The 57671-nt window shown below is 41.8% G+C and carries 60 protein-coding genes and 7 pseudogenes (2 of these 67 cut by a window edge); 29 read left to right on the top strand and 38 right to left on the bottom strand.

Going from position 1 to position 57671, the window contains the following annotated elements; genetic code table 11:
* The 9 genes and pseudogenes from MKP07_RS37280 to dxs all read right to left on the bottom strand — a co-directional run.
* Positions 1-11, bottom strand: the 5' end (the start) of a protein-coding gene (locus MKP07_RS37280; protein WP_240852946.1) for a CDP-alcohol phosphatidyltransferase family protein. 784 nt of this gene lie to the left of the window's left edge; 11 of the gene's 795 nt are visible here — the first part of the coding sequence; its start codon is at positions 9-11; its stop codon lies off the left edge, out of view.
* A gap of 25 nt (positions 12-36) precedes the next feature.
* Positions 37-1329 (bottom strand): aminopeptidase P family protein, encoded by a 1293-nt coding sequence (locus tag MKP07_RS37275; RefSeq protein ID WP_240852947.1) that lies wholly within the window; start codon positions 1327-1329, stop codon positions 37-39.
* A 184-nt stretch (positions 1330-1513) separates the two neighbouring features.
* Positions 1514-2073, bottom strand: a pseudogene (locus MKP07_RS37270) (deoxynucleoside kinase).
* Between the two features lie 163 nt (positions 2074-2236).
* Complete coding sequence (trpS, locus tag MKP07_RS37265; protein WP_240853074.1) at positions 2237-3292, bottom strand: tryptophan--tRNA ligase; 1056 nt, start codon at positions 3290-3292, stop codon at positions 2237-2239.
* 66 nt (positions 3293-3358) lie between these two features.
* Positions 3359-3991 (bottom strand): murein L,D-transpeptidase catalytic domain-containing protein, encoded by a 633-nt coding sequence (locus MKP07_RS37260; protein WP_240853073.1) that lies wholly within the window; start codon positions 3989-3991, stop codon positions 3359-3361.
* A 102-nt stretch (positions 3992-4093) separates the two neighbouring features.
* Positions 4094-4747, bottom strand: coding sequence for an outer membrane protein (locus tag MKP07_RS37255; protein WP_240853072.1), 654 nt, complete (start codon positions 4745-4747; stop codon positions 4094-4096).
* 64 nt (positions 4748-4811) lie between these two features.
* A complete protein-coding gene (locus MKP07_RS37250) occupies positions 4812-5186 on the bottom strand; it encodes a transketolase C-terminal domain-containing protein (RefSeq protein WP_240853088.1) in 375 nt (124 codons plus the stop codon).
* 25 nt (positions 5187-5211) lie between these two features.
* A complete protein-coding gene (locus MKP07_RS43470; protein WP_394803786.1) occupies positions 5212-5388 on the bottom strand; it encodes a hypothetical protein in 177 nt (58 codons plus the stop codon).
* A gap of 46 nt (positions 5389-5434) precedes the next feature.
* Positions 5435-6736, bottom strand: coding sequence for a 1-deoxy-D-xylulose-5-phosphate synthase (gene dxs / locus MKP07_RS37245; RefSeq protein WP_394803783.1), 1302 nt, complete (start codon positions 6734-6736; stop codon positions 5435-5437).
* A gap of 163 nt (positions 6737-6899) precedes the next feature.
* Between dxs and MKP07_RS37240 the strand changes: the two genes are divergently transcribed.
* The 5 genes from MKP07_RS37240 (at position 6900) to MKP07_RS37220 (ending at position 10018) form a co-directional block, all read left to right on the top strand.
* Positions 6900-7190, top strand: a complete 291-nt coding sequence (locus MKP07_RS37240; RefSeq protein WP_240853071.1) for a hypothetical protein — start codon at positions 6900-6902, stop codon at positions 7188-7190.
* Entirely contained in the window at positions 7187-7966 is a 780-nt protein-coding gene (locus MKP07_RS37235; protein ID WP_240853070.1) for a sensor histidine kinase, read from the top strand. Before MKP07_RS37240 ends, MKP07_RS37235 begins: the two co-directional genes overlap by 4 nt.
* Before the next feature lie 13 nt (positions 7967-7979).
* Entirely contained in the window at positions 7980-8708 is a 729-nt protein-coding gene (locus MKP07_RS37230; RefSeq protein ID WP_240853069.1) for a LytR/AlgR family response regulator transcription factor, read from the top strand.
* A gap of 37 nt (positions 8709-8745) precedes the next feature.
* Positions 8746-9042, top strand: a complete 297-nt coding sequence (locus MKP07_RS37225; RefSeq protein ID WP_240853068.1) for a hypothetical protein — start codon at positions 8746-8748, stop codon at positions 9040-9042.
* Between the two features lie 247 nt (positions 9043-9289).
* A complete protein-coding gene (locus MKP07_RS37220; RefSeq protein ID WP_240853067.1) occupies positions 9290-10018 on the top strand; it encodes a M20/M25/M40 family metallo-hydrolase in 729 nt (242 codons plus the stop codon).
* A gap of 135 nt (positions 10019-10153) precedes the next feature.
* Here MKP07_RS37220 and MKP07_RS37215 read toward each other — a convergent pair whose 3' ends face one another.
* The 4 genes from MKP07_RS37215 to MKP07_RS37200 all read right to left on the bottom strand — a co-directional run bounded on the left by MKP07_RS37215 (position 10154) and on the right by MKP07_RS37200 (position 12092).
* Positions 10154-10417 (bottom strand): hypothetical protein, encoded by a 264-nt coding sequence (locus MKP07_RS37215; protein ID WP_240853066.1) that lies wholly within the window; start codon positions 10415-10417, stop codon positions 10154-10156.
* A 32-nt stretch (positions 10418-10449) separates the two neighbouring features.
* Positions 10450-10608 (bottom strand): hypothetical protein, encoded by a 159-nt coding sequence (locus MKP07_RS37210; RefSeq protein ID WP_240853065.1) that lies wholly within the window; start codon positions 10606-10608, stop codon positions 10450-10452.
* Entirely contained in the window at positions 10599-11183 is a 585-nt protein-coding gene (locus MKP07_RS37205; RefSeq protein WP_240853064.1) for an LLM class flavin-dependent oxidoreductase, read from the bottom strand. Before MKP07_RS37205 ends, MKP07_RS37210 begins: the two co-directional genes overlap by 10 nt.
* A 153-nt stretch (positions 11184-11336) precedes the next feature.
* On the bottom strand, positions 11337-12092 hold the full coding sequence (locus tag MKP07_RS37200) for a geranylgeranylglyceryl/heptaprenylglyceryl phosphate synthase (protein ID WP_240853063.1): 756 nt from the start codon (positions 12090-12092) through the stop codon (positions 11337-11339).
* 419 nt (positions 12093-12511) lie between these two features.
* Here MKP07_RS37200 and ggt point away from each other — a divergent pair.
* Positions 12512-13988: pseudogene (gene ggt, locus MKP07_RS43465) on the top strand (gamma-glutamyltransferase).
* A 27-nt stretch (positions 13989-14015) separates the two neighbouring features.
* Positions 14016-14387, top strand: a complete 372-nt coding sequence (locus MKP07_RS37180) for a DMT family protein (protein WP_240853059.1) — start codon at positions 14016-14018, stop codon at positions 14385-14387.
* On the opposite strand, the gene MKP07_RS37175 is transcribed toward MKP07_RS37180, so the two are convergent.
* The 3 genes from MKP07_RS37175 to MKP07_RS37165 all read right to left on the bottom strand — a co-directional run bounded on the left by MKP07_RS37175 (position 14377) and on the right by MKP07_RS37165 (position 19111).
* The gene (locus tag MKP07_RS37175; protein ID WP_240853058.1) at positions 14377-17025 is read right to left on the bottom strand and encodes a hypothetical protein; all 2649 of its coding nucleotides are present in this window, start codon (positions 17023-17025) and stop codon (positions 14377-14379) included. The genes MKP07_RS37180 and MKP07_RS37175 overlap by 11 nt on opposite strands.
* A 63-nt stretch (positions 17026-17088) precedes the next feature.
* On the bottom strand, positions 17089-18021 hold the full coding sequence (locus MKP07_RS37170) for an NAD(P)H-dependent flavin oxidoreductase (RefSeq protein ID WP_240853057.1): 933 nt from the start codon (positions 18019-18021) through the stop codon (positions 17089-17091).
* A gap of 100 nt (positions 18022-18121) precedes the next feature.
* The gene (locus tag MKP07_RS37165; protein WP_240853056.1) at positions 18122-19111 is read right to left on the bottom strand and encodes a sugar phosphate nucleotidyltransferase; all 990 of its coding nucleotides are present in this window, start codon (positions 19109-19111) and stop codon (positions 18122-18124) included.
* Between the two features lie 266 nt (positions 19112-19377).
* Between MKP07_RS37165 and glyA the strand changes: the two genes are divergently transcribed.
* From glyA to MKP07_RS37145, 5 genes and pseudogenes are all read left to right on the top strand, one after another.
* On the top strand, positions 19378-20658 hold the full coding sequence (gene glyA / locus MKP07_RS37160; protein WP_240853055.1) for a serine hydroxymethyltransferase: 1281 nt from the start codon (positions 19378-19380) through the stop codon (positions 20656-20658).
* Positions 20659-20827: 169 nt separating this feature from the next.
* The gene (locus MKP07_RS37155; protein WP_317236281.1) at positions 20828-21181 is read left to right on the top strand and encodes a DUF4293 family protein; all 354 of its coding nucleotides are present in this window, start codon (positions 20828-20830) and stop codon (positions 21179-21181) included.
* 130 nt (positions 21182-21311) lie between these two features.
* Complete coding sequence (locus tag MKP07_RS40790; RefSeq protein WP_262920251.1) at positions 21312-21623, top strand: nitrilase-related carbon-nitrogen hydrolase; 312 nt, start codon at positions 21312-21314, stop codon at positions 21621-21623.
* Positions 21624-21640: 17 nt separating this feature from the next.
* A complete protein-coding gene (locus tag MKP07_RS40785) occupies positions 21641-22186 on the top strand; it encodes a nitrilase-related carbon-nitrogen hydrolase (RefSeq protein WP_394803785.1) in 546 nt (181 codons plus the stop codon).
* Between the two features lie 156 nt (positions 22187-22342).
* Positions 22343-23344 (top strand): annotated as a pseudogene (locus MKP07_RS37145) (agmatine deiminase family protein); the annotation flags it as partial.
* 179 nt (positions 23345-23523) lie between these two features.
* Here the strand turns inward: MKP07_RS37145 and MKP07_RS43460 are convergent.
* Positions 23524-26346: pseudogene (locus tag MKP07_RS43460) on the bottom strand (excinuclease ABC subunit UvrA).
* A gap of 334 nt (positions 26347-26680) precedes the next feature.
* Here MKP07_RS43460 and MKP07_RS37135 point away from each other — a divergent pair.
* Complete coding sequence (locus MKP07_RS37135; protein ID WP_240853054.1) at positions 26681-27208, top strand: RNA polymerase sigma factor; 528 nt, start codon at positions 26681-26683, stop codon at positions 27206-27208.
* Between the two features lie 219 nt (positions 27209-27427).
* Here the strand turns inward: MKP07_RS37135 and MKP07_RS37130 are convergent, their stop codons facing one another.
* From MKP07_RS37130 to MKP07_RS37110, 6 genes are all read right to left on the bottom strand, one after another.
* Positions 27428-27874: a hypothetical protein gene (locus MKP07_RS37130; RefSeq protein ID WP_240853053.1), complete on the bottom strand. Its 447-nt coding sequence runs from the start codon at positions 27872-27874 to the stop codon at positions 27428-27430.
* 134 nt (positions 27875-28008) lie between these two features.
* Positions 28009-28542 carry a hypothetical protein gene (locus MKP07_RS37125; protein WP_240853052.1) on the bottom strand — a complete coding sequence of 178 codons (534 nt, stop codon included), beginning with the start codon at positions 28540-28542 and terminating at the stop codon, positions 28009-28011.
* Positions 28543-28647: 105 nt separating this feature from the next.
* Positions 28648-30924 carry an aconitate hydratase gene (locus MKP07_RS37120; RefSeq protein WP_240853051.1) on the bottom strand — a complete coding sequence of 759 codons (2277 nt, stop codon included), beginning with the start codon at positions 30922-30924 and terminating at the stop codon, positions 28648-28650.
* Positions 30925-31142: 218 nt separating this feature from the next.
* Complete coding sequence (locus MKP07_RS40780; protein ID WP_262920249.1) at positions 31143-31277, bottom strand: hypothetical protein; 135 nt, start codon at positions 31275-31277, stop codon at positions 31143-31145.
* Complete coding sequence (locus MKP07_RS37115; RefSeq protein ID WP_240853050.1) at positions 31253-32743, bottom strand: aconitase family protein; 1491 nt, start codon at positions 32741-32743, stop codon at positions 31253-31255. Before MKP07_RS37115 ends, MKP07_RS40780 begins: the two co-directional genes overlap by 25 nt.
* Positions 32689-33912, bottom strand: coding sequence for a 3-isopropylmalate dehydratase large subunit (locus MKP07_RS37110; protein ID WP_240853049.1), 1224 nt, complete (start codon positions 33910-33912; stop codon positions 32689-32691). Before MKP07_RS37110 ends, MKP07_RS37115 begins: the two co-directional genes overlap by 55 nt.
* A gap of 432 nt (positions 33913-34344) precedes the next feature.
* Between MKP07_RS37110 and MKP07_RS37105 the strand changes: the two genes are divergently transcribed.
* Positions 34345-34566, top strand: a complete 222-nt coding sequence (locus tag MKP07_RS37105) for a PspC domain-containing protein (protein ID WP_114788913.1) — start codon at positions 34345-34347, stop codon at positions 34564-34566.
* A 580-nt stretch (positions 34567-35146) separates the two neighbouring features.
* On the opposite strand, the pseudogene groL reads toward MKP07_RS37105, so the two are convergent.
* Together groL and MKP07_RS37095 are read right to left on the bottom strand one after the other, a co-directional pair.
* Positions 35147-36784 (bottom strand): annotated as a pseudogene (gene groL, locus MKP07_RS37100) (chaperonin GroEL).
* Positions 36785-36929: 145 nt separating this feature from the next.
* Positions 36930-37211, bottom strand: a complete 282-nt coding sequence (locus MKP07_RS37095; protein WP_240853048.1) for a co-chaperone GroES — start codon at positions 37209-37211, stop codon at positions 36930-36932.
* Between the two features lie 832 nt (positions 37212-38043).
* On the opposite strand from MKP07_RS37095, the gene nusB reads away from it, so the two are divergent.
* The 7 genes and pseudogenes from nusB (at position 38044) to MKP07_RS37060 (ending at position 42293) form a co-directional block, all read left to right on the top strand.
* Positions 38044-38625 carry a transcription antitermination factor NusB gene (gene nusB / locus MKP07_RS37090; RefSeq protein ID WP_240853047.1) on the top strand — a complete coding sequence of 194 codons (582 nt, stop codon included), beginning with the start codon at positions 38044-38046 and terminating at the stop codon, positions 38623-38625.
* A gap of 82 nt (positions 38626-38707) precedes the next feature.
* Positions 38708-39163 carry a DUF1573 domain-containing protein gene (locus tag MKP07_RS37085; RefSeq protein WP_240853046.1) on the top strand — a complete coding sequence of 152 codons (456 nt, stop codon included), beginning with the start codon at positions 38708-38710 and terminating at the stop codon, positions 39161-39163.
* A 21-nt stretch (positions 39164-39184) separates the two neighbouring features.
* Positions 39185-39505 carry a preprotein translocase subunit YajC gene (yajC, locus tag MKP07_RS37080; RefSeq protein WP_240853045.1) on the top strand — a complete coding sequence of 107 codons (321 nt, stop codon included), beginning with the start codon at positions 39185-39187 and terminating at the stop codon, positions 39503-39505.
* A gap of 84 nt (positions 39506-39589) precedes the next feature.
* On the top strand, positions 39590-40180 hold the full coding sequence (coaE, locus tag MKP07_RS37075) for a dephospho-CoA kinase (RefSeq protein WP_240853044.1): 591 nt from the start codon (positions 39590-39592) through the stop codon (positions 40178-40180).
* A 29-nt stretch (positions 40181-40209) separates the two neighbouring features.
* Positions 40210-40875, top strand: a complete 666-nt coding sequence (locus MKP07_RS37070) for a glycosyltransferase family 2 protein (RefSeq protein WP_240853043.1) — start codon at positions 40210-40212, stop codon at positions 40873-40875.
* A 356-nt stretch (positions 40876-41231) separates the two neighbouring features.
* Positions 41232-41608: pseudogene (locus MKP07_RS37065) on the top strand (glycosyltransferase).
* Between the two features lie 136 nt (positions 41609-41744).
* Positions 41745-42293, top strand: coding sequence for a glycosyltransferase family 2 protein (locus MKP07_RS37060; RefSeq protein ID WP_240853042.1), 549 nt, complete (start codon positions 41745-41747; stop codon positions 42291-42293).
* Positions 42294-42370: 77 nt separating this feature from the next.
* Here MKP07_RS37060 and MKP07_RS37055 read toward each other — a convergent pair whose 3' ends face one another.
* Positions 42371-42592, bottom strand: coding sequence for a hypothetical protein (locus tag MKP07_RS37055; RefSeq protein ID WP_240853041.1), 222 nt, complete (start codon positions 42590-42592; stop codon positions 42371-42373).
* 35 nt (positions 42593-42627) lie between these two features.
* Positions 42628-43071, bottom strand: a complete 444-nt coding sequence (locus MKP07_RS37050; RefSeq protein ID WP_240853040.1) for a 4'-phosphopantetheinyl transferase family protein — start codon at positions 43069-43071, stop codon at positions 42628-42630.
* A gap of 171 nt (positions 43072-43242) precedes the next feature.
* Here MKP07_RS37050 and recF point away from each other — a divergent pair, with 171 nt between their 5' ends.
* The gene (gene recF, locus MKP07_RS37045) at positions 43243-44325 is read left to right on the top strand and encodes a DNA replication/repair protein RecF (RefSeq protein ID WP_240853039.1); all 1083 of its coding nucleotides are present in this window, start codon (positions 43243-43245) and stop codon (positions 44323-44325) included.
* Positions 44326-44358: 33 nt separating this feature from the next.
* A complete protein-coding gene (locus tag MKP07_RS37040) occupies positions 44359-44640 on the top strand; it encodes a DUF721 domain-containing protein (RefSeq protein ID WP_240853038.1) in 282 nt (93 codons plus the stop codon).
* A gap of 232 nt (positions 44641-44872) precedes the next feature.
* On the opposite strand, the gene MKP07_RS37035 is transcribed toward MKP07_RS37040, so the two are convergent.
* The 5 genes and pseudogenes from MKP07_RS37035 to MKP07_RS37010 form a co-directional block, all read right to left on the bottom strand.
* Positions 44873-45172 (bottom strand): ABC transporter permease, encoded by a 300-nt coding sequence (locus tag MKP07_RS37035; protein ID WP_240853085.1) that lies wholly within the window; start codon positions 45170-45172, stop codon positions 44873-44875.
* Positions 45118-45861 carry an ABC transporter permease gene (locus MKP07_RS37030; protein WP_240853037.1) on the bottom strand — a complete coding sequence of 248 codons (744 nt, stop codon included), beginning with the start codon at positions 45859-45861 and terminating at the stop codon, positions 45118-45120. The genes MKP07_RS37035 and MKP07_RS37030 overlap by 55 nt, the downstream gene beginning before the upstream one ends.
* A gap of 77 nt (positions 45862-45938) precedes the next feature.
* The gene (locus MKP07_RS37025; RefSeq protein ID WP_240853036.1) at positions 45939-46142 is read right to left on the bottom strand and encodes a hypothetical protein; all 204 of its coding nucleotides are present in this window, start codon (positions 46140-46142) and stop codon (positions 45939-45941) included.
* Positions 46103-47043: pseudogene (locus MKP07_RS37020) on the bottom strand (BT_3928 family protein). Before MKP07_RS37020 ends, MKP07_RS37025 begins: the two are co-directional and overlap by 40 nt.
* Positions 47044-47048: 5 nt before the next feature.
* The gene (locus MKP07_RS37010; RefSeq protein WP_240853033.1) at positions 47049-47597 is read right to left on the bottom strand and encodes a DUF1599 domain-containing protein; all 549 of its coding nucleotides are present in this window, start codon (positions 47595-47597) and stop codon (positions 47049-47051) included.
* Between the two features lie 168 nt (positions 47598-47765).
* On the opposite strand from MKP07_RS37010, the gene folP reads away from it, so the two are divergent.
* Complete coding sequence (folP, locus tag MKP07_RS37005; protein WP_240853032.1) at positions 47766-48596, top strand: dihydropteroate synthase; 831 nt, start codon at positions 47766-47768, stop codon at positions 48594-48596.
* Here folP and MKP07_RS37000 read toward each other — a convergent pair.
* The 4 genes from MKP07_RS37000 to MKP07_RS36985 all read right to left on the bottom strand — a co-directional run bounded on the left by MKP07_RS37000 (position 48570) and on the right by MKP07_RS36985 (position 50083).
* On the bottom strand, positions 48570-48809 hold the full coding sequence (locus MKP07_RS37000) for a hypothetical protein (RefSeq protein WP_240853031.1): 240 nt from the start codon (positions 48807-48809) through the stop codon (positions 48570-48572). The two genes, folP and MKP07_RS37000, sit on opposite strands and share 27 nt — an antisense overlap.
* Before the next feature lie 89 nt (positions 48810-48898).
* Positions 48899-49255 (bottom strand): hypothetical protein, encoded by a 357-nt coding sequence (locus MKP07_RS36995; protein ID WP_240853030.1) that lies wholly within the window; start codon positions 49253-49255, stop codon positions 48899-48901.
* 59 nt (positions 49256-49314) lie between these two features.
* Positions 49315-49554, bottom strand: coding sequence for a lysophospholipid acyltransferase family protein (locus MKP07_RS36990; protein WP_240853029.1), 240 nt, complete (start codon positions 49552-49554; stop codon positions 49315-49317).
* 247 nt (positions 49555-49801) lie between these two features.
* Positions 49802-50083: a lysophospholipid acyltransferase family protein gene (locus tag MKP07_RS36985; RefSeq protein WP_240853028.1), complete on the bottom strand. Its 282-nt coding sequence runs from the start codon at positions 50081-50083 to the stop codon at positions 49802-49804.
* A 255-nt stretch (positions 50084-50338) separates the two neighbouring features.
* Between MKP07_RS36985 and MKP07_RS36980 the strand changes: the two genes are divergently transcribed.
* The 5 genes from MKP07_RS36980 (at position 50339) to MKP07_RS36960 (ending at position 56723) form a co-directional block, all read left to right on the top strand.
* On the top strand, positions 50339-51283 hold the full coding sequence (locus MKP07_RS36980) for a hypothetical protein (protein ID WP_240853027.1): 945 nt from the start codon (positions 50339-50341) through the stop codon (positions 51281-51283).
* A 119-nt stretch (positions 51284-51402) separates the two neighbouring features.
* Positions 51403-51933, top strand: a complete 531-nt coding sequence (locus MKP07_RS36975) for a DUF4919 domain-containing protein (protein ID WP_240853026.1) — start codon at positions 51403-51405, stop codon at positions 51931-51933.
* A gap of 385 nt (positions 51934-52318) precedes the next feature.
* Positions 52319-53962: a RagB/SusD family nutrient uptake outer membrane protein gene (locus MKP07_RS36970; protein WP_240853025.1), complete on the top strand. Its 1644-nt coding sequence runs from the start codon at positions 52319-52321 to the stop codon at positions 53960-53962.
* 73 nt (positions 53963-54035) lie between these two features.
* Complete coding sequence (gene fbaA, locus MKP07_RS36965; RefSeq protein ID WP_317236280.1) at positions 54036-55133, top strand: class II fructose-bisphosphate aldolase; 1098 nt, start codon at positions 54036-54038, stop codon at positions 55131-55133.
* A 129-nt stretch (positions 55134-55262) separates the two neighbouring features.
* Positions 55263-56723 carry a hypothetical protein gene (locus tag MKP07_RS36960; protein ID WP_240853024.1) on the top strand — a complete coding sequence of 487 codons (1461 nt, stop codon included), beginning with the start codon at positions 55263-55265 and terminating at the stop codon, positions 56721-56723.
* Between the two features lie 39 nt (positions 56724-56762).
* Here the strand turns inward: MKP07_RS36960 and MKP07_RS36955 are convergent, their stop codons facing one another.
* Entirely contained in the window at positions 56763-56903 is a 141-nt protein-coding gene (locus MKP07_RS36955) for a septal ring lytic transglycosylase RlpA family protein (RefSeq protein ID WP_240853023.1), read from the bottom strand.
* A gap of 498 nt (positions 56904-57401) precedes the next feature.
* On the bottom strand, positions 57402-57671 hold the 3' portion of the coding sequence (locus MKP07_RS36950; protein WP_240853022.1) for a DinB family protein. The gene runs 192 nt beyond the window's last position; 270 of the gene's 462 nt are visible here — the last part of the coding sequence; the start codon falls outside the window, past its right edge; it ends in the stop codon at positions 57402-57404.

Raw genomic sequence — 57671 nt, 5'->3', positions numbered from 1 at the left:
TATTCTGCCATGAACGATCAACCATTAGCTATTAACCTACTTCTTCATCAATCTTTCAATATCATCGGCTTCGATTGGAATATTTTTCATCAGATCGATATTACCATTTTTAGTAAGCCAGAAATTATTTTCTATGCGGATGCCCATTTGCTCTTCTTCTATATAAATACCGGGCTCAATCGTAAATACCATTCCAGCTTTAATGGGTTGGTAAAAATTAGGGCCCAGGTCATGCACATCAATACCCAGGTGGTGAGAGATGCCATGATAAGTATATTTGCGATAGGCCCTGTTTTGAGGGTCTTCGTTCTTTACATCAGCTTTGCTAATCAGGCCCAGCTTCAGGTATTGCTTGGTAAACTCATCGCCGGCTTTTTCATGATACTCAGCAATGGTAATACCCGGCTTCAGAATACCGGCACAATAACGATGCACCTGCAGGCAGGCATTGTATATTTCTTTCTGGCGTGGTGTAAACTTACCGTTCACAGGTACGGTGCGGGTCAAATCGGCATTGTACCCACCGTATTCAGCACCAAAGTCCATCAATATCAGCTCCCCATCTTTGCACTGGTTACTATTAAAGATATAATGCAATACCCGGGCATTGTCACCGCTTGCGATAATACTATTATATCCTTCTCCTGTTGCACGCTGGCTCAGGAAAGAATGAACAATCTCAGCTTCAATCTCGTATTCCCATACACCGGGCTTTATAAATTGTAAAAGGCCACGGAATGCATTTTCGGTAATATCAATAGCTTTCTGAATTACCTCTACTTCATACTGCGTTTTTATGGCCCTTAATTCGTGCATGATACGTGCTGCACGCAGATAATTATGCAGTGGGTAGCGCTCTTGAATGTGCTTAATATAACGTGTTTGCGCAGTATCGAGCCAGGATCCTTTGCGATCATGTTCATTAGAATCCAGGTATACATTTTCGGCAGCATGCATCCAGGCTTGTAATAAAGCCGGTAAAACATCTGTCCATACAATTGTTTTGATTCCGTTAATGGCCGTAGCCTCTGCTGCCCTTAACCGCTTGCCATCCCACTTTTCTTTTAGTTCATTAGGACGAACCAATACCAGCACTTCTCTATATTTAGGATCCGGATTATCCGGGAAAAGGATCAGCATTGAATCTTCCTGCCTGATGCCGGTTAACCAAAAAAGAGAACTATTCGGTTTATACTTATATAAAGCATCCGCGTTATGCGGCACTTCCTCGTTCGAAACAAAAATAGCAATAGAATTCTTTTGCATTTTCTTTACAAAACGCTCCCTGTTATTAATAAACAGTTTAGGATTTAACGGTAAGTATTTCATGTAAATATTGAAGATTGAAAACTAAATATGGTTACAAACTTAACATTTGGAACCTTAATAATAGCACATAAAAGTAAACACTTCTGCTAAATAAAAAACATAGCAGGCAAAAGAAGAGAGGAAGAATGTGATGAACGGGATCATGTCCCGAAAATCTAAATCGTAATTACAGGACGGGTGTGTATTAAAATAACCCGTAGAGTGTTGAATCGATTTTCGTGATAATATCACCAAAATGTTCTTCGTTTTCGCCGAATTTATTTTTGTCTACATCAATTACCAGCAGCGGGCCTTCTTTGTAGGCCGCAATCCATTTGTTATAAAATTCGTTGAGCCTTTTCAAATAATCCAGGCGGATGTTTTCTTCATACTCGCGACCTCTTTTTTGTATCTGTCCTACCAATGTAGGAACTGATGCATTCAAATAGATCATGAGATCTGGTGGCTTAACCATTTTTTTGAGCGTCTGAAAGAATTCGAAATAATTATCAAAATCGCGTTTGCTCATCAGCCCCATTTCGTGCAGGTTAGGTGCAAAAATGTTAGCATCCTCATAAATAGTGCGATCCTGTATAATAGTTTCTGTACCCTCCTGAATATCCAGCAACTGCTTTAAGCGGCCGTGCAAAAGTAAATCTGTAAGTTAAAGCTCCACCTTGGCATATCCTCGTAAAAATCCATCAGGTACGGATTATGATCTACATCTTCAAAATGGGGGATCCATTTGTAATGCTTGGCCAGCATTTGTGTTAATGTAGTTTTACCGGCACCAATGTTACCGGCTATTGCAATATGCTTGGGTTTCGATTTCGACTTGGCCATTTTTGCTGTATAATGCCTGAAGTCTCAGCCAGGCTCGTTGGTATAATTTTTAAAACTCGGCAATAGTAAGTCTTTTTTCTATGCGCTAAAAATATTTTAGACCAATGGCCTCGCGCACGGCACTAATCGTCTTGTCTGCACTTTCAGCAGCCTTTTGAGCTCCCACTTTCAAAATGATATTTAATTCAGCTTCGTTAGCCCGTATATCTTTTGCCTTTTGACGGATCGGAGCTATATAATTCACCATATCTTCAGCCAGCTGCTTTTTCATATCGCCATAGCGTATATTACAGTTGTTATAATCTGTTTCAAATTTATCAATCGTGTCCTGCGCACTTACCAGTTTCATCAGGTCGAAAACGTTCTCAATATAATCTGGCTTAACACTATTAGCTTCTGTGGGGCCCGAATCTGTTTTTGCTTTCATAATCTTCTTACGGATCAGCTCATCATCATCAGAAAGGTAAATGGTAGCGTATTGATTTTCACTCTTACTCATTTTCCCTGCTCCGTCCAGGCTGGGTACTTTCAGCAATTGCTCGCCAAAATTAAAAGCCCTGGGTTCGGGGAAAACATCACCGTAGCGATGGTTGAAACGATTAGCAAAAGTTCGGGTCATTTCCAGGTGCTGCTCCTGGTCTTTACCTACCGGCACCAGTTTAGCCCGATGAATCATAATATCAGCCGCCATTAAAACGGGGTAGGTTAATAATCCGGCGTTTACATTTTCTGGCTGCAAACGTACTTTATCTTTAAAAGTAGTAGTCTTCTCCAATTCCCCTTTATAGGCCATCATGTTCAGGAAAAGATATAATTCTGTTGTCTGGGGTAAATCACTCTGGCAATACAGAACCACTTTATCGGGATCAAGGCCACAAGCCATGTATTCTGAAGCGACATGAAGCACATTCTCTTTTAGCTCTTTGGTATCCGGATGGGTAGTAAGAGAATGCAGATCGGCTATAAAGAAATAACAATGATATTCATTCTGCATCTTTACATAATTACGCAAAGCGCCAAAATAATTACCCAGGTGTAAATTACCTGTAGGACGCACGCCGCTTACCACTACCTGCCTGCCGGTAGACAAGGTCTCTTTATTATTGCTCATAGGTCGCGAAGATAAATATGAAATGCGCATTAAAATACCTCATACTTATTTTTTCTTCCTGTTTCAGCCTTGCCTCAACGGATCAATACCCACCGTCTACTCATAAATATAAAGCAGCATAGGCCTGGGGGATTTATCTACAATGGCCTGAAGCTTTGCCAGGAAAGAAGGACTTACGGTGGGGCAACCATTACTCTGGCAGATATCACCCTTTGTTTCCTCATCGGGAACACAGGCATGCGAATGCATCACTACAAAGCGTTTTAGAGCATTATCGTTGGTTTCATCAAGGCCATAAAGTTTGTACGCCAATCCAAATTTGCCGTAATAAGGCTTTCCTATCTTATACTTTCCCAAAGAGGTGCAGCCGCTGCCAATCTTGTTACTATACTTTCTACCTTCCAGCCAATATTGGTAGCAGTTGCCATGTGTTACCAGCCCCGCATTTATAATAGAGTCCTTATTGAGATCGTAAATAAAAAAACGGTTAGATCCCGACGGCAGAGACATATCGATAAAGAAACAAATCCCGCTATTATATTTATTCAGTTTAACAAACTGTTTTACAGAATCAATATGCTTACCGGCGATTACCTGCACTGCAGGTTGTACTGGTTTAATCAGTTTAGCTGCAACACTGTTGAATACCGGCTTATTGTGTTGTTTGCTGTTAAATGTAAACATGAACCCACCAACCAGGCAGGCTGCCAGCAGAAATTTATACTTCATAAAAAAAACTGCAGTTATTTTACTTTGACGCAAAAAAGCAGTTTCCATAATTTTTTATGAAAAGAAATCAACCAGGGTCGGTTAACCTGGCATTGTACAACCCTACCAGAGCCGGTTAAACCTTTGAAGCGAAAAAGAAGCTCCTACAGCAAGTGAATAATAACGGTTGGCGTTATTCATTGTTTTATCAGGGAAATTATCCAGATTTTTAGGGAAGAACCGGTAACTGCCTTCGGCAAATACCTTAATTCTTTTATTCAGCATGTATTTAACGCCTGCACCTAAAGGAGCCACAATACCCCAGCTTTCACTGGTTGTTTTTGGATCTCCCTGCTGAGGTTCATAATCGAATAAATAGTAAGCCCCCACGCCCCCATTTACATACGGCGTAAATTTATGACGATACAAGTCTAAAATATCATACTCTACCTTTGCGGAGGCCTCAACCAAATAGCCGCGAAAAGCCCCTTTCAACGGATTGCTGGACTCCTCTTCGTCCCTGTTATCGGCAGCAATCTCTCCCAACATTAACTCTCCACGTATAAATAATTGTTTAGGTAATATTAACCTGTGCCCGTAAAAAACTGAAGCTGACATAGAGGTATGGCTGATAAGAGACGCATCCTTACTATAGATTCCCGCATAGGACAAGGTACCCACAGTGGCTCCGGCGTAACTTTTTTGCCCAATATATTCCTGTGCATTTATTTTAGAAACGATAATGCTGCAAAGCAGCAGGCATAGATATTTTCTCACTGATTTAATGTTTGATTTATTCATAGATCGTCATAACGACCGCCGCAAAATTAGTCTTCAATTGTTAATAAACAGTTACTTTAACGCCAGCCATTTCTCTAATTACGGTAGCAATGCCTTCAGCATCATAGCCACATTCCCGGTACAGTTCTTTAGGGCTACCATGCTCTACAATCCGGTCGGGTATTCCTATAATTTTTACTTCATTTTTATACCCATGTTCCGCCATAAACTCCAACACTGCCGACCCGAAACCACCAACAACCGTCCCATCTTCCACAGTTATAATTTTAGGATATGTTGTAAGCGCTTCATGTAACAAAGCCTCATCCAATGGTTTTACAAATCGCACATCGTAATGTGCCGGATCTATACCTTCCTGCTTTACACTACGAATAGCAGCTGCTGCAAAGTTACCCGGATGACCGAAAGATAAGATGGCAATATCCTGCCCTCCTTTTAACTTACGTCCCTTCCCTATTTTCGACAGATTCCATTGGTGTCTGCCACTCCGGCATCACACCTTCACCGCGCGGATAACGAATTACAAAAGGCAGTTCTGTTGATTCCAATTGTGCAGTGTACATCAGGTTACGCAGTTCCGCCTCATTCATAGGAGAACTGATGATCATATTGGGGATGCACCGGAAATAAGCGATGTCATAACACCCGTGATGTGTAGGTCCGTCATCTCCTACCAGCCCCTGCGCGATCGAGGCACAGCACTACCGGCAATTTCTGTATCGCAATATCATGCACCACCTGGTCGTAGGCACGCTGCATGAAAGAAGAGTAAATATTACAGTATACTTTTAAACCCTGGGTTGCCATTCCTGCGCTTAATGTTGCCGCATGTTGCTCGCAAATGCCCACATCAAAAGCACGATCGGGCATTTCTTCCATCATGTACTTTAACGACGAGCCGGAAGGCATGGCCGGTGTTACACCGAATATCTTTTCATTCTTTTTAGCCAGCTCAATAATGGTCTTACCAAAAACATCCTGGTATTTCGGCGGCTGAGGCGTATCAAATTTCTTTTTGTAGATCTCGCCGGTTACTTTATCAAACAAACCCGGAGCATGCCATTTGGTCTGGTCTTTTTCAGCCAGGCTATATCCTTTTCCTTTGGTTGTAATAATGTGCAGCAATTTAGGACCGGGAATATCTTTAAGATCATTTAAAGTATCTACCAGCTTGCTGATATTATGACCGTCAATGGGTCCGAAATAACGCAGTTTTAAGGCTTCAAATAAATTGGAACTGCTGCTTACCATACCTTTTATGCCTTCGGTAAGCTTATGAGCCATGGCCCGGGTAAAACTTTTGCCTACCGGCAACTTACCCAGCGCATTCCAAACATCATCTTTTATCTTATTGTAGGTAGGAGAAATGGTAATATCTGTAAGGTATTCTTTTAATGCACCTACATTGGGGTCAATACCAATGCCATTATCATTTAAGATAATCAACATATCGGTATTGGCAACGCCTGCATGGTTCATCGCTTCGAAAGCCATACCTGCGGTCATAGCACCATCACCAATAACAGCAACCACTTTCCGGTCCTTCTCTCTTTTATACTTGGCGGCCATGGCCATACCCAACGCAGCAGAAATAGAAGTGGACGAATGACCAACACCAAACGTATCATACTCACTTTCGGTTCGTTTGGGAAAACCGCTGAGCCCTCCATATTTGCGATTTGTCTCAAAGCTATCCTTTCTACCTGTAATAATCTTGTGCCCGTAAGCCTGGTGCCCCACATCCCAAACTAACTGATCGTAAGGCGTATTGTATACGTAATGCAGGGCTGCTGTAAGTTCTACCACTCCTAAACTGGCCGCAAAATGGCCTCCGTGAACGCTTACTACGTCAATAATAAATTGTCTGAGCTCTTCGCAAAACTCATTCATCTTTTCCATTGGGATCTTTTTAAGATCCTCAGGACTATTTACAGCTTGTAATAACGGACCAGGAGTGATAGTCATTCAGAGAAAATTATTGCGCAAAAATAAGTAATTTGTTAATGCGTATAGTTAATTGGTGTGATCAAACTGTAGGGTATATCCATTTAGCTCCACTTATACCCCTCGTTTACCTTTAGTAAATTTTGGAGCCGGTATAAGATCACATTTTAGTTAGATTTGTTACATGATCATAGGAAAAAAACATTACTGGCTTCTGCAGCTTTTTGGCTGGGGTTGCTTCTTTTTGTGGCACATTTTCGGGGCCTGGTCTTTCGATAAAATGAGCGTGCCCGAAGAGCGGCTTTTGATGATTCAGCGGGCTGCCGGTTTTAGCATATTGGGGCTTCTGATGACGCATAGCCTCAGGATTGTGCTCCTAAAGCTAAAAGTATTGTCCAAAAAGGCATCTACCCAGATCTGGATATTCCTGGCCCTTACCCTGCTTACGTCCTGCGTTGCGGTGTTGTGGAAATGATCGCGTACAAGTCGCTGGGCCTGCTAAGCAAGGGAGAGATCTTAATCACCAATAAATCACTCATTCTCATATTTTTAAATAATTCTCTCGCTTGGTTTTCTTATTTCATCATCTGGAGTGCAGTTTATTTCATTTACCATTATGTTAGTGCAGCGCAACGGGAGCAGATAGACAACCTTAAACTAAAATCCCATATCAAAGAGCTGGAACTTAAAACCATTAAAACTCATATCAATCCGCATTTTATTTTTAATGCGTTGAACGGTATCAGAGCTATGGTGGATGAAAACCCGCAGAGAGCCAGAACTGCCATTACAGAATTAAGCAATATTCTCCGCAGCAGTATCAATATTGATAAATCAGAAACAGTGCCGCTGACTGAAGAACTGAATATTATAAAAGATTATCTTGCATTGGAGCAGATGCGGTTTGAAGACCGGTTAATGGTACAATATGATATCGAAGATAAAACAACCAGTCAGCCTGTACCACCGATGATGTTGCAAATGCTGGTGGAAAATGCGATCAAGCATGGCATCAGCCATGAAATTAATGGGGGACTTGTAAAACTGGTAGCTGCTTTGTCCGATAATATACTGGAGTTACGCGTTGAAAACACGGGAAGATTAAAAGAGCAGCAGCAAGGTGGAGGTTTTGGAATCATGAGCATTCGGGAAAGACTTAAACTAATGTATGGGAGCAATGCAGTTTTTAATATCAAACAGTCATCTCCCAATGTTGTTACCGCTACACTTAGGCTGCCCGTTACTTTATAAAACATAAGTTTTCATGAGAACAATTATCATTGATGATGAGAGGCTTGCGCGAGCTGAGCTCAATAAAATGCTACGGTCATTTCCTGATATTGACGTGGTAGACGAAGCTTCTAATGCCGAAGAAGCAATTGAAAAGATCGCGAGCCACCAGCCTGAGCTAATTTTCCTGGACATTCAAATGCCGGGTAAAACGGGTTTTGAAATGCTTACCGAGCTGGAATGGGTTCCCAAAGTGATTTTTACGACTGCTTTTGATGAATATGCACTAAAAGCTTTTGAAGTAAATGCCCTGGATTACCTGTTAAAGCCCATTGATCAGAAAAGGCTTGAAGCCGCCATCAAAAAAATTGCTACAGCGGAAGTACGGGAACAAAAGACGGAAGAAAGCTACTCCAACAGTGAAATGCTCACGGAGAACAGCCAGGTGTTTGTTAAGGACGGTGACCGTTGTTGGTTTATTAAACTAAACGAAGTAAGGCTTTTTGAAAGTGTGGGCAACTACGCCAAGGTTTTCTTTGGCCTGCACAAACCCCTGATATTAAAATCGCTAAATGCACTGGAGGAGCGGTTAGACCCCAAAACCTTTTTTAGGGCCAACCGCAAACACATCATCAACCTGCACATGGTGGAAAAGATAGAGCCCTATTTTAATAATGGTCTACTGGTTGAATTAAGAGGTGGAGAAAAAATAGAGATAAGTAGACGTCAAACGGTGAAATTCAAAGAGAAAATGAGCTTTTAATAAAATTTATATTTAGACTTTTCAAGCAAAATAAAATATGAGATACACAAAAGAAATAGCACTTATCGCGGGGCTGACTTTAACGAATGGGATAGCATTTGCGCAGCAGATCAAAGTGGCCGATGTAACTAAGACCATCAGCTTTCTTGCTTCCGATGAAATGAACGGCAGGAAAGTATATAGTCCGGAAATAGACAAAGCGGCTGAATTCATCGCAACCGAATTTAAAAAGCCGGGCTTCAGCCTTTGGCGGGCAGCAACTACCTTCAGTCTTTTGTTATGGTTAGCGCTACTCAGCAAAGTATCAGCGCCCAGGCGGCGGGTAAAGAAATAGACCCAAAGAATATAATCGTTTTAACCTCGAAACCGGAACTAAATCTCACATCTGCTAACCTGCAGTTAGCAACAATAAAGGCTGGTGACAATCTTTTTTCCAAAGCTTTTGAGTTGGCAGGGAGCGACAAATCTTTGTTGATCCAGGTTGATGAAAGTTTTAGCGATCGTTTCTCCAGACTGGTTTTTCTAAAAGAAATTTCTTCAAAACAGACGCTGACATTATTTTTATTTTAGGAAATACAGATGTGAAGGATATATCGGTTAAAGCCACTCATTCGATAAAAGAGAATAAGCTTGCTAACGTAGTGGGAGTATTACCCGGCAAAAAACTAAAAGATGAATATGTGATCTTTTCAGGCCATTATGACCACATTGGCATTGGCAAACCTGAAAATGGTGATAGTATTTACAATGGCGCTAATGATGATGCGTCTGGTATTACAGCTATTATCGAACTGGCCAAACACTATAAAGCTCAGAAAAACAATGAGAGAACATTGATTTTTGCCGCATTTACGGCGGAGGAAGTGGGTGGATTCGGATCGCAATACTTCAGCAAACAACTATCTCCTGAAAAAGTAATGGCCATGTTTAATATAGAAATGATTGGCACGGATAGTAAATGGGGTAAAAACTCGGCTTATATTACCGGTTACGAAAAAACCAATATGGGCGATATTCTTCAGAAAAATCTGAAAGGTAGCGGCTTTACTTTTCATCCGGACCCCTACCCTGACCAGCAATTATTTTACCGCTCAGATAACGCAACCTTGGCCAGATTGGGCGTTCCGGCGCATACCATATCTACCTCTAAAATGGATAGCGAACCCAATTATCACAAAGCGAGCGATGAAGTTAAAACCCTGGACCTGGCAAATATGACCGAAATTATTAAGTCGATAGGCATTAGTGCGCAAACCATCGTTTCAGGGAAAGACACGCCAACGAGGGTGGATACCAAGGAGCTAAGATAGAAGCAAGCCGGTAGAGAATTGTAAATAGCCAGCGGGTAGCCTGCTGGCTATTTTTTACCATGCCACAGAACGCGATTAGCAATAATATCTATTTACTTACAACCGACCCACTCGCTACTAGCTAATCCCTATCCCCTATCTCTTCAAAGCTTCCCTCACCTTTGGTGCAATTTGATTTCCAAATACTTCTATCGATTTCATCATACGCTCGTGCGAAGGGGCGCCTACGTCCATGTGAGCTGAAAAACGGGTTAACCCAAACAGGTCGTGTAGTTCGAGAATCTTATCTACCGACTCATTTACATCACCAATAATCAAATGGCCGCCTTTAGCACGCCCCCGGTCAAATTGCGCGCGCTGGTAAGGAGGCCAACCACGGGAACGACCAATGCGGTCCATCTGTGCTGCGTAAATGGGATAATAATATTCTGCTATTTCTTTACTATCAGCTCCGAAAAAGCATGAACATGCACACCTACTTCAAATTGAGCCATATCATGTCCTGATTGCTGATAGATACTCTTATTGTACTCGAATAATGGTTTAAACTGCACCGGGCTACCACCTATGATGGCAAACGTTACCGGCAAACCCAAAGTAGCAGCACGCACCACTGATTCGGGGTTCCGCCTACGGCTACCCAGATCTTCAATTGATCATTTATAGCGCGGGGTAATACTGTTTGATTCTTTAATTCGGGACGAAACTTTCCCTTCCAGGAGATAGGATCCTGCTGATTGATCTGTAATAGCAATCTTAGTTTTTCATCAAATAAAGCGTCATAGTTTTCCAGGTCCTGGCCATAAAGTGGGAATGACTCTATAAAACTACCACGCCCCGCCATTAATTCGGCACGTCCATTGGATAAAAGATCAACAGTAGCAAAGCTCTGGTACAATTTCACAGGATCGGAAGAGCTTAAAACCGAAACAGCACTACCTAGTTTTATATTTTTAGTGACAGTAGAAGCCGCCGCTAATATTATTTCAGGTGCAGAAACAGCATAATCCGGGCGATGGTGCTCACCTATTCCGTAAAAGTCCAATCCCACCTGGTCCATCAGTTTTACCTCCTCAATAATTTCCTGTAAACGCTGTTGTGCAGATTGCGGCTTTCCGTTGGCATCTACATGCAGATCACCAAACATACCTATTCCAAGTTCCATAGTTATTGAATCTCCTTTATTTTAGATGATTAACAGGGAAATAAGAGAATTGTTCTGTATTGTGAAGAGTAGTGCACCACTCAGCAAAACAGCTATTGGTAGACGGTTCAGGATATTAATATCCAACGCCACATTTTTATAAGATACTGATAACTATAGATTAACATTAACCGAAGAGCCGTGTATAGCCTCGCTCATTTCGGCAATCAGCGTAGGGTCTTTCTCAATAGCGTTACCAATAACAACCACGTCTGCCCCGGCTTTACAATTGAGATAAGCTTTTTCTGGGTCGGTTATGCCGCCGCCGATAATAAGTGGTGCACCTACATTTTGGGCTACCGATTGTATCATGCTTTCGCTGATAGGCGTTTTAGCCCCGCTGCCGGCGTCCATATAAATCAGTTTCATACCCAACATTTCACCCGCCATTGCTGTGCACATGGCTATTTCATTTTTATCAGAAGGGATAGGAGCCGCATTGCTGATATAAGAAACGGTGGTAGGCGCTCCGCCATCAACCACAATATATCCTGTAGGCATTATCTCCAACCCGCTCTTTTTTACAAAAGGAGCTGAAACCACATGCTGACCAATCAGTAATTCGGGGTTCCTGCCGGAAATAAGGGACAGGTATAAAAGCGCATCCGCATATTTACTTACCTGTGAGGGACTACCCGGGAACAGGATCACCGGTATATCGCAGCTGGCCTTAATTTGCTGAATAACTTCGTCTAAATGATTGGAAATAACCAAACTACCGCCAACAAAAAAATAATCTACCTTGGTTTTTAGCGATAGCTGGATAAGTTTTTCAAGAGAAGATGCTGTTACTCCGTCCGGATCTATAAGCACAACAAAAGACTTCTGTGCATTCTTCTTCTTTTCCAACAGGGAGTTATAAATGTTCATCTTCATTAGATCAAGGCAGGTTTATGCAAAAATGCAAAAACTTTTTTAAAAAACCGTATTTATTGGCAAATGATAGGTAGGGCTCTTACCGGATAACGGTATCTGCCAATAACCAGGAGGCCATTAAATAATAATAAAATATAGCCCGCATTTCAACGAAACGCCCAAATATAATCTGCCTGAATATTATTATCTTTCTCAAAAAAGATGCGCATCCGTTTGCTATTGTTATTACTTACGGTAAACTGTTCCATACAGGCCCAGGTTACAGCATTCCAATATTCGAGTACTAAAAAAGTACCGGCAAAAACGGTGCGGTAGTATCAGCACATCCACTCGCTAGCCAGGCCGGTTTGCTGATACTTAAAAAAGGCGGTAATGCTTTTGATGCGGCTATAGCTACTCAATGGGCTTTAGCAGTGGTATACCCCGGCGCAGGTAATTTGGGCGGAGGTGGTTTTATGGTTGCCACACAAAAAACAAGAAGCCCATTGCTTTGGACTACCGGGAAACAGCTCCCTCAGGAGCCACCAAAGACATGTATTTAGATGGCAACGGCAATGCCATTAATGATAAAAGCTTGTACGGGCATTTGTCTGCCGGAGTGCCAGGCACCGTAGCCGGTCTTTTTGCGTCGCACCGGTTTGCCCAATTATCCATGCAGGTATTAATACAACCGGCTATTGAACTGGCGGAAAAAGGATTTGTAATTACCGAAGCTGAAGCCAGGTCTTTAAATAATGCCAAAGAAACCTTTGAGCGATACAATACCCAAATCCCGGTTTTCGTAAAAACCGGCGGATGGAAAAAAGGAGACACATTAATACAGGCAGACCTGGCCAATACCCTGAAAAGGATAAAAGATAATGGACAAAAAGGGTTTTATGAAGGCACTACTGCAGCACTGATCGTGGAGGAGATGAAACGAGGGAAGGGTTTGATCAGCCTGGAGGATCTAAAAACTACACCGCTAAATTCAGAGAGGCACAACGTTTGGATTACAGAGGCTACAGCGTAATAGGCATGCCTATGCCTAGCAGCGGTGGCCTGCTGCTTACCCAGATGCTGAAAATGATAGAGCCCTATCCTATTGCGAAAATGGGTTTCCAAACTGCAGCATCTGTTCAACTAATGGTGGAAGCAGAACGCAGGGCGTATGCAGACCGGGCTAAATATATGGGAGATGCCGATTTTTACAAAGTACCTGTAACCGAACTATCTGCTAACACCTACCTGAAAAACCGCATGAAGGATTACGAACCGGGGAAAGCAGGCAATAGCCGGATCACACTGGAAGGAATGGTACCTGGCTATGAAAGTGAAGAAACAACCCATTTAAGCGTTATCGACAACCTGGGTAATGCGGTTTCGGTAACTACTACACTCAACAATAATTATGGTAGCCGTACAGTAGTCGGTGGCGCAGGCTTTTTACTAAATGACGAAATGGATGATTTTAGCGCCAAGCCCGGATCTCCCAACCTTTACGGTGCGATCGGTGGTAAAGCCAATGCTATTGAGCCGGGTAAAAGAATGCTGAGTTCGATGGCCCCAACAATTGTGCTAAAAAATAATAAACCGTTCCTCGTAGTTGGCACTCCGGGCGGTACTACTATTCCTACTTCCGTTTTTCAAACCATTGTAAATATCATCGATTTTAAGATGACAACCGAAGATGCAGTCAATCAACCTAAGTTCCATCATCAATGGCTGCCAGACGAGGTTTTTATTGAAAAGAAGTTCTCTACCACTGCCAAAGCCCAGTTGCAGGCTATGGGCTACCAGCTAACAGAACGAGGCCAGATTGGGCGTACTGAGGTGATTAAAGTTTTACCTAATGGCCAGTTTGAGGCAGTGGCCGATAACCGGGGTGATGACTGCGCGGCAACCTGGTAATATCTAATAACTTTTTAGCTAAAAAACATGAAAGCATTTAGTTCAATTGGTCTCCTGTTTTTATCGAACGTTTTTATGACGTTTGCCTGGTATGGACACCTGAAATTCTTTGGCAAAGGAAGCAATCATGCCAGCACTTCGGTGTGGGTCATTATACTGATCAGTTGGGGGATTGCCTTTTTTGAATATTGCTTACAGGTGCCCGCCAACCGGTTGGGCTCCTCTGAAACCGGTGGACCTTTCTCCCTGGTACAGCTCAAAGTATTACAGGAAGTAATAACCCTGGTAGTGTTTATTATTTTCTCGAAGCTGATGTTCGATAACTTTCAACTTTCTATCAATCACCTGATCGGCTTTGTGCTTTTGATAGCTGCTGTATATTTCATTTTCAAGGGCTAGCAGCTGCCTGCTCCTTTTCTGTCTTTATTTTCAGCGGCGCAATTAGTGTCCCGAAACCTCCCTTCAGATCAGTTCCCTGTACAATAATCAGATAACTACTCTTGCTCTCTGAAGTGTAAAAAGACATGCGGGCTTCGCCATTCTTATTAGTAATTACATCGGGGTTCCAGTAAATGGTTTGCCTTAAATCAGGGAACACTGTTTCCTCATCTGGCGATGTGTATTTCGGACTGTAAAACAAGCGGCCCACAGAAGGGGCATTGGGTTTTAATAAATACATTCCCGGCATTTTTTTAAGGAAAGGTCCTACCCCACCGTAGGTAGTAATTTCTACATAAATAGGGGGATCCATAAAATCAACCTTTCCCTCGTTAAAACGCACCTGGTAAGACATGGAGTATCGCGGGCTTCTCATTACCTCTATTCCCTTAACGTCCTCTGCCGAATAGTACTGTAACACATCAATAGGGCTCATTTCGAAAAACTTCAGATCCATTCCATCTATTACAATCTCTATCCGGCTTCTGCCTATGGCAAAAGGTACTCCCCTCATACGCGGGAAGCCTGGTATATGCTTGGCTAATACGGTAAGCAGATCATCTTTGGGTGTTTGCTCCAATACCGACTGCGTTATGGTTTGATCCGAACCACCATCTTCGTTCAGGTTTTTTGAGCCGGGTACACGTGCTTTGGCCGTCACGATCACCTCCTCCAGATAGCGGCCGTCCCTTCTTAATTGTTCCATCACTGCCGTCCTCCGGTCAATGGCTTTTTTGGCTGCCGTGTCAAACAAAATACTAGCGAGATCAAACACCGTTTCCGGCTCCTGTATCGCAGGGTATTCTTTATTAAATACTTCCACACCTATCCCAAAAGACTTATCCCTTTTATTAACAGCCTTGATCAATGTACTTACACTATCTGTAACAAACAGTGGAAAATTTCTGAAGTAAAACTCCCCTTCGTTATTGGTGAGCGTATCCTTAAAAAAAACGCCATTACGACCGTCTCGTCCGAATAAGGTAACATTGGTATTGAGTGAGGGCTTGTTTAAAATATTGGTAACCTTACCTCTTATCCCAAACTCTTTTTCGTAGCTATATTTCCCAGGTGAATCGCCAAAATCATATCTCACCCAAGCCTGTGTCAGCATCAGTGCTTCTGTGGCTTTGCTTCGCGGATGCTTTATAAAATAATAGGGAGTTTCTACCTTACCATTTACATCGCCGCTTAAAGTCATGTAACTTAAAAGGTTTTCAGCATCCATATCCAACGGCACCTGGCTTGTATCCAATACGGCCACCGAAAAGCTCCCAAATATAGGACCCGTCAATTCATCTTTCGCGATGAGACTTAGTGCCACACTATCCTTGTTAAGGTAAGCGTCTTTAGCCGGGGATAGCTGTAGCTTCAAATCATCGCCGTGCCAAACAAATAATGCCCGCTCATTTACCGGTATGCCTTTTGCATTATACAGTGTAAACCTCGCTACGCCGCTGGGAAAAATATCTGTAGCCAGTGTAAGTTCATGATGTTGCTTATTTCTTAATCTACCCTTCAGGAAATTGTATCCCCGGGTATTGCCCGTTATAAAACAACCTGTAGTATCTGCCGGGTCATTGGTATCCAACCTAATAATAATACTATCACCGCCGTCATTATAACGCACCTGCAAAGCCCATCCGGCTGCATCTGCCGGCGGGATTTTAAAAGCTGATCCATCATCGAGCCAGGCAGTATAAATTTCTCCTTTTACGGGAGTCAGTGCTACAACACCCATACCATTATAAACCGATTCAAAAGGCACGATCACGTTCTCTTTTCCATCTTTGATCACACCTTTAACAGCCACTCCTTTGCCATAAATATTTACAGCTTTAAAACCTAACTGTTGCGGGTAGCCAGCAATAAGACTTCCTCCTTCCGGCAAAAATTGCAGATCAATATTTTTGTCATTACCTGGCAATGGTATCTTAAGATCCAGGTCTTTATTTGATATCTCCAGGTGAAAATTCTTATTACTCCCCTGGTTTTTCAATAAAGTATCAATATAGATATTCCCGCCTGCATCGGTGATCATTCGCCTGCGAAACAAAGTTTTATTCTTTGATTTCAGCACCACCGTAACCCTGCTATTGGTTAATGGCGCTTGTCTCTCACCCTGTAAGCCGGCTGCAATAAAAAGTTTATTGTCTGCAAAGCTCCATTCATTTAACGTGGCTTTCCACAACTCAGCTTTGGGATTGATCACTTTTATCACGGTTTGAAAAAAGCGAATCACCAAAGCTGCGCATACGTTCTGTATACGCCCGCACTGTATAATTGCCCTGTGGAAATAATTGTTCTCCCAAAGTAATATTACTGTAAAAAATCCAAGGTCACATACAGCGCTGATGCGTTTTACCAATAATCCATTAGCATCGATAAACTCAATATAAGCTATGCGACTGCTATCGTTAACCATATTCATCACACCAGACACCACATAGCCTTTCAGCCACATTGTATCATTTATTTGATATTGGGGTTTATCATGATGAACAAATATCTTTTCCCTGCCGTAAAAATTAGCCATGCTATCCCGGTTTTCCATTTTACGCTGAAACGGCCCCAACTGGGCAGAGGCACTATTGATCATTAAAAAACAAGGTAGCTTAGAAGCAGGCATATTCTCATAAGGGCTTGGCTGTTTAAAGTAAGGCTATTCTCTTTTTTCTTCTACAAATTCATTCCAGGTGGCTGAGACTATGGAAGCTGCCGATGGAAGATCATTGATCAGGGCGCATACCTGGCCAATTTCAAGTTCTCCTTCTTCCAGGTTTCCGTCGAACATACCGAGGCGGGCACGCCCCTTGCCCAGTAAGGAAATTAATTCTTCGGAAGAGGCGCAACGGTTTTCAGCCGCTTCTATTTTATCAGAAAACTCATTTTTAAGCAATCGCACCGGTGTTAGTTTTTTCATAGACATTTGGGTATCACCCTCGATTGCATCGATTACTTTATTTTTAAAATTGAGATGGGATGAAGCTTCGAGGCAGGCAACAAACCGGCTTCCCATTTGCACTGCATCAGCGCCTAAGACAAAGGCCGCCAGCATTTGCCGTCCGTTAGCAATACCGCCGGCCGCAATTACCGGTATATCCAAAGCTGCTTTTACCAGCGGTATCAACACCATGGTGGTAGTTTCCTCGCGGCCATTATGGCCGCCGGCTTCAAAACCTTCAGCCACTACAGCATCACAACCTGCCTGCTGAGCCTTTAAGGCAAATTTACTGCTGCTCACCACGTGCACAACCATAATACCTGCCTGTTTAAATGTTTCTGTCCAGGTTTTGGGATTACCGGCACTTGTAAAAACAATGGGTACTTTTTCTTCGATGATGGTTTGTACCTGTTGATCAATTCCGTGGTATAAAAGTGGCAGATTAACTGCAAAGGGAAGAGCCGTGGCAGCTTTACATTTTTGTATATGCAGTTTCAGCAAATCAGGATTCATAGATCCCGCGCCGATAATACCCAAGCCACCAGCGTTGCTCACCGCGCTGGCAAGCCTCCACCCACTGGCCCATACCATGCCGGCCTGGATAATGGGATACTGAATATTAAAAAGCTGGGTAATTTTAGTTCGCAACATAATTCATCCGGTTCAGGCAATTTACCGGAAGATACTATGTTTATCGCATAAATGAGATACGGATAGTTAGCTTAAACATCCAGCCTGGTCATTTATTATATCATCCCAGATCAATACTGGTATTATCACCGATATTAAGGCTTCTCGACTCCCCCTTCAAACTGGTATCACTGCCTATCAACGAATCTTCCAGAACAATATCATATAAGTTGGAATAGGCTCCTACTATCGAATTTTTAACGATAGATTGAGCCATATTGGTGTATTCGCCCAAAGTTACATTAGGCCCGATAATACAGTTCTCAATAGAACATCCCACGCCAATACTTACAGGGGGAATCAAAACGGTGTTCTGGTATTTTGAGGCATCAGACTCAACACCAAATTTCTTTAACAGGGTAGCATTCGATTTCAACAGCGTCTCTTTATTGCCTGCATCGAACCAGTTATCAACCTTAAAAGATCTGAAAGTAACGCCTTTTTCTATCATACAGTGTATCGCATCTGTAATGCTGAACTCGCCATGCGTCAGCAGCCCGGCTGTTATATTCTTTTCCAGGCAGGAAAACAGGATATCCGTTTCCACTATTTTATACACCCCAACCATTGCCATATTGGACTTTGGGATATGCGGTTTCTCTATTACAGATTCAATAATTCCATTGGCATCTATTTCAGCAACACCAAAATCTCTCGGGTTATCTACTTTACGTACACCTATATAAGAGCCTTCACTGCGCAACACTTCGTTTACGTCGTACTCACAAATAGTATCACCCAGGGTGATCAGTATTTCATCCCCCTTAACCAGGTCTTTTGCCAGGCTGATGGCGTGGCCTACTCCCCTTCTATCTTCCTGTCCTACAAAATGCGCAACGATATCGCTATGCTTATCTTTAATATAATGATAGATTTTATCGCCCAGGTAGCCGATTATAAAAACAAACTCGTCTACACCGGCATCCTTCAACTGATCGATAATGATGCTTAAGACTGTTCTATCCGCCAATGGTATCAACGCTTTGGGTTGCGTATAGCTATGGGGTCTCAATTTAGTTCCGGTACCTGCAACAGGGATGATTGCCTTCATATATAACAAACCCCGGACCGGGGTTAATAGTTTATAGTATGTTATAAAAAAGTGAAGGTAAGTAAAAAATGAAACTCTGACGGTTGTATTGATACGCCAACCGGTTTTTCTTGATTGAGGCTAAACAGACTACAATTATTTGGTGTATGTCCTTTTTGCAGCTAATTCAGCTTTAGTTACAGATAATTTTAGCATTTGCACATAAAAACACGGCTCTTGTGAGTAAAATATGCCAATAAAAATTTGTATAACCTTAATTTTGCGCCATGCAAAATGATACTATCCTCTTTGAACTGCTCAATAAAGAATTAGAGCGCCAGCGCAACGACATCGAGTTGATTGCGTCAGAAAACTTTGTGTCTTACCAGGTATTACAGGCAATGGGTAGCGTACCCGCCAATAAATATGCAGAAGGTTATCCCGGGCGCAGGTATTATGGTGGCTGTGAAGTAGTAGATGAAATTGAGAACCTTGCTATCGACAGGTTAAAGAAAATATTTAATTTAAGCTGGGCCAACGTACAACCACACAGTGGTGCGCAAGCCAACGCAGCCATATTCCAGGCTGTTTTGAAGCCAGGCGATACTATTATGGGCCTCGACTTGAGCATGGGCGGACACCTTACCCATGGTAGCCCGGCTAACTTCAGCGGCAAGCACTATAAAGTTATTTCTTACGGCGTAAATAGAGAGACAGGATTAGTAGAATACGAAGACCTGGAGCAAAAGGCATTGGCCGAAAAGCCTAAAATGATCATTTGCGGTGCTTCTGCATATAGCCGCGACTGGGATTATGCGCGTATTCGCGCAGTTGCCGATAAAATTGGCGCCATTGTTTTGGCCGATATCGCTCACCCCGCAGGTTTAATTGCGAAAGGGTTATTGAACGATCCTTTTGATCATTGCCATATTGTAACCAGTACTACCCATAAAACATTGCGTGGTCCACGCGGTGGTGTTATTATGGTACGCCATGATTTTGAAAACCCATGGGGTATTAAAGATCCGAAAGGAAATACACGTACTATCACTCAATTATTAGACCTGGCGGTATTCCCTGGTATACAAGGTGGTCCGTTAGAGCATATCATTGCAGCTAAAGCAGTAGCTTTTGGTGAAATTCTTGATGAAAGCTTTACCGACTACGCTAAGCAAATTGTAGCTAACGCACAGGCAATGGCTAAAGCTTTTGTAGCAAAAGATTACAACCTCATCAGTGGTGGTACAGACAACCACCTGATGCTGATTGATCTTCGTAATAAAAATATCACTGGTAAAAAAGCACAGGAAACTTTAGACAAAGCTTTTATCACCCTGAACAAGAATGCCGTACCTTTTGATGACAAGTCGCCATTTGTTACATCGGGTATCAGGATTGGTGTTCCGGCTGTAACTACACGTGGTTTAAAAGAAGATCATGTGATACAGGTAGTAGACCTGATAGACAGGGTGCTTACCAATGCTGATGACGAAAAACTGATCGGCGATGTAAGAGAAGAGGTAAAAGCTTTTATGGGTCAGTTCCCGCTGTATCCTGAGTTAGGATAAGTAGTTTAGCGTTGAAAAGTTGATAGCCTGCCTGGCGGCAGACAGGGTTAACAAGGTTTACTTCATGTCAGCTTATCAACTGTTTAACATTTCAACTTATAAAAATGATTCAAAGAAAACAAACATTGTGGTTATTGCTTTCTGCTATCAGTAGCGGACTAACGTTCAAATTCCCTTTTACAGTGGCGTTGTAACACCCGGAACCACTGGAGTTGAAGGCCCTGAGCTTACTGCAATTGATAATATCTATTTAATATTATTAACTGTTTTAGTGCTGGGTCTGTCGGCCGTAACGATCTTCTTATTCAAAGATCGAAAAAAGCAGATTCAATTAAGCCTTTTGGGGCTGATAGCTTCTTTGGGACTGATAGCCGTTTATTGGGTGTATAGCCAGCATTTTTCGGCGGGTAATATAGCAATAACAGCTTTACTGACCCTATTAATTGTGGTGGGCTTTCTCTTTGCCATACAAGGCATACGAAAAGACCAGAAACTGATCAAAAACCTGGACCGGCTGAGATAAAAATCAGCAGAAAATAAAAGAATGCGGAGCTGAATGGTTCCGCATTTTTTATGATTATAAGCATCATTCCTTCACTCATTTTGAAGTACCTTTGCGACTTCTTAAGCGGTGCTTGAGAAAAAAGTAATTTATGGCAAAAGTAAAAATAGGCATGGTTCAGATGAGCTGTACTGCTGACAAACAGGAAAACCTGAACAAAGCCATTGAAAAAACAAGAGAAGCCGCTGCAAAAGGCGCACAGATCGTATGCCTGCAGGAGCTTTTTACTTCTTTATACTTCTGTGATATAGAAGACTATAATAACTTTTCTCTGGCAGAATCGATTCCCGGCCCGTCCACCGAAGTACTGGGTGCGTTGGCGAAAGAGCTGGGCGTTGTGATCATTGCATCTCTTTTTGAAAAAGAGCGGAGGGGTTATACCACAATACTACCGCTGTTTTAGATGCTGACGGCAGCTACCTGGGTAAATATCGCAAAATGCATATTCCCGATGACCCTGCCTATTACGAAAAGTTCTATTTCACACCGGGCGACCTGGGCTATAAAGTATTTAAAACCAAATTTGCAAACATTGGTATACTGATCTGCTGGGATCAATGGTATCCTGAAGCTGCACGTATCACCGCCCTGATGGGTGCCGAAATTTTGTTTTACCCAACTGCCATTGGCTGGGCAACAGAGCAGGACGAAGAGACCAACAAAGACCAGTACAACGCCTGGCAAACAATTCAACGTAGCCATGCCGTAGCCAACGGAATTCCTGTAGTAAGCGTAAACCGTGTTGGTTTTGAGCAAAATGGCGCTATGAAATTCTGGGGAGGCAGCTTTGCTACCAACGGACAGGGTAAACTGATTTACCTTGCTTCACACGATAATGAAGAAACCGAAGTGGTCGAATTGGACCTGAAGGAAGCGGACAATTTCCGGATGCACTGGCCATTTCTCAGAGACAGGAGAATTGACAGTTATCAGCCTATTACCAAACGCTATATTGACGGAGACTAACCAGCGAGGAGTTCAAAAACCGGTACTTTACAAAATTCACTAAAATAAAATGACCTCAAATACTTCCGGACATCCGGACGCTCTAACATCCGGACTTACTGACTTTTCTACTTCCGGACTTACCCCAAACAACTTGGCTATTTTTTCCCGGCTGAATGGCACCCGCATGAAGCCACCTGGTTAAGCTGGCCGCATAAAGAAGCATCCTGGCCCGGTAAGCTCAATACCATCTACCCTTACTATGCACACTTTATTAAAGAATTGGCAAAGCACGAACTGGTCCGTATTAATGTTACAGACGAAAAAATGAAGTCTTTTGCATTAAAGCATTTGCAAAAACAAGGTGTGGATCTTACCAAAGTCGAATTCTATTTTAATGAAACTAATGATGCCTGGTGTCGCGATCACGGTCCGGCATTCCTGATCAACCCTAATGCTGGTAAGCACAAGAAAGTGGTGGTTGACTGGGGATATAATGCCTGGGGCGATAAGTACCCTCCCTACGACCTGGATGATGTGGTGCCTACAAAAATCGCCCAACAATTCGGGCTGCCCGTTTTTAACCCTGGCATTGTTATGGAAGGCGGTTCAGTCGAATTTAATGGTAATGGCACTATACTTACTTCTACGGCCTGCCTGCTCAACGAAAACAGGAACCCTCACCTGAATCAGCAGCAAATAGAAGAATACTTATACAATTACTATGGAGCAGAACAAGTGCTTTGGGTAGAAGATGGTATTGTGGGCGATGACACCGACGGGCATATTGATGACACGGTTCGTTTTGTAAACGAGGATACGGTATTGACGGTTATAGAAGAAAATAAAAACGATGAAAATTATGAGTTGCTCCAAAACAACCTGAAGCAACTACAACAAATGCGTTTATTGAACGGCAAACAACTCAATATTATTGAGCTGCCGATGCCTGATGCGGTGGTTTTTGAAGATCAGCGACTACCTGCCTCGTATGCTAATTTTTATATCGCTAACAAATCGGTAATAGTGCCTACTTACCGCTGCAGTAAGGATGATGCTGCTTTAAAAATCATACAGGAACATTTTAAAGACAGAACGGTTATTGGCATTGATTCCACCGAAATAATTTGGGGATTAGGCAGCTTTCACTGTTTAAGCCAGCAGGAACCGGCTATATAATATTGCTATAAATATCTTATGAAAAGGTTGATACGAAAAATATCAACCTTTTTTGTTGCAGTAATTTTATGGGCTCTTTGTGGTTTACATGAAGGAGAGATATTTTTGACCACATTGCCTTGACCTTAACTATCCTTAACTCCTTAATGTTTTAATCATCTCCGGAAGAAGCTCCATTTTTAAATATATTTCGAAGTATAACTTTCTTTCACCTTTTTAATATCAGTTGGCTTACCAGCAAATACCAGCTCGCCACCACCATCTCCGGCATCAGGTCCTAACTCTATCAGCCAGTCGGCACTTCTTATTACATCTATATTGTGTTCTATTACCAGAATGGAATGCCCCTGTTCAATTAACGCATTAAAAGAAGCCAGTAGTTTTTTGATATCATGAAAATGAAGTCCGGTAGTGGGCTCATCAAAAATAAACAGCACTTTGTTACTGGCTTTGCCCTTACCGAGGAACGAAGCCAGCTTCACCCTTTGCGCTTCACCACCCGATAAAGTATCTGAAGACTGTCCCAATTTTACATACCCCAATCCCACATCGCTTAATGGCCTGATCGCCTCCGACAGCTTTCTTTCATCTGCAAAAAAATCAATGGCTTCGTCCACGCTCATTTCCAGCACATCAAAAATACTTTTGTCCTTGTACTTTACCTCTAATATTTCTTCTTTAAAACGTTTACCACCGCAGCTTTCACATACCAGGTGCACATCGGCCAGGAACTGCATCTCCACAACCTGTTCGCCTTCTCCTTTGCAGGTATCGCACCTTCCGGCATCTACATTAAAAGAGAAATGCTTGGGTTGAAAACCCCTCATTTTACTTAAGGGTTGTTTTGCAAACAGATCCCTGATCTCATCATAAGCTTTGATATAAGTTACCGGGTTACTTCTCGAAGACTTACCAATCGGGTTCTGATCCACCATTTCTATCTGTTGCACACTTTCTACATCGCCCGTAATCGCTTTGTGAAATCCCACTTTATCGCCACTAAACTCCCCTTCATTTTTTGTAAGGCGGGATATAAAATTTGTTTTACCAATGTAGTCTTACCACTACCGCTTACACCGCTCACTACACAAAGCACATTAAGCGGGAATTCGACGGTAATATCTTTTAAATTATTATGTCTTGCACCTTCCACTTTGATAGAACGGTTCCACTTACGTACGGTTTTGGGTGGTGCTATAGAGAACTCACCGCTGAGGTATTTACCCGTTAAACTTTCCGGATTTTTGATAAGCGTTTTAAAATCCCCTTCTGCCACTACCTCACCTCCTAAATGTGAGGCCAAAGGCCCCATATCAATAATATGATCGGCTTGCTGCATCACCATTTCATCGTGCTCGACCACCACCACCGTATTATTCAGATCACGCAGCTCTTTAAGTACTTTGATCAGGTTACTGGTATCGCGCGAATGCAGACCTATAGATGGTTCATCCAGTATATAAAGAGAGTTGGTTAAATTACTCCCAAGGCTACGGGTTAACTGTATACGCTGGCTTTCTCCACCACTCAATGTATTCGCTACCCGGTTCATGGTCAGGTACCCCAAACCTACTTTAAGTAGCGTATCCAGGCGATTATTAACCTCAATTAAAATACGTTTGGCTATTTCTTTTTGATGACTGGTTAATTTCAGCTGGTCAAACCAGGTCTTCAGATCACGGGCCGGCATTTCACAAAGTTCGCCGATGTTTTTTCCAGCCACCTGCACATAAAGCGCTTCTTTACGAAGGCGATACCCGTTACAATCAGGACAGGTTGTTCTACCTCTATAGCGGCTTAGCAACACCCGGTACTGAACCTTATACAAATTCTGTTCTACCTCTTTAAAAAAGTCATTGATGCCTCCCCTTGTTCTCCACAGATAATTGTATTGCTCCTTTGTAAGATCGGCAATCGCCTTATGTACCGGAAAATTATCTTTGGCAGCGCTCCTTACAAAAGCATCTTTCCATTTACCCAGCTTCTCACCCTTCCAGGGTGCCACTGCTCCTTCATACACGCTTAATCTCTTATCTGGTATCACCAGGTCGTTATCAATACCTAGAACCAGGCTAAAGCCCTCACAGGTAGGACAGGCGCCTAAAGGATTATTGAAGGAAAAAGATTAGGCTGAGGTTCTTCAAACACAATACCATCCAGCTCGAAACGGCTATTAAAATTTAATAACTTTTTCTTTCCTTTTTGCGGAACCACTTCCACATACACATCCCCTCTCCCTCATAAAAAGCAGTACCAATCGAATCTCCCAGGCGATGAATATCATCTTCATCAAAATCCTTCACCACTATACGGTCTATTAAAATATAGGCGCCTTCTTTTTTGCCCTTACCAACCTCGAATAATTTGGCTAAAGCGGTGGCATCCATTTCCAAAAAGTCCTCGATCCTTTTAACGTCCATTCCCCCACCCGCTTCGTTCGTATCCATGGCAATACGGCTAAAGCCCTTTTGCATGAGGATATTCAACTCTTCTTTGATATCGCGGTTGCGATGTTGTTTAAATTTTACGAGTATAAAAACTTTATCTCCTTCCTGCAGTTTCTGAATGGCTCCCACAACATCTGCCACATCATCTTTTTTAACCTCCTGCCCCGATACCGGAGAAATGGTTACACCTGCCCTGGCAAACAGCAACCTCAAATAGTCGTAGATTTCAGTCATTGTGCCTACGGTACTGCGGGGCGTTCGGGTAATTACTTTTTGTTCTATGGCAATAGCGGGACATAAGCCTTTAATATAATCTACTTCCGGCTTATTCATCCGGTTTAAGAATTGTCTTGCATAAGCACTGAGGCTTTCTGCATAACGCCGCTGCCCTTCGGCATATAAAGTATCGATGGTAAGAGAAGATTTCCCCGAACCAGAAACACCTGTAACAACTATAAATTTATTTCTTGGGATACTAACGGTTACATCTTTCAGATTATGCACTTTCGCGCCTTTGATCAGTATTTCACCATTAGATTTTTTCTGTGCCGCCATTATTGAATTTTACCTGTACTGCTTACAAAAGTAGCTGCAAAATTGTTTAGAAAAGATTTGTTTTTTGGCGTTTTCCGTATCTTGATGAAATAGCAAGCACCCCCAGTTGAAGCCGGTTCCATTAAAATATTATTATTGACAATCAACAGTTTGTTAAAAAATAATTGTAATTTTAACAAAATTTTTAACACTTTTGGGCAATTTTTTGGGTGATTTGCATCCGTAGCGGTATAGTGAGCAGGGAGCATGAGAAGAAAGAAAGGCTACAACCATTTTAATCATTTCAGAAAGTAATGACTACAGATATAAAAAGAGCGACAACGAGCTTATACACTTGTTTACAAGTGGTAACGAATCGGCACTCGATTCATTACTGGAGAGGTACAAGGATAAGCTTTTCAGCACTATACTTTTTATAGTTAAGGATAAATACCATGCGGAAGATATTTCCCAGGATGTTTTTATTAAAATAATAGAAACCCTGAAAAGTGGTAAATACAAAGAGGAAGGAAAATTTCTTCCCTGGGCTATGCGCATTGCACATAACTTATGCGTTGATTATTTCAGAAAGCTGAAACGCTTTCCTTTTGCAAAAAGCAATACAGACAACGAGGTGCTGGACACTATCAACTGTACTGAGCAGAATGCAGAAGATAAAATAATTAAAGTACAAAGTATGGGTAAAGCAAAAGACCTCTTAGAACAATTACCCGAAGAGCAAAGAGAAGTAATTATACTCAGACATTTCGCCAATCTTAGCTTTAAAGAAATTGCCGACATGACCGGATGCAGCATTAATACTGCATTAGGCAGAATGCGTTACGGATTAATGAATTTAAGAAAACTAATGACCGGAAAATAGTTTTAACAATAATTAAATCATTGTTACTAAAACATTTCTGGTATTGTATTCGTTAGTATAGGAAACAAAATACAACTGATCGTTTTAAAATACTGTCATCTTGTGTTTCCGATAGGACAAAAGAAATTCGCTAACTCCTTTATCGAATATTCTTGCCGAAGCCAACCGGTTTACATAGGATGACGACTAATTGAACCGCTGATTTGATCAGCGGTTTTTTTATGGTTCAATAACAATTTTCGTATCTCCTGAAACCAGATTAATATGGCAACAGTCATGAGATATCCTGAATATTTTGTCGGCTACAGTTTTATTATTTAAATACCCTTTGAAATGAAAATCCTCTCCACACCTGGAGGTTTCTTTCATATAGCCATCGGAATACAATAAGTACACTCCGGGCTTATAGGAAACACCCGCCGGTTGTTGCCATTGTACATTGTCAAGTATAACTTTATTATCCTTCGTTCTTACGATCTTGAAACTGTCCAACTCTACTCCCGCATTAGATTGATCAACCACCTGCACCATCAGGCTCCTGAACTCCTCCGTGCATACCTGGTTGAACTTGCAGTCCGATTCGCAATCATCGCCAACCCTGGCATTCTTATTACATGCCAATACCATAAGGCCCGAGACGAGTATCACTAAAATTGAAGTCCTCATTACAGTATTTGATTTAAAGTAATACTATCAAAGACGATAGCAAATAGATTTTCGCAACAGGAAAAGTCCAACAGCTTAATTTCAATTCATAAAAAGAGTTCGTCTTCCTGATTTGCCCGGATATACAATGTAAATCACTTTGCCTCCGCCAAATCAGCCTGGTCTATCACATACTCTCGTCTTATAATATTTCCGGCTGCATTTTTGGTTTTAACCCATTGTTCATCTTTAAAGAGATTGGCCAGGTCTGCTTCGCAAGTCGTCTTTCTTGCTGCATCCGGGAAGAGCGAGTAATATAACCCACAGGACGTATCGACTTTCTCTTTACCACTTATCGTTACTTTAACCAGGTTCTTTTGATAACGGGGATCTGACTCGCTCAGGAATGAAGGACCACAATTAGCCGTACAGATAAAAACTGAAGTCTCATAAGCTTTTCCGGGTTCGATTATTATCCCCTGCCCAATAAACCCTGTAGTATCTTCTTTAACCGGCTGCCTTTTCAAACGTAATCCATACTGGATGGTTACAGGTACGGTAAGATCATTTTTATAGGCAGTAGCTAAATAATACCCCTGCTCACTGTCACTTTCTTTTTGACAGGAGCTCATTAAAAGCACGGATATCGATGCTACCAAAAAACAGGCGAGGGCAGTACTTCGTCTCATTTGCAAATATGTTTTGTATCTAAAACGCATTGACTTTAAATAACGCAACAAAAAAGTGTTCATTTTTTTTAATGAACACCTTTTTTAAAATTTGCTACAGAATACTTAGTTACTGCTATTACCTGCGAACTCCTTCCTGATGATATTCAGCGCCCCTCCGGCCTTAAACCATTCAATTTGCTGATCATTATAAGTATGGTTCACCTGGATATTTTCAGAAGTACCGTCCGAATGATGCAATACCAGGGTTAACGGTTTGCCTGGTGCAAACTCAGTTAAACCTATAATATCTACTACATCATCTTCCTGTATTTTTTCATAGTCGTCTTTGTCCGCAAACGTAAGCGCTAACATTCCCTGCTTTTTCAGGTTCGTTTCATGAATGCGGGCAAACGATTTTACCAGAACAGCACGCACGCCTAAATGACGTGGCTCCATAGCCGCATGCTCCCGGCTGCTACCCTCGCCATAATTCTCATCACCTACGACAATACTACCAATGCCCGCTGCTTTATAAGCACGTTGGGTAGCCGGTACGGGGCCGTATTCACCATTGAGCTGGTTCTTGATATTATCTGTTTTGTCATTGAAGAAATTCACCGCACCTATCAGCATATTGTTCGAAATATTATCAAGGTGCCCGCGGAACTTCAGCCAGGGGCCTGCCATAGAAATATGATCGGTAGTACATTTCCCTTTGGCTTTGATCAACAGTTTCAGGCCCTTCAGATCGGTTCCCTCCCATGGAGTAAACGGATCTAATAGCTGCAGCCGTTTACTGGCAGGATCCACAATTACCTGAACGCCGCTACCGTCAGCAGCCGGAGCCTGGTACCCGGGATCGTCAACAGCAAAGCCTCTGGCAGGTAGTTCTTCCCCGGTTGGAGGATCCAGTTTTACCGTTTCGCCTTTTTCATTGATCAATGTATCTGTAAGCGGGTTAAATGTTAAATCGCCCGCAATTGCAAGGGCTGTCACCACTTCGGGAGAAGCTACAAATGCATAAGTGTTAGGGTTACCATCAGCACGTTTGGCAAAGTTCCGGTTAAAAGAATGCACTATCGTATTTTTCTCCTTCTTCTCAGCACCCACCCGGTTCCACATGCCAATACAAGGACCGCAGGCATTAGCAAATACAGTAGCGCCAATTTTGTCAAATGTATCCAGGAAACCATCGCGCTGTATCGTGTATCTCACTTGTTCCGAACCTGGCGTGATTGTAAATTCAGCCTTTGTTTTAAGCCCTTTCTCACTCACCTGTTTGGCAAGTGAAACAGCCCGGCTGATATCTTCATAAGAAGAGTTTGTACAGCTGCCGATCAATCCTACCTCTATTTTAGTTGGCCAATCGTTCGCAGCGGCCACTTCTTTCATTTTTGAAATAGGCGTAGCCAGATCGGGTGTAAAAGGACCATTCAAATGCGGCTCGAGCTCACTGAGGTTGATTTCAATTAATTGATCAAAGTATTGTTCGGGATTAGCGTACACCTCAGGGTCAGCAGTTAAATGCTGAGCAATGGCGTCAGCTGCAGCTGCTATCTCTTCTCTCCCCGTAGCCCTTAGGTAACGACTCATACTGTCGTCATAACCAAAAGTTGAAGTGGTAGCGCCAATTTCAGCACCCATATTACAAATAGTGCCTTTTCCTGTACAACTCATAGATAAAGCACCTTCCCCAAAGTATTCCACAATACAACCAGTACCACCCTTTACGGTAAGTATACCCGCCACTTTCAGGATCACATCTTTAGGTGCAGTCCAGCCGTTTAGCTTACCTGTTAATTTAACACCGATCAATTTCGGCATTTTCAGTTCCCACGGCAACCCCGCCATTACATCGCAGGCGTCGGCGCCGCCTACACCAATAGCCACCATTCCTAAACCACCTGCATTCACGGTATGGCTATCAGTACCAATCATCATACCACCGGGAAAAGCATAGTTCTCCAAAACTACCTGGTGAATGATACCGGCACCTGGTTTCCAGAAACCAATACCATACTTATCAGATACGGAAGCAAGAAAATCAAACACTTCTTTACTTTCTGTCTTGGCTTGTTTTAAATCGGCTTCTGCACCTGTTTCTGCCATAATAAGGTGATCACAATGCACGGTCGAGGGCACAGCCACCTTAGCCCGTCCGGCCTGCATAAATTGCAAAAGTGCCATTTGGGCTGTGGCATCCTGCATAGCTACTCTATCCGGAGCAAAGTCCACATAGTCTACACCACGTTCATATACCCTTGTAGCAGGGTTGGTCAGATGCGCGTATAATATTTTTTCGGTAAAAGTTAAAGGACGGCCCAATAGCTGCCGGGCAGCGTTTACTTTTTGTTCAAAGCCGGAGTATACTTTCTTAATCAGATCGAGATCGAATGCCATGTCTACTAATTTTTTTGTACTAAAAAATTAAGATTCGCGAGAGAATACAAAGTTAAGGATTGTTACCTGCGATTGGATATTTCGAAAAGCTAAAACAAACCTCGACAGTAGGTTGCAGAAATAGGGCCAAAACTCGTTAGAGTCATTGGGTTCGTAAAACAAAACCCCGTCCTGCTAAAACAGAACGGGGTTTACTTATATCAAAATACTTAATCATACTAAACTGTCAACTCTTTTACAGAAGGAATAAACTTGGTCAGGTTGATGCCTTCTACTGCGGCTTTATATTCATCCATATTGGGAATTCTGCCCAGTATAGCGGACAATACTACCACCGGTGTGGACGCCAGCAAAGACTCCCCTTTTTGCGCTCAGAGTCTTCTACCACACGTCCCTGGAACAAGCGGGTTGAGGTAGCCATTACCGTGTCGCCTTTAGCTGCTTTCTCCTGGTTCCCCATACAAAGGTTACAACCGGGACGCTCCAGGTACATCATATTTTCATACTCGGTACGGGCAGCGCTTTTAGGTAACAGATCGCTGAACTCAAAGCCGGAATACTTCTGCAACAGATCCCAATCGCCTTCTTCCTTCAACTCATCAATAATGTTATAAGTTGGAGCAGCTACTACCAGCGGAGCATGAAACTCCACCTTACCTTGTTGCGCTTCCAGGTTTTTAAGCATTTGAGAAACAATTTTCAAATCTCCTTTATGCACCATACAAGACCCTACGAAACCTAAGTCTACTTTCTTATCGCCACCATAATGAGATAAAGCGCGGATGGTATCATGTGTGTAACGCTTGGATACATCCTTATTATTTACATCCGGATCGGCGATCATAGGTTCTACAATCACATCCAGGTCAATCACTACCTCGGCATAGTATTTAGCATTGGCATCTGGCGTAAGCGCAGGTTTCTCTCCTGATTTAATTTCAGCAATACGCTTATCCGCTTTATTAATTAATCCCTGAAGCACTTGCCTTTCATTATCCATGCCTTTGTCTATCATGATCTGTATCCGGCCTTTGGCAATCTCCAATGATTCGATAAGGGTATCGTCTTCAGAAATATTGATAGATGCTTTGGCTTTCATCTCAGCAGTCCAATCGGTAAAAGTGAATGCCTGATCTGCCGGGAGTGTACCAATATGCACTTCGATAATTCTTCCCTGGAACACATTCTCACCTCCAAATTGTTGCAGCATTTGTGCCTGCGTAGCATGAACCACATCACGGAAATCCATATGCTCTTTCATCTCGCCTTTGAAAGTAACTTTTACTGACTCCGGAATAGGCATAGAAGCCTCTCCGGTAGCCAGGGCCAGCGCAACTGTTCCCGAATCGGCTCCGAAAGCTACCCCTTTAGACATCCTGGTGTGAGAGTCACCACCAATGATGATGGCCCACTCGTCTACAGTTATATCGTTAAGTACTTTGTGAATAACATCCGTCATGGAGTGATACTCGCCTTTGGGGTCGCGGGCTGTGATCAAACCGAAATCATTCATAAATCTCATCAGTTTGGGGATATTAGCCTGCGCTTTTTTATCCCATACTGATGCTGTATGACAACCTGATTGATAAGCACCGTCAACAATAGGTGAAATTACAGTGGCTGCCATCGACTCCAGCTCCTGTGCGGTCATCAGCCCTGTGGTATCCTGCGAACCTACAATATTCACTTCCACCCGAACATCAGATCCTGCATGTAGGATCTTGCCCGGCGTAATGCCTACTGCATTCCTGTTAAATATTTTCTCTACCGCTGTAAGCCCCTGCCCTTCGTTTGAAATTTCTTTTGAAGGCGCAAACACCAGAGTTGGCTCAATACCGAGAATTTTGGCTGCAATCGTCTGTATTTTTTACCAAATACGATAGCATAAGAACCACCGGCCCTGATAAATTCTTTCTTCTGAGGAGTTAAAGCCTTGGAGATATCTATCAGCTCCTGCTCTCCGTTATATAATTTCTTGGTTTTAGTATTGATGGTCAAAACGGTTCCGGTTGCAACGGAATAAACCTCTTCCAATACAGGATCTCCATTTTCGTCGCGTACAATATTACCTTCCGCATCAGTCTTCTTTACCCAGTTTTTAAGGTCGATACCGATACCGCCCGTAACATCAACCGTAGTAAGGAAGATGGGGGAAATACCATTGGTACCGCCAACAATCGGCGCAATATTAACAAATGGAACATAAGGGCTCGCTTGTTTACCCGTCCAAAGAGCTACGTTATTTACTCCCGACATCCTTGATGAGCCCACGCCCATAGTACCTTTCTCCGCAATCAACATTACGCTCTTGTCGGGGTGTAATGCCTGAAGCGCTTTAATTTCGTCCTGTGCTTTAGGGGTGATCATACATTTACCATGCAATTCCCGGTCAGAACGCGAGTGCGCCTGGTTACCAGGGGACAACAGGTCGGTAGATATATCGCCCTCACCGGCAATAAAAGTAACTATCTGAATTTCTTCAGGCACTTCCGGTAATTTGGTAAAGAACTCTGCTTTAGCATAGCTTTCCAGAATTTCTTTAGCTATTACATTATCATTTTTAAACGCTTCTTTTAAACGGTCTGTATCGGCATCGTAAAGGAATACCTGTGTTTGAAGAACAGCCGCCGCTTGTTGTGCAATTGCAGCATCGTTACCCAGGGCCAGGTCTAACAGCACTTCAATAGAGGGACCACCTTTCATGTGTGATAATAGCTCAAAAGCAAAAGCTGTGGATATTTCTTCCACAACAGATTCACCCAGGATAATCTCTTTTAAAAATTGGGCCTTCACACCGGCAGCACTTGTAGTACCTGGCAAAGTATTGTAAATAAAAAACTTAAGAGAATCTTCCCTGTACTCATTACCGAGGTCCTTTATTTGTTCGATAATTTCGCTCAACAATTCAGCGCCATCAATTGGCTTTGGATGAAGCCCCTGAACTTTTCTTTCTTCAATTTCCTTAATGTAATCCTTATACATGTTCATAACAGAAGTCTTTTCAATATGAAGGCAGATTTTAAAACAGATGCCGGCACTGCCATTTTCTTTACCAGCCTGTGTCGATTATAATATTCTATAGTTTCAGAGCCACTTTCCCCGGAGTAAAATCTACATAGCTTTACCATTATTGCAGGCAATAATTGCAGCATTATCCTTTTCAGAGGTGAAGTGTAACATTTTGTCTTTCAGATCAGAAGGTGTTTTAATGATTAACGGGCATTGTTAACTTTTGTTCAAATTCAGAATGAGTTTTCCAAAACAGTTCGAGATCAAATGCCATTTATAATATATTTATATTAATAATACCTTCATTAGCAATGGCGCGAATTTACAAAAAATAAGGGTTCTAATTGACAGAACTTATTGAAATTATCGAAGGATTTGGTAATTTTGTCGCGTAAACCAACTATAGTTAGTATGAATCGCCTAAAAAATTTTGTGGAGTGGAATGCTTTTGGTGTTTGCTCTTCTATTGGTGACAGGTTACATATTTCTCCCTGTCGTATCAGGCAATATTTTATTTACTCTTCGGTATTAACCATGGGGTCGCCCATCATCGTTTACATGGTACTGGCTTTTTGGAAGAATATGAAAAATTATATTTCTTCCTCGAAGCGTAACCCCTGGTACTACCTGTAGTAGTAAAACTGTTATTTGCGCTCTTTCCTATCGCTTGCTTTACAGATTATTCATAAATGCCGGTTGGCTCATTGGCCGGAATATCCCTATTGCATGCCCGCCTGAGTGGAAATCCCCGTTTCAAAATTTAAATAAGGTGAGCTTACTGCATATATCGGCAAATTCAAGACTAAAGGCCCCATGGTTCAAGAAAATTTCATGGTTATGCAAAAAAGAGGGGTCAACCATACCTGGAAAGGTGTCGTTGCCCACTCTAGCCCTCTAAACCGTAATAAAGATATACACACTAATCACCATACAACGGCAAAATTCGCCGAATGCCCTTATTTATTAGATGAATGCCCTTATTTATTAGATGAAAGCCAGAATTACAACAAAAGAAAGATGTCGATCTATTATCAATATACAATGATCACTCTTCCCAATAGCGTTGAAACCGTTCCATTTCAATTTCCATAATCATTATTCCTCTATCTTTTTTAATATCAGCTCAAAAAAGTCCCGCCTCGAAAATCGAAGCGGGACTTTTATATTTAAACGGTCAACTATTGTTAACCGTTATGTGAAACTATCAACTAAATTAATAGCCCATACCACCCATATCAGGACCGCCTGGCATTGCAGGAGCCGCAGATTTAGGTTCTGGTTTGTCAGCAATTACGCACTCGGTAGTTAATAACATACCTGCGATAGAAGCTGCATTTTCCAAAGCTACACGGCTTACTTTAGTTGGGTCGATAACACCTGCTTTGAACAGGTTCTCGTAAGACTCTGTTCTTGCATTGAAACCGAAATCGCCGGTACCGTCTTTAATTTTCTGAACAACGATTGAACCATCGATTCCTGCATTGTCAGTTAAAGTGCGGATTGGCGCTTCCAAAGCACGTTTAACGATCGCCATACCAGTTTGCTCGTCTTCGATCTGACCTTTAACTTTTACATCCAAAGAAGCTACGGCGCGGATGTAAGCTACGCCACCACCAGGTACGATGCCTTCTTCAACAGCCGCACGAGTTGCATGTAAAGCATCATCTACACGGTCTTTTTTCTCTTTCATTTCAACCTCTGTAGCAGCACCTACATATAATACAGCAACACCACCGCTTAATTTAGCTAAACGCTCCTGTAATTTTTCTTTATCGTAATCAGATGTAGTAGACTCAATCTGAGCTTTGATCTGGTTTACACGACCAACGATGTCAGCCTTTTTACCTTTTCCACCTACAACAATTGTGTTGTCTTTGTCTATAGTAATAGAAGCCGCCTGGCCTAAAGCTGAAATATCAGCACCTTCTAATTTATGGCCCATATCTTCAGAAATTACCGTACCACCTGTTAAGATAGCGATGTCCTGTAACATTTCTTTTCTTCTGTCGCCAAAGCCCGGAGCTTTAACAGCAGCAACTTTCAGGGTACCACGTAATTTATTTACCACCAGGGTAGCCAATGCTTCACCTTCTAAATCTTCAGCAATAATTACCAAAGGACGGCCGCTTTGAGCTACTTTTTCCAGGATAGAAAGAATATCTTTCATAGCGCTGATCTTTTTGTCATAGATCAGGATATACGGGCTTTGTAATTCAGCTTCCATTTTTTCGCTGTTAGTAACGAAATATGGGGAGATGTAACCACGATCGAATTGCATACCTTCTACTACGTCTACAGTAGTATCAGTACCTTTTGCTTCTTCTACAGTAATAACACCTTCTTTACCTACTTTACCAAATGCCTGAGCGATCAAATCACCGATCTGGTCGTCGTTATTAGCAGAAATAGAAGCAACCTGCTTGATTTTTTGCTGTCGCTGCCTACAGTCTGGCTTTGCGCTTTCAGGTTTTCTACCACCAAAGAAACCGCTTTATCAATACCACGTTTCAGGTCCATTGGATTTGCACCTGCAGCTACCATTTTCAAACCTTCGCTGATAATAGCCTGAGCTAATACAGTAGCAGTAGTAGTACCATCACCTGCGATATCCGCAGTTTTAGAAGCTACTTCCTTCACCATTTGAGCACCCATGTTCTCAATCGCATCTTCCAGCTCAATTTCTTTTGCTACAGTAACACCATCTTTAGTTACAGCAGGAGCACCAAATTTTTTCGATAACCACATTACGGCCTTTAGGACCCAGGGTTACTTTTACGGCGTTTGCTAAAACGTCAACGCCTTTCTTCATTTTATTTCTAGCTTCAATATTGAAGTGTAATTGTTTTGCCATTTTACTAGACTTAAGATTTTTAGTATTTAGATTTTAGATCTTTTGAACCCAGCTTATATGCTACAGTCAGCAATACTTGCGTCGTGCCCCTTTTGCCAGGTCATCGAATCGTTTGAGCTCTCGTTTAAAAAAGCCCGGAAAAGGCTTATACGATTGCAAGAATATCGCTTTCACGCATAATTAAAAGATCCTGTCCATCGATCTGGATTTCAGTACCTGCATATTTACCGTACAACACAGTATCGCCGGTTTTTACGGTTACCGGTTCGTCTTTTTTACCAGGACCGGCAGCAACTACAGTACCGCGTTGTGGTTTTTCTTTTGCTGTATCAGGAATAATGATACCGCCCGCTGTTTTTTCTTCAGCTGCTGCTGGTTTTACAATTACCCTGTCATGTAAAGGGGTAACAGTCGATTTTTTAGCCATGTTTATCTTTTTAAAAAATTTGATTATTTAAGGTGATTCCTATTGAATCACTTTATGGTTGGCAAATGTACCCTAAATAATATGCCACGGTTGGGAAACATGAAATTTTTTCAGGTTGTACACAGCTTACCCAACTCGAAGCTCAACAAATGACAAGATGGCAATGTTAGTTGATTGGTGAATAAGCCTGCTAGTTTAAAGGTTGACAGGTTGACAAGGGTCGGATTGAGATCTTACTCGTTTATTTGGTAGCAAGGTCTGTTAGAATAATATAGTCTTCTGTTTAATTTATCCCGCTCAAATAATCAACCAGTCAATCTGTTATCCCTTCCGCCTCATCAACTCTCCTCAGCTTGCCAACCAACCCGCTCATTACCCCTCCCGGTTAACCTATCAACTTATCAGCCTGTCTACTGCCCTCCCCAACTTTTCAACCTGTCAACTAATAAAAGCCTTATCTTCGCCGGTTCAAAATAGTTCTTGATTCAATGATTAGCAGAAGAAACATAAGGGTAAAAGTGATGCAAACCCTTTATTCGTACACGTCCAGTCTGGATACCGACAAACCCCTTGATCCACAAAAAACGCTTAGACAACATTTCAGCCAAACACGCTCTTTAATGGTGTATGCGGTGCATTTTTTAACTGAAATAGCCCGTTACGCCGAAAAGATGCTTTTCGCAAGTCAAACAAATACATTCCAAGCGAAAAAGACCTGAACGTTAATACGAAACTGGCTGGTAGCAACCTGCTTTGGCAGATACTCGACCTGAACGAAGTTAAAATTGCTTTCAAGAACGAGAAAACCGAGCACCTGATCGATGAAGAGCTGGTGAGGAAAATCTACATGCAACTCACTACTTCTCAACAGTATTTACACTATATCGGTATTCAGCAGCAAAGCCTGCAGGAAGACCGCAAAATATTTGAGTATATTTTCAATGACCTGATGCTGAATAACGAAGAGTTTGTAGCGCATATTGAAGAAATATTCAGCAACTGGGACGATGATGGTGAAATGATTGTGCAAAGCATTGCTAGCTTTATACGCAAACCACAGTCCACAGCGTTTCAGCAAATTATCACTGCTGATAAAGAGCAGTTTGCCGTAAATCTTTTGAAAACGGTAATAGATAAAGAAGATTACCTGCTTACCCTGATTACCCCTAAACTAAAAAACTGGGATCCGGAACGTATTGCACTGCTGGATATGGTGTTAATGAAGTTGGGTGTAGCAGAGCTTTTATATTTCGAAACTATTCCACCCAAGGTAACGATCAACGAATACATAGACCTTGCGAAAGACTACAGTACGGCTCAAAGTGGTCATTTTGTAAATGGTATCCTTGATAATATTCATAAAGAACTGGTGGAAGAAGGAAAGCTTAATAAAAAGGATTTCCGAAAATCCTGATTTTGAAGGCAATATTTTTCGCTGAGTTTGAATATTGATCTACATTCGCACTTCAAATAAAATTAAAATCAATCTGGATAACATGAAACGTTTAGTACTGATTATTTCTGCTGCTGCTGCATTAGTTGCCTGCAATAGTAATGACAACAACAAAACAACCGGAAACGCCCCTTTAACCGATTCCTTAAAACAGGAAGCTTTAAAAGATTCATCCAACTTCACTACTATTAACTGGGTAGATTCGACTTTCAAAGACCTGGGAGATGTGAAATTGGGACAGGTAGTAGAAATTCCTTTTGTGGTTAAAAATACCGGTGATAAACCTTTGATCATTTCCAGCGTACAACCTGGTTGCGGATGTACTGTAGCAGAGAAACCTGAAAAACCCGTTTTACCTGGAAAAGAAGAGAAAATTGTTGCCAAATTTAACAGCGAAGGACAAAGCGAAGGCTCACATACCAAAACAGTTGTTGTAACGGCCAACACCAAACCTTTTACGCAGCACACTTTAACTTTCAAGGTAAACGTTACCAAATAAAATCTTAAAGCACAATAAATAATGACGCATTACATTTTACAAGCCCAGGGTGGTGGATCTTTTCAATTGATTTTCTTAGTAGGTATGGTATTGGTTTTCTGGTTGTTCTTTATTCGTCCACAGGCGAAAAAAGCAAAAAATCAGAAAAAATTTATTGAAGATTTACAAAAAGGCGATAAAATAGTAACGATAGCTGGTATACATGGTAAAATTCAACAGGTGAATGAAGACGGTACATTAAACATCGAAATCAGCCCGGGCAATTATATCAAAATTGAAAAATCAGCTATCAGCATGGATTGGACAGCGCAAATCAATAAGCCTGCCGCACCAGCTAAATAATTTAAGAGTTTAATGAATTTAGGTTTAAGCATCGGATATTAAACCTGAACCAGTCTGCCGGCAGGCAGGCATCAAACTTATAATATGTTACAAATCGGCCTTACAGGCGGTATTGGCAGTGGTAAAACAACCATTGCCAATATTTTTTCTACCCTGGGTGTAGCCATTTATGATGCCGACAGCGCTGCTAAAAACCTGATGAATACCAACCTGCAAATAAGGCAGCAGCTCACTGAGCTATTTGGCGCTGATACCTATAAAGAAGGCCAATTAAACAGAGCATTTCTTTCGTCCAAGGTTTTTAATAACGCACCATTGCTGGCTGAGTTAAATGCCATTACCCACCCTATAACGATACAGGATTCAATTGACTGGTTTAATCGCCAGCAGGGACCTTATGCTATAAAAGAGGCTGCACTGATATTTGAAAGCGGCAGCAACAAACACCTGGACTACACTATAGGCGTATGGGCAGAAAAAGAGTTACGTATCGAGCGGGTGCTTGAACGCGGTGGTCTTGACCGGGCCGCTATTCTGGCTCGAATGGAAAAGCAAATGGACGAGTCAGAGAAAATGAAACGCTGCGATTTTGTAATAGACAATAACGGGGAAAAATCTGTGATCGCACAGGTATTTGAATTACATCAGACTTTAGTAAATTTAGCGGATCGTTGATTACTAAAAGATTTTATCTTCGTAAACCAATGCCTCTAACTTCGATTATAACGGTAAATTATAACCAACCAGCCGTTACTATAGATTTTTTAAAATCGGTAAAAAAATTTACCAATAGTGACGAGGTGGAAGTAATACTGGTAGACAATGCTCCTGCCGAGAACAGGATGACAGATTTTGTAGCTGCCTACCCGGGTCTTATCTATATTCATTCTTCTAAAAATCTTGGCTACGCCGGAGGGAATAACCTGGGCATTAAAAACGCCAAAGGCTACTATCTTTTGCTGCTTAATAATGATACTGAAATAACGGCAGGTTTCCTGGAAGCCCTGGTGAAGGAGATGGAGCAAAACCCCTCTATAGGTCTGCTATCCCCGTTAATCAAATTTCATGAGAACAAGAAATTGATTCAGTATGCCGGCTTTACCGAGATGAACTATATTACCGCAAGAAACGGAGCAATAGGCGAAAAAGAAACCGATACGGGACAATACAGCAATGACAGCAGGGAAAGGTTTTGTCATGGCGCTGCTGTAATGTGTCGGAGAACAGATCTGGACCAGGCCGGGATGATGGATGAACGCTATTTCCTGTACTATGAGGAGCTGGACTGGTGCGAAAAATTTAAGCGAATCGGTAAAAAATCTGGTTCACAGGCAAAGCAGTTATCTATCACAAAGAATCGATCAGCGTAGGCAAAGCAAGTCCTATTAAAGCTTTTTTTATGACACGCAATCGCATGTTGTATATCAGGAAAAATACCAATCTCACCAATACTGCGCTATTTTCTGCATATTATATTTTTATAGCCACGCCAAAACAGCTTTTGATACATGTTAAAAACGGCAGAACCGACCTCGCTGCCCAAACGTTTAAAGGTATTTGGTGGAATTTAACCCATTCTGCAAGTAGCAGCTCATTAGGATATTTTATACCATGATTATTCTGTTTTGGATCAGTCTTTTTATTGTTTTTTATGCATTTGCCGGTTATGGCATTTTTTATATGCATTACTAAAGCTTAAACGAGTTGTAGGTAAAAGAAACAAGCCATTGTTTTAGATGAAACAAGGCTACCTACTGTAGCATTATTAATAGCCGCCTACAATGAGGAAGCTTATATTGAAGAGAAAATACAAAACTGCCTGGAGCTAGACTACCCGGCGCACCTGTTCGATATTGTTTTTGTGACGGATGGATCTAACGACCGAACACCACAAAAATACAAAACTACCCGCAGGTAAGATTATATCATAAAGATGAGCGGGGCGGTAAAATGGCGGCTATAAAAAGAGTAATGCCCGAGCTCACTAACGATATTATTGTATTTACCGATGCTAATACTTATTTGAATAAAGCTGCAATAAAGGAACTGGTAAAACATTACCAACATCCTAAAGTGGGCGCGGTGGCAGGTGAGAAAAAATAATGGTTGCCGAAAGCGCGGATGCCAGTTCGGCAGGAGAAGGCTTTTACTGGAAATATGAATCGGCCCTAAAAAATGGGATTACGAATTATACAGTAACGTTGGAGCAGCCGGCGAATTATTCAGCATCAGGAGATCGTTGTACGAGCCGGTTGAAACCGACACTATTATCGACGATCACATGATTGCCATGCGTATTGCAGAAAAAGGATTTGTGATAGCTTACGAACCCAAAGCTTATGCTATGGAAACAGGCTCTGCTGACTCAAAAGAAGAACTGAAAAGAAAAATAAGAATCGCTGCAGGTGGCATCCAGTCTATATTCCGGTTGAAAAAAGCGGCCAACCCATTCCGTAATCCTGTCCTGACCTTTCAATATATCAGTCACCGCGTTTTACGTTGGACGGTCACCCCTTTCCTGATGATACTGGTTTTTATACTCAATATTTTTATTGCCCAACAAACCCAACATCCCCTGTACATTGGCTTACTGATCGGACAGATCGTTTTCTATGGTCTTAGCCTGGTTGGCTATTTCCTGGAAAAGAGAAACCTTAAAGTAAAAGCATTCTTTATTCCTTATTATTTCTGCCTGATGAATTATGCGGTAATAGCCGTATTAACCGGTACTTTAAAAAATCGCAAAGTGCTGCCTGGGAAAAGTCGAAAAGAAAATAAACAGCGATAGTTGAAGTAAGTCAGTTCATTGCGGAGAACGAAAGATGCAGCGATAACGCAGGGCTTTAATTTTGTGTAGGCATCTGTTTATAGCTGGCTTAATAACTCATTCGTCATACGAACAAAGCAGGTCGATGTGTTTTTAACATAGCAAAGACTGGCAAAATAAGTCCCCTCATCTTGCATGGTAAACGAAAGTAAGTGCAGCTGCTGATCGGTGAAGGATTTTGTAAAGTCGTCATTTATCGCCTGGCTAATATCGATAGATGGTAAATGATCCGTGAGCCCCACCCCCACCGCTTTAAGCAACGCTTCTTTACGTGTCCAAAAACGGTAGAACGTATTTATGGGATCAGTAGATTTTTTAATATACTGAGCTCCATTTCAGAAAACACCAAACCGGCCATACTTTCCAGCTCCATCTCTTTTACCAATTCCACATCAATGCCCACCATTTGGTTGCAAAATGCGATCAGCACTTTATTACCGGAGTGACTGATATTAAAAGCAGGCAGCATCTTATCAGCATCTGTTAAAGCAACCGGTTTCCCGTTTTTACCAGGGTTAATAATAACCCTGGCAGCATCTGTCGATCCGTAAAAAGCTAATACTTTTTTGGCAATTCCCCTACCAGCGATAAACCGGCTTGCATCCGCTGGTTGCCTGAAAGCTGCTGCTTTGGCTAACTCAGTAGAACTCAATAATACTTTTAGTCCTTCTACATCTAAGGTGTCAATGTCACACTCATACACATGTACCTCCTCGCCCAAAGGAGTTAAAGTATTCATCCAGATTATTTCAGTGCCGGGTTCTTCCAAAATTTATAATTGTTTCACGCTTCTTTATAAGTAACTGTATATATCCTGCAAAATACCATTTTGAACAGTCAATGCAAAACTGCAAATACCTGTTTATTGCAGCATATCAGATTATACCTGTCAAAGCCTATTTTTGTATAAATGCTGCGGCTTAATTCCATATCGCTATTCCAGTTTAAAAACTACACTAACAAGGTTTTTGAATTTCGCAAAAACGTAATTGGAATTTGCGGAAAAAATGGAGTAGGTAAAACCAATATACTGGACGCCATTCATTATTTGTGTTTTACCAAAAGCTATTTCAGTACTTCTGATGCTGTTAATGTGCACCAGGGTTCAAAGGGCTTCAGACTGGAAGGTAAATTTTCGAAAGAAGGTACAGAAGATACAGCCACCTGCATCCTGAGGGAGAACAATAAAAAAGAGTTCCTGATCAATGGTGATGCCTACGAAAAATTCTCCCAACATATAGGCCGGTATCCCTGTGTAGTAATTGCACCCGACGACGCAGTATTGATTACCGGAGGCAGTGAAGAAAGGCGCAGCTTTCTGGACTCTTTGTTATCGCAGCTCAATCCTGAATATCTTCAAAAGCTTATTCAATATAACAAGATTTTGCAGCAACGCAATTCCTTATTGAAATCGGCCGCCGATACCGGCAGGCTGGATGAAGCGTTATTACAGATCTTAACAGATCAATTGATTGTGCCGGGCAATTATATATTTGAACAAAGAAGCCAGTTTCTCGTATCCTTTCTGCCCAAAGTAAAAAGGTTATATACAGAGATTGCTCAAAAAGAGGAAAACCTTTCTATATTATATGATAGCAGGTTATTGGAGACCTCGTTTGAAGAATTACTCTCGGCAACACTCAATAAGGACCGGCTGCTTCAACGTACTACGGCCGGTATCCACCGAGATGATGTTATCCTGCAACTCAATCAGCAACCCTTTAAAAATATCGCCTCGCAAGGGCAGCGCAAGAGCCTGCTTTTTGCCCTAAAACTAACGGAGCTACAGGTAATTACGCAGGAGAAAAAAATTACTCCTTTTTTATTACTAGATGATGTTTTTGAAAAACTGGATGAAGAGCGCATCAGTAACCTGTTGCAGAAAGTTTGCCTGGAGAACAACGGACAGGTTTTTATTACCGATACCAACCCGGAAAGATTAACAAAACACCTGGAAACTCTAAATGCCGACTTTGATTTGATATCTTTGTAAGCTGGTTACAGAAGTTGATTAAATTTTTATAGTATGGGCGAATATTCTTTGGGCGAAGCATTAAAAGAGTTTTTAAATAAAAGTCGTATCAGAGGCGATATACAGGCATTGGAAATTGATGCCGTATGGGAGAATATAATGGGAAAGACCGTAGCCCGTTATACTGACAAACTGCATATTATAGGAGATAAATTGTTTGTATATACTTCCGTAGCCCCTTTGAGGCATGAGCTGGTTTACCAGCGATCTAAGATCATTGAAAGGGTGAATGAAGCGCTGGGTGGAAAAGTGATCAAGGAAGTTATTGTGAAATAATACCTGTTTGTTATTACAGGTTTAAAACTTAAGATTAGCAAACCCTTACTGCCCCTACTCGCCACTCGCTATTATTCTACTTGCTAATCTCACGCAGAGCTAACAAAAAACAAAGGCGCAAAAACATGAACATCGAACACACCGTCTCCCTTATAGCTACTTGCTGCCCCTACTCACTACCTCCTCACCCTCGGATCAAACACGCCATACAGTAAATCGGCTATAATATTCATTAGTACAAAAAAGTAGCGGAGATCAATACCGACCCCATTACCACAGGGTAATCCAGTTTTTCCAAAGCATCTACCGTTACTTTTCCAATACCCTGCCACCCAAAAATATACTCCACAAAAAAAGCGCCTGCCAGCAGCTCGGCAAACCAACCGGTAATAGCAGTTATCACAGGGTTTAATGCATTTTTTAAAGCATGCCGCCAAACAACTACCCGCTTACTTAATCCTTTAGCATAAGCGGTTCTTATATAGTCCTGGTCCAGCACATCCAACATAGCACTACGCGTAAGTTGCGTAATAATAGCCAGTGGACGGATACCCAGGGTAATAGCAGGAAGCAGCAGGTTTTTAAAGCCAAAAATACGCTCCCCGTTACCTCATCGATATCAAACCAGTTGCCGCTAATTTGTAGTCCTGTGTATTTGGTCAATACAAAACCGAAGAAATAAGCAATAACAATTCCCATGAAGAAAGAAGGCGCTGAAATGCCTACAATGCTTGAAAAAATAGCACCGGTATCGAGCCAGGTATTTTGTTTTACCGCAGCCACCACACCCAACGGGATGCCTACCACTACCGCAATAGCCATAGCAGCAATTGTAAGCATAATAGTGCCGGGTAAAGCCTGCATTAATATGGAGCCAACTTCCCGTTTACTTTGATAAGATCTTCTGAGATAAGGTATTTTTATGCCTAGCTTACGCTCCCCGCCAATAAAAACACCTTTAAGTTGCTTGGCATCGATTTCGTCCTTATAATGAATAGCAATGGGTGACACATCATTTACATACAACAAAAATTGTTTCCATTTAGGCTGATCCAGGTACAACTCCTTCCGGATATTCTCCTGGGTTTTGGCATCACCCGTTTGCCCCATTACTAAACGTGCAGGATCGCCAAACCCCTGAAATAAAAAGAATACCAATACTACTACACCAGCTAAAACCAGTATACTGTAGAGGATCTTTTTAATAAGGTATTGTACCATGGGTGATGTTTGATGCAAGATGTTGGATGTACGATGTACGGACGATTCTTATTACACCGCACATCTAACACCATACACTAAAAACTTACTTTATCAAAATTCTTATAGCTCCTTTTATCTATAATAGTCCCTTTGTTCAGCACATACACGGTAGGATTGGTACGCGCTGCTGTTCTTATCATTGTATTATCGCCACTAAGAATGGTGACATTATTAAACCCTGTTTTACCAATAGCAGGCTTTAAGCGAGCAGCTGCACTACTGACAATGTAAACAGGCATATTCTTTTTTGTGCATCTGCAACAAGTCTGGCAAAACCTTCCTGCCATTTTTCCAGAGGAGTTTCAGCCCCTTCCACAAACAACAATACGACCTTATCAATATTCAGCAGCTCCTGCGTCAAGTCGGTCCCGTCAGGCGCTGTAAGACCAAAAGCCTTGATCGCCGGTTCATTATTTACGCCGGGCCTGATCACTTTGTCGTAGCGATTAATAAACTTATAGGTGCTGTCGTCAAAATCATCGGGAAATGTTTCTGCTGTAAACTCTACATTCTTACCGGCCTTTTCATATATAAACGTAATAATGGTGCTATCAGGTATCGCATTCGCCGGCATCTGCATTTGCTGGGCTATATTATTACCCTTTTTAAAAGGCAAACAGTCGGCTACCGGCAGGTATTTTAAAGTATACCACTGTGCAGCAAAGCTGAATATAGTGGTCAGCAACAATAAACCGGTTGTAGCGCCTTTGGCAAATACAGGTTTAATATACTTCCTGTTAAAAAAGATCACCAGTATTAACACCAGTAAAACAATATCCTTGATAAAAGAAGTTTGAGCGGTAATAGGGATACAATCGCCAAAACATCCGCAGTTTTTAAACTTACCCGATAAGTAGGCATAGCCGGTTAAAAAGGTAAAGAACAGGATCAGCAATAACAGTAACCAGTTAATTGTTTTAATACGCCAGCCAAGTAGCAGCGCGACGCCGCAATGATCTCAAAAGCGATCATCAAAACAGAAAGCGCCAGCGAAATACCATCCAGGAAGCTGGTTCCCCAAACCAGGAAAAATTCCTGCATTTTGTAACTCAGCCCTATTGGATCATTTGCTTTTACCAACCCTGAGAAAATAAAAAGAACGCCCACTATAATACGGGCTACATTTACAATTACCTTCATTGCATTTATTTATTCCCGGATTCGCTATCCAATATCAGTGCAAAAACCGAGTAGTTAATAATATCGTGATAGTTAGCATCAATGCCTTCACTGATTAAAGTTTTTCCATCATTATGGAGAATCTGCCGGATACGAAACAGCTTCATCAGGATAAGATCTGTAAGCCCCTCCTGGCTCATACTGCGCCAGGCTTCTCCGTAATCATGATTTTTACTTTGCATCAGGTTTTTAGTATCAGCTATATGTTTTTTGTAGGCCTCCTCAACCTGGTCTGCAGGCAAATCCCATGGTGCATCCTGGGGTAACTCCAGCTGTATTAAGCCAATTACCGAGTAATTGATGATACCCAGGAACTCACCCGCTATATCATCGGCAATCATCTGCTGTTGTTTCTCCTGGATGGTTCTGATGCGCTGCGCCTTAATATAGATCTGATCAACAATAGAAATGGTGCGTAGTACGCGCCATGCCGTTCCGTAATCCTTATTCTTCTTAAAAAAAACGTTTTGGCAGGATGCGATCACTGCATTGTATTGTTCGTTTGTTTTTGTCATGTAATTTTATTTGATGTGGAGGGGATACCATAAAGTAAGTTTAAGCCTGCCAGCTAAGAAGTACTTAGCTATCAACTTTTCAACTAATAAACCTGTCAACTTTTTCAACCAATCCCCTACCTTAGCTTCTGAGAAGCAATTCCAACAAAAATAGCAAAACAAATATTGATGTTCACACTTAATTGTAAAGGTAATTTACTCACTATCAAGCAGCCCATTGTTATGGGAATTCTGAACATCAATGACGATTCCTTTTACAGCGGCAATCGCTACACAACCGGAGATCCACTGTTAATGAGGGCACAGCAAATGATCAGGGACGGAGCGGTGATATTGGACATAGGCGGACAAAGTACCCGGCCAGGCAGCGAGCTTATATCAGCAGATGAAGAATTAGCCCGCGTGATACCGGCCATAGAAGCAATACATGAAATTTTCCCTGAGACCATTATTTCAGTGGATACCTTTTACGCAAAAGTGGCTAAGGAAGCCGTTAAGGCCGGTGCATCTATCGTGAACGATATTAGCGCAGGCAGTCTTGACGAAGAGTTGATCGACACCGTGGCCTCACTCAATGTGCCCTATATTTTAATGCACATGCAAGGAACGCCGCAAACAATGCAAACCGATCCGCAATACGAAAATGTGTGCAGGGAAGTGCTCGATTTTTTAATACAGAAAACCGCTTTCCTTAGAAGTAAGGGCATTAAGGACATTATCCTGGACCCCGGCCTTGGTTTTGGCAAAACAGCTTCGCACAACTTCACACTATTGAAAAATCTGGATCTTTTTAAAATACTGGATCTGCCGATACTGCTGGGTTTGAGCCGCAAAGGCTTTATTTACCGAACGCTGGGCACAGATGCAGAGCAGGCGCTCAACGGAACTACTGTGTTAAATACGATCGGACTTCTTAACGGAGCAAATATTTTACGGGTACATGATGTAAAGCAGGCCACAGAAGCTATTCAATTAACCGGATCTATATATCCTTATTAACGATTTCTCCAACCCGGTTTCACCGGTCATTTTTGACAGGTCCCATACGCGGGTACTGCGGATCTTTTCCCATTTCTCAACCGGTTTAACATAAGTTTCCTCAAACTCGTTCATTCCGGTAATTGTTTGTTTTTTACGTGTAGAAAAATTATAGCTGGTAACAGACGACTCCCCGGATGCCCTGTGAAAAGACGATACATCGAGACCAATCATTTCAAATTTTTTGTTCTGATAACGGAAAGTATAATCATAATCGGTGACGTACCAACTGCCACAGCTCAGCCAGTAATGTAAACGGATCTTCAGTAAACCTTTGATATCTCAATCCCGCCTTCGGATAAAGGATCTTCCAGGCAGGTACTCTCCTCATCGTTGATGGAGGGAAGAAAAACATCCGTACTAAGTTCTTTTGTGTAACCGGTACCGGTTTTAAAAAGTATCAACAGTCTACGCGGATTCAGATCCAGTAGATTCATACCTAACCCTTCATTCTTTCTAAAATTGGATGACTGGGTATTTCTCAAAACCAATACCGCATCTGCCTGCCTGTCTTTATTAAGATCACCTTTTAACGCAGTATCCAGCACCCATCCTTTGGGTATATAATTTTGAAATTCTTTTTTATAAACGCTAAGCTGCGCGTTCGATGGTGTCCCCATCCAACACAAGAGCATCAAAAGAAAAAAGCATCTCATAGCTATAATAAAGCGCGTCCGTTTTATTGACGATCGGCGGTTAACACCTCTGGCATAAATTTCTTGCTTTGCTCTATTGCATCCATTAATTGCTCAGTTATTTCCAATGCGGAGGCATCGTAGTCGATCTCCAGAGGATCCTTAAAGGTTACTGTAAGCAGGGTTCCTTTTTTGCGAAGCGTTACGCCGGTTTTATTAAAAGCTTTGGAAAATCCATTGATCACAACGGGTATCACAATGGGCTTATGATGCTTAATAATCAATGCAGTGCCTTTACGCGCCGGTGCATAAGGTGTAGTTGTTCCCTGCGGGAAGGTAATGATCCAGTTATTTTTTAAAGATCTTTCAATCTTTCGGGTATCACTCGGATCAAGACCCGCCCTTTGCTCTTTGCTGGTCTCGCTCCAGGTACGCCGTACAGTAAGTCCGCCTGCCAGTAAAAAAGCCTGCTCATCCAGCTACTTTTCATGGTTTGTTCAGCAGCCACATAATTTACTCTTGTAAATGGGTTCAGCATATAAAAAGGTATGCCCAACCGATCTTTTTTACCCCATTTAACAGCCGAAAAATATGGAACATCGTAATCACATCCAGGAAATAGGTCTGGTGATTACAAACAAACAGTACATTGGTTTTGGGTAAAGCTTTTACTTTATCAGAACCCTTAATGCGTAATTTATTAAATATAGCGATGCCAGGATAAGTGCATATCCCCACCACCAGGTGTACCAGCTTTTTAACCAGGCTTGTACTTTTTAATCTTTCTATCAACTTTCCCATTAGCGCAGGCAAAATAACGGTTTAAAGTAATTAATTATTATTTAACAGCAATTATTTTATATTTAACTGATCAATAAAATTTATATCTTTTGTCATATAGCTTTCCTATTTTGTGGTTATGAACGATTTGGAGATACTTAATAATCGGCCTTCCAAAAAAAGATCCTGTATCCTGTTAATAATGAACTGGCCAGCTATCTTGTCCGCCAGGGAAGAGAGGTCAGTTTACCGGTATCTCATACCGACCTGCTGAATTTTACCTGGTCGGTGCCTATTAAGGATGGGCAAGGCAACAGCACTTACTGGGAGAAAGCCATTTATGATAAACGGGACTGGGACTACCTGCGGGAAGGTTTGGTTAAAATATATGCCATCCTCAAAACGGAGGGCGATATGAGTTTTGCCGATCAGCTGGATGTTGCCAGGATCGACTATTGCTCTTTTGGTAATTCCCTACCCTTTCGCATCAGGATTGTAAATAAATTCAATTCCAATTTTGACCACTACTATATTAAGATCACCGATGCTTCGCGGATTTATGGGCTGGAACTGGAGCATTTTCTCTCGCCCAACCGGCTTACATTTTACACGGACAGAGGTACACTGGTAGAAGAGCATATCCCAGGCTTGCCCGGCGACGTGTTCCTGGATCAATACCTGAACAAGGATGAAACCAATAAGACCCGGTTTGCAAAAGAATTTGTAAAGTTTAACGAGCGCTGCTTCGTTCGTTTATTGGGCGATATGCGTGCTTATAACTTTGTGGTGGTGGCCACACCTGATATTGAGAGCTATCAATACCGTATAAGGGCTATCGACTTTGACCAGCAGTCTTACGAGGGGCGAAAACATTTGTATATGCCCCAGTTCTTTAAAGAAAATAATGCATTTGTAACCACCGTTTTGGGGCAACTCAATACAGAATCTATTGAACAATATAAAGCAGAAGAATGGTCTGCGATGGCCTACCGTGTAGCAGTAACCCGGTTTCGCCTCATGGAGCTGCTCAACATTATGTCCCGTGATACAGTTAGTCCTCCTGAAAAACAGGACCTACTGATCAGCCAGCTTAACGAGCATTTCAAAACACAGGCTTTTAGCCGATGCAAATCAATGGGCCAGGTATTAAAGCTGCATCTAAAATATATGCTTCGCCGTAACCTGAAGCTCATACAGGAAAAAACGAGAAGCCTGGTAAAACGGATCAATTAAAACGCACCACCTGTCATGCATAAAAACACCTATTCACGCTGATCTTTTGCCTAACTGCTACTATTTATTCATTCGCCCAAAACCCGAATGAGCTCGATACGGTAGCACTTAAAAAAGCAGTGCTCGACACCAGTTCGCCAACAGGTTATAAGGCACTATTGAAAAAATTCAATGAAACACCGCAATATCTTTATCCCAATGAAGGAGCCATTGTTTACTATGGCAAACTCTTCCAAAAAGGTCACGATGCTTTTCAGAATCTATTCGCAAAAAAGCCGCTTGAAGCGCTGGCAAAAGATAGAAAATTTGCTGAAATGATACCTGTGGGAGAAGCGCTTCTTAAAACTAACGCAACGGATTTAAAAGTATTGATACTCTTACTCGCCAGTTACATAGAAACAAAAAAAGAGACCGAAATTCAACTAACAAAAGCCAAACTCCAATTGCTGCTAAAATCTGTTACACTAAATGGAATAGGTACTACCGACACATCTACACTGAAAGTAACCAGTATTGAAGATGAGTATATGCTGATGGATATGCTGGGATTAATAGGTAAATCCAGAACATCAAAAAGTAAGAGCAATTCGGTTATTGACCGCTGGGTGGTTACCAGGAAAGATAACCCAAAGGAAGCTGCTTTTTTATAGAGGTACTACATCCCTACTAGTTAAAACATATCTGTCAGATCATTAAAAAACAACAACCATGCACCTGAAACAGCTGTTTGTCATTATCGCTTTTTTATTGACTTCCATCTGCCCATCGGCACAAAATAAGCGATATACTGCAGTCATAAAAAAAGCACTGTCAGAGACCAGTTTGTAAGCTCCCCTTATTTTAGTGCCGCTGTAACCTTCGCCCAAAACGAAACAAAGGTTAAGGAGAAGTTCAACGTCTTTATAGAGATTATGAAGCCGAAAGAGATGTCGAAATAATCTACATATTCTACTTCCCTGTTGACTGAATAACTATTTACCTACCTTTATGAATGGCTATAACCTCTGACAATTGTTTAACCCTATCAAAAAAATTATGAGATATATCGTCCTGCTGCTGCTTATTATATTTATTTCCTGCGAACGGGATAAAGATATTTTACCGGAAGAAGAACCAGTGCCTGCAGCTCAGAATTATGGAAAACTATCCGTTATAGTTTATGACGCTACTGAATGGACTCCCGCTCAAAGCAAGGGTAAGCCTGCTGCCGGAATGACAGTCTACCTGTTTCACTCGCAGTCCGACTTTGCTGCCACCTGGCAACATCCTGATAATCCAAAATATGCTTTTGAAGCAATTACCGGCAGCAATGGAGCAGCGCTTTTTGATAGCCTGCCTCCGGGAAAATACTATATTTCAACCCAGGACATGGTAGACGCATCTAACACTTTTTATTTTCAATCTGAGTTCAGGAAAGAGTTGAGAAATGACGGACTCGTATGGGGCTTATCATCCGATTCGCTGATCCAGTCTACCTCGGTCATATCACCTCAGCAACCTTATGCGTTCCCCGGCACTTTTGCATGGAAAGACCTGAACGCCGACGGGGCCATTACCAACCAGGATTTCCAACCGCTGCCCCAAAGAAATGTTGTCATTCAAAAGCAAGGCAGTGAAACAATACAACTATTAAAAGGCGTACAAGGCGACTCTTATTACCAGACCTTATTCCAGATTGTGAACGGCTCCTACGCTACCTTATCCCAGATTAAAGAAAAGCAAGTAATGGCGGATGCATATATGAGTCAGAACGCCCTGCCTGCAGGCCAGTGGGCACTATTTCGCAATTTTACATTTAATCCGTCTACCAGCCTTATCAATGATATATGGTCGGAGCCATGGAAAGCCATCAACAACTGTAACTATGTTATAGGGATCAACCAGGCCAACATACCGTTGCCATTACAGCATTATGTGTGGCAGTCGAAACTATTGCGGGCAGCTGCATACCTGGGCCTGGTTACCACATTTGGTGATGTTCCGTTAATGACCACCTACAATTCTACCGACTTCTATCCACCACGTCAGCCGGCTAATGACATCATCAATTACGTTGTAGGAGATATAGCTGGTTTTATCAATGAAATGCCCGAAGTTTTCCAGCATAACGGCTACTTAAACAGATGGTCAGGATTAACGATTCTTGCCAAATTGCAACTGGCTCAAAAAGATTATGCGGCTGTGCTGCAATCCACCAATGCTATTATTAATAGCAGAAGGTATGAGTTAACTACCTCTGCAAACGAGGTATACCAGAATACAACTAATAAAGAAATCATCTGGAATGGCATGCCTGAACCAACGACGGCATTTAAAACATATTTTCAAAATCGGCCTGTATTCCCGGATTTAAGATATGCCGAAGTACTATTATTAAACGCAGAAGCCCATATCAGGCTCGGAAATATCAATCAGGCTCAGGCGGTTTTAAATCAACTACAAAGCAGGAGCAGCAGAACGCCCGTAGTTCTTACATCTGCCAACGCACTGGAGCAACTTAACCAGGTAACACAACAGGAAGCTCCGTTGGAAGGCTATCATTTTTCATCTATGGTAAGATGGGAACTGGCCGGGCTACTTTTAAGCACCCAGGGATATAAGGCCCATAATAAGCTACTACCCATTCCATTAAACCAGGTGTTGATAAATCCTAATATGACACAAAACCCAGGTTATTAAAACGACAATTTATCCCCCTTCGTGTATGTATCACATATTATTATTATCTTAGCGAGCCTGCTTTAAGGTATATATTATTAATAAAAACAATAAAGAACAAAATGGCCAAGTACACAGCCGGTATTTACACGGCAAGGAGCTTGAAGCTCTTTACAACGATGCTAAAGACAATAGTTTTGCCCTGCCCGCAGTAAACGTGGTAGGAACGGATAGCGTAAATGCCGTACTGGAAACCGCAGCGAAAGTAAACTCGCCGGTAATGATCCAGTTCAGCAATGGTGGTGCGCAATTTTTTGCCGGAAAAGGAATGCCGAACAAAAACCTGGAAGCTAATATTTTTGGTGCAGTAAGTGGTGCACTTCATGTACATACAGTAGCTAAATACTATGGAGTACCCGTAGTTTTACATACCGACCATGCTGCAAAAAAATGGTTGCCATGGATCAGTGCTCTAATTGACGAAGGAGAGAAATTCTATAAAGAAAAAGGACAGCCTTTATTCAGCTCTCACATGCTGGATTTGAGCGAAGAGCCTATCGAAGAAAACATTGCCACTTCGCTGGAGTTCTTTAAGCGCATGGATCCACTGGGCATGAGCATCGAAATTGAATTAGGTGTTACCGGTGGTGAAGAAGATGGTGTAGATAATACCGACGTTGATAACTCTAAATTATATACACAGCCAGAAGAAGTAGCTTATGCGTACGAACAACTGAGCACTGTAAGCAATATGTTTACGGTAGCCGCAGCTTTCGGTAACGTACATGGTGTTTACAAACCAGGTAACGTTCAGTTAACTCCGGTGATCCTGGATAACAGCCAGAAATTCATCGCTGAGAAATTCAAAACCAGCAGCAATAAACCTGTTTATTTTGTATTCCATGGTGGTAGCGGTTCTGAACAAAGCCAGATTCGTGAAGCACTGGGTTATGGCGCTATCAAAATGAACCTGGATACCGATATGCAGTGGGCATTTGCTGAAGGTGTTTTTGATTATTACAAAAAGAACGAAGCATACCTGCAAGGCCAGTTAGGTAACCCTGAAGGTGATGACAAACCTAACAAAAAGTATTACGATCCGCGCGTATGGTTACGCAAAGGTGAAGAGACTTTTGTTAAACGTCTTGAAATTGCTTTTGAAGATCTGAACTGTATCGGCAAAAACGCATAATAGCATTTTAATGCTTCAACCTAATCAACCACTCCTTAGCCGGAGTGGTTTTTCTATGTTCAGTCTACACCAGTTGCAACTTTTAGTTAATTTAGCGGCAGTAAATTGAACTTTCAAAACTTAAACCTTATGAAATATATACTGCTAATCTTTATACCCGCTTTATTTACCTTAACAAGTAAATCGCAACTACTGGCCTATAATTACGGTGCTAAAATCGATAATTACAGCAATATTTATTTTACTTTATTTCAACAGGATTCCAGTAATCTTTACGCTTTTAACTATAACAGGTCTGCTTATTTTTTAGACATCTTTCTTAAAAGCGATTTATCACAGACTGCGCACATTCCCATACCACTCCCCTCTAAAGACAGTGTAAAATTTGATTTTGAAAACCTGTTTGTTCTTAAAGACCGGTTCCTGGTTTTTTACTCCTATTTCAACAAATCCGACCAGGCTATAAAACTGGAAATGATGGCTTTTGATGCAACAGGAAAACGGATGGGGGCCATAAAACAACTGGATGAACTGCCGGGAAAAAACGAGAGGAAAGCTGGTACTTTTTTGGTTAGCAACCGCCCCTTGGACAATAAATTTTTATCTTACGGATATAAGAGAAATAAAGGGAATTACTATCTTAATCTTGATCACTTCGATTACGAAGGAAATAAACTGGAATCCCAGGACTTTGTCATAGACAATTCCCGGTTTCTCGAAGAATCTTTTAATAACGGAGAAACCATTTGCCGGTTGGAGCGGGATAGGCTTAATGAAAAAACAGCGGGTTGGTTTCTTAGTTTCTATTCATCATCTTCCCAGAAAGCACAAACTATCGACATCAACCCGTCTGCCGGGAGCAAAATTAATATCGCCGGAAAGTTTGGTTCCTATATGGAAAATGGTGTGTTATACCTGCTGTCGCCCTACACCACCGGTATTTTTGCCCAAAAGGCGAGAGGCGTGTATCTGGTTACCGCCGATTTGAAAGAGCAGCGTGTACTGAATAAAGCTGTGATTCCATTTAAAGCGGAAGCTGTTGAAGGGGCGGATAGCGAAGATTTTTCTCTGGCGTCCTGCATCCTTACCGATATTATTCCCATCAAAACCGGACTACGGGTTTTATTTGAAAGCAGGCTAATGACCTCCACTTACGGTGTACCCACCGGTTATAATTTAGGTAATATTATTGCTCTGGATATCGACAGTAATTTTATGTTGAAAGATATAAGCAGGATCTATAAAAAACAGGTAGCCAGGCCGGCAAGTGTCAGGTATATGGGCTTCATCCCGCTTTCCTATAACGATACCACCTTTTGCATTTATAATGAGTTACCCCAAAACCCGGGCAGAGCCAATGATAAAATAAAAAATGTAAAGAGTGCTTCCACCGATGAAACAGTAGTAATATCTGCTGCACCAGGCAGTGCAGGCGGCCAAAAAAACATTTTGATTGACAAAGCAGGGAAAAGCGAAATAACCGCCATACTGCCAAGAACAGTTTTAAAAGATAAATTCAGGATGGGCTATATGTATGCTTTAATGCAGAAAGGAAACGATGTGGTACTGACAAAACTATTTCCCCAATAAGAAAGCCCCGCAATTTGCGGGGCTTTCAACTAACTTTCATTAATTCTTATAAAGAATTATTGTCATCTTTTTACCTTCTAATATTTTAACTTCTACCGGAACCAGGCCATTACCCGAATGAGCAATTTTCTGAAAAGCAGATTTGCTTAAATCCACCCGGCCCTTTACATGTGGGGCCATCCTGTCGTTTACTACAACCTGTACACTTTGACCTGTTTTTTTTGGTAACCAATAAACGTGTGCCTAATTTGTAGATATTAGATGCTGCTGTTAAAAGATAGTCTCTGTAAATATCACCCGTTGCGGTTTTACGACCATTGAACTTGCTGTGATAATACGATGCTTTTTGCGAAGTACTTTGAGCGAAGCTTTTAGCATAGCTGAAAATAAAAGCAAAAAACAGAACTAACCATTTCTTCATGTGAGATATTTTAGTTAAACAATAAACGCCGAAAAACAAGTTTTATTTTACTGCGCCCTTATAACGTTATTTTACTAACATGCAAAATACGGCTGCAAAGTTAGGCCGAAATCAACTCATAGCCTGTCAATGCGGGTGACAATCTGGCTTAAAATTATCATAAATAGTTGAAAATCAATATGACGATCTAACAAAAGCAAGGTCAAACTGATTTTCAGCGCACTTTCGGGCATTGAAACCTAAAAAACCGGCGATGCTCAAACCAGTTTCCTGATCAACACAATTTGTCCTAAATGATAGTAACTATGCTCCAAAACACCTTGTATATTCCGGAGGTAAGTGTCGTATTTTTCGTCTACGAATACCTGGTCAAAAAGTGCATCATCCATTTGGGAAACGGCCTCAGCAAATTTCTCAGCATTGGTTAAAAGTGAATTAACCAGCTTTTCCCAATCAGCGTCGGTTTCAACCGGCGGAAGATCAAAGCTATATCGATCGCTGATCTCCAGTTGCCCACCATTAAAAAC

The sequence above is a fragment of the Paraniabella hibiscisoli genome, assembly GCF_022512515.1.
Taxonomy (GTDB): domain Bacteria; phylum Bacteroidota; class Bacteroidia; order Chitinophagales; family Chitinophagaceae; genus Niabella; species Niabella hibiscisoli.
This window is presented reverse-complemented; position numbering and strand designations above follow the sequence as displayed.

Bases quoted from the DNA above. Each gene is read 5' to 3' on its own strand.
- MKP07_RS37095 (WP_240853048.1), bottom strand. From the start codon at position 37,211: ATGGCTAAAAAATCGACTGTTACCCCTTTACATGACAGGGTAATTGTA.
- MKP07_RS37130 (WP_240853053.1), bottom strand. From the start codon at position 27,874: ATGAGGACTTCAATTTTAGTGATACTCGTCTCGGGCCTTATGGTATTG.
- MKP07_RS37125 (WP_240853052.1), bottom strand. From the start codon at position 28,542: ATGAGACGAAGTACTGCCCTCGCCTGTTTTTTGGTAGCATCGATATCC.
- MKP07_RS37260 (WP_240853073.1), bottom strand. From the start codon at position 3,991: ATGAAGTATAAATTTCTGCTGGCAGCCTGCCTGGTTGGTGGGTTCATG.
- MKP07_RS37050 (WP_240853040.1), bottom strand. From the start codon at position 43,071: ATGAATACTTTAACTCCTTTGGGCGAGGAGGTACATGTGTATGAGTGT.
- MKP07_RS37235 (WP_240853070.1), top strand. From the start codon at position 7,187: ATGATCGCGTACAAGTCGCTGGGCCTGCTAAGCAAGGGAGAGATCTTA.
- yajC (WP_240853045.1), top strand. From the start codon at position 39,185: ATGACGCATTACATTTTACAAGCCCAGGGTGGTGGATCTTTTCAATTG.
- MKP07_RS37230 (WP_240853069.1), top strand. From the start codon at position 7,980: ATGAGAACAATTATCATTGATGATGAGAGGCTTGCGCGAGCTGAGCTC.
- recF (WP_240853039.1), top strand. From the start codon at position 43,243: ATGCTGCGGCTTAATTCCATATCGCTATTCCAGTTTAAAAACTACACT.
- MKP07_RS37175 (WP_240853058.1), bottom strand. From the start codon at position 17,025: ATGATCAATAGTGCCTCTGCCCAGTTGGGGCCGTTTCAGCGTAAAATG.
- MKP07_RS37030 (WP_240853037.1), bottom strand. From the start codon at position 45,861: ATGGTACAATACCTTATTAAAAAGATCCTCTACAGTATACTGGTTTTA.
- MKP07_RS37010 (WP_240853033.1), bottom strand. From the start codon at position 47,597: ATGACAAAAACAAACGAACAATACAATGCAGTGATCGCATCCTGCCAA.
- MKP07_RS36960 (WP_240853024.1), top strand. From the start codon at position 55,263: ATGAAATATATACTGCTAATCTTTATACCCGCTTTATTTACCTTAACA.
- MKP07_RS37025 (WP_240853036.1), bottom strand. From the start codon at position 46,142: ATGCCTGTTTACATTGTCAGTAGTGCAGCTGCTCGCTTAAAGCCTGCT.
- MKP07_RS36995 (WP_240853030.1), bottom strand. From the start codon at position 49,255: ATGGGGACACCATCGAACGCGCAGCTTAGCGTTTATAAAAAAGAATTT.
- MKP07_RS37225 (WP_240853068.1), top strand. From the start codon at position 8,746: ATGAGATACACAAAAGAAATAGCACTTATCGCGGGGCTGACTTTAACG.
- glyA (WP_240853055.1), top strand. From the start codon at position 19,378: ATGCAAAATGATACTATCCTCTTTGAACTGCTCAATAAAGAATTAGAG.
- MKP07_RS37200 (WP_240853063.1), bottom strand. From the start codon at position 12,092: ATGAACATTTATAACTCCCTGTTGGAAAAGAAGAAGAATGCACAGAAG.
- MKP07_RS40790 (WP_262920251.1), top strand. From the start codon at position 21,312: ATGGCAAAAGTAAAAATAGGCATGGTTCAGATGAGCTGTACTGCTGAC.
- MKP07_RS37275 (WP_240852947.1), bottom strand. From the start codon at position 1,329: ATGAAATACTTACCGTTAAATCCTAAACTGTTTATTAATAACAGGGAG.
- trpS (WP_240853074.1), bottom strand. From the start codon at position 3,292: ATGCGCATTTCATATTTATCTTCGCGACCTATGAGCAATAATAAAGAG.
- MKP07_RS36955 (WP_240853023.1), bottom strand. From the start codon at position 56,903: ATGGCCCCACATGTAAAGGGCCGGGTGGATTTAAGCAAATCTGCTTTT.
- MKP07_RS37205 (WP_240853064.1), bottom strand. From the start codon at position 11,183: ATGGAACTTGGAATAGGTATGTTTGGTGATCTGCATGTAGATGCCAAC.
- MKP07_RS36970 (WP_240853025.1), top strand. From the start codon at position 52,319: ATGAGATATATCGTCCTGCTGCTGCTTATTATATTTATTTCCTGCGAA.
- folP (WP_240853032.1), top strand. From the start codon at position 47,766: ATGTTCACACTTAATTGTAAAGGTAATTTACTCACTATCAAGCAGCCC.
- coaE (WP_240853044.1), top strand. From the start codon at position 39,590: ATGTTACAAATCGGCCTTACAGGCGGTATTGGCAGTGGTAAAACAACC.
- dxs (WP_394803783.1), bottom strand. From the start codon at position 6,736: ATGACTATCACTCCTGGTCCGTTATTACAAGCTGTAAATAGTCCTGAG.
- MKP07_RS37070 (WP_240853043.1), top strand. From the start codon at position 40,210: ATGCCTCTAACTTCGATTATAACGGTAAATTATAACCAACCAGCCGTT.
- MKP07_RS37105 (WP_114788913.1), top strand. From the start codon at position 34,345: ATGAATCGCCTAAAAAATTTTGTGGAGTGGAATGCTTTTGGTGTTTGC.
- MKP07_RS37120 (WP_240853051.1), bottom strand. From the start codon at position 30,924: ATGGCATTCGATCTCGATCTGATTAAGAAAGTATACTCCGGCTTTGAA.
- MKP07_RS37110 (WP_240853049.1), bottom strand. From the start codon at position 33,912: ATGAACATGTATAAGGATTACATTAAGGAAATTGAAGAAAGAAAAGTT.
- MKP07_RS37215 (WP_240853066.1), bottom strand. From the start codon at position 10,417: ATGGACCGCATTGGTCGTTCCCGTGGTTGGCCTCCTTACCAGCGCGCG.
- MKP07_RS37085 (WP_240853046.1), top strand. From the start codon at position 38,708: ATGAAACGTTTAGTACTGATTATTTCTGCTGCTGCTGCATTAGTTGCC.
- MKP07_RS37180 (WP_240853059.1), top strand. From the start codon at position 14,016: ATGAAAGCATTTAGTTCAATTGGTCTCCTGTTTTTATCGAACGTTTTT.
- MKP07_RS37165 (WP_240853056.1), bottom strand. From the start codon at position 19,111: ATGAAGGCAATCATCCCTGTTGCAGGTACCGGAACTAAATTGAGACCC.
- MKP07_RS37170 (WP_240853057.1), bottom strand. From the start codon at position 18,021: ATGTTGCGAACTAAAATTACCCAGCTTTTTAATATTCAGTATCCCATT.
- MKP07_RS37040 (WP_240853038.1), top strand. From the start codon at position 44,359: ATGGGCGAATATTCTTTGGGCGAAGCATTAAAAGAGTTTTTAAATAAA.
- MKP07_RS37240 (WP_240853071.1), top strand. From the start codon at position 6,900: ATGATCATAGGAAAAAAACATTACTGGCTTCTGCAGCTTTTTGGCTGG.
- MKP07_RS37000 (WP_240853031.1), bottom strand. From the start codon at position 48,809: ATGATTGGTCTCGATGTATCGTCTTTTCACAGGGCATCCGGGGAGTCG.